Consider the following 57,671-nt stretch of genomic DNA (forward strand, 5'->3'; position numbering starts at 1 on the left):
GAGCGACGGGTCGATGCGGGCCACGAACGCGTCGTGCGCCAGGGGAACGGTCGAGCTTGCCGCGCAGTCTGCGCAAGCCGGCACCGGAATAAAGTCAGCCGAGATGGTTTTACCCGCCACGTAGAGATCGCCGGTCGGGCCGACCGCCACGTCGTAGGCTTCGTCACCCAAATCGCCGCCGAGAAAGCTCGAGTACTCCAGCACCGGGTCTATGATCAACTCGCGATCATGATCCCAGGCCGCCAACTTGAAGCCCACGCCGCCGTCACCGTTGAGCACAAAGGCGCTGTCGACGAGCTGCCTGCTACCGACCTCGTCGTGTTGCCAGGCGATCGGCCGCCGCAGCAACATCCGGCCGCCCCCCAACTCGACCCAGAGATCGCCGTTCTCGGACAACAGTAAGCCCGGTTGATCGCCAGCGAGGCCGCTGAGCCTGAAAGACAACTGGCCCGGGTCAACGCCCGGAGCAAGTATGAAGTCGTATTCGAGCCTGCCCTCGTTTGCGTAGTAGAGCATGTCGACTCCGGGGCGAAGGTCAGGATACCGAACCCGCTCATAGCGCTGCACCGAGCTGATCCAGCGATCGGGGTCGTCCCCCTTGAACCAAGCCGCGGTGCCCTGCAGCGGGAGTTCACCGGTGGGCTTGACCTCTAGCGCACCGTCGAGAGTGAGCATGACGGCCTGTCCGCTTATGCCGTCGCCGTTGGCAAGCACCAGCATTGCTCCGGCCTGGTCGAGGAACAAGCCGTGGTCGCGGCCGCGCGACAGGAAACCATCGCGGCCCGGCACCTGTCCGCTGTTAACCTCAAAAGCCATGGCAAGCACCGACGCGCGTGATTCGCCATGAGAAAGATCAGCAGAAGCCCGCCCCGAAGAAGCAGGAGCGGCCACTGGCCAGAAAGCGGTCGCGACCGTGAAAACCAGCACCGAAAAAATGAACGGCAGCCCCACCGCTGTTCTTTCGCCCTGGTCGTGTCTGATCCGTATCAACATTGAGCCTGCCCCAGCAGGAACGAGCCCTGTTCCGACCAGCGGAGAGGTGCTCGCGAATAGTAATAAAGCAATGTATGTGCCAGCTCGGAACTACTTTAAGCTATTGATAAAAGGGGCGTTGGCCAGTAAACAAGCGCTTTTAGCTGGGCTATATGCCCAGACTGGGGCAATCCCCCCCCCCCTGGCAAAACGCGGGCGTGTGGAACCCTATGCGCGGTGCGGCATGTGACTAGAGCGAACCTTTACCCACCTGTCCCGCCACCGCGCGGTCCTCGAGGTGGTGTTGCACGAGCATCGCCCGTTGCGGGTAGTCGGGGTGGCGATCGAGGAAGGCGTGGGCACGGCCACCGGCCGCCTCCTCAAGAAGCTGCATCACGCGGGCGAAGGCGCTGCCCCGGTAGCCGGCGGCCTCGGCCAGGTCTACGCCCAGCAGATCGGCGCGACGTTCAACCTCCCGGTCGAAGGCGAGGCCTGCCTCGCCGGCCATCCGCCGACGCCCCGTATTCCGCCGTGTAGTATTCCCTCGTGAATTAATCCCTCGTGAATTAACCCCTCGTGTCATTGCCCTGACGTGTTCCAGGCCGGGAAAGCGGCCGGCCACCGGTGCATGGCCCAGCAGCAGGTGCGCAAGTTCGTGGCCGAGCACTACCGCCAGTTGATCTTCGTCTTCGAGCAGGTCGAGCAGCGAGGACGACACGACCACGCCCCGCTGCGACGGCCCAGCGTTGGGCGAAGCGTACTCGATCATGAAAAAGTTCACGTCACGCGGCCAGGCTTCGGCCTCCACGTAGATGCTACGGCTGCCCTCCCCACGCTCAACCATGAAGGTGGCGCGATCGAGGCTCGAGATGTCGAAGCCCGGCAGCTCGGTGAGCCGACGGCCGTTTATGCCCACCAGGAGATCGCCCGCGGCCAGCACACCCATCGCCGGGCCATCCGGGTCGACCCAGGCCACAACCAGTCCGGGCGTCGTCGACTCTACCCCTAGTGCCTCGCGACTGGCCGGGGTCGCAGGCACAAAGAAAAACCCCCACCCCTTACCCGGCAATGATTCGGTCAACGATTCGTCGTCGTGAGAAGGCAACACCAGGGCCAAGCGGCGCGACACCCTCTGTAACGGGATCGCTCTGCGAATGAGCTGCTTGATGTGACTCACCCCGTCAGCCGTCGGCGACAACGAGCCCGACGACGCCTGCTCGAGGGCGGCCAGTTCAAGTCCCGCGAGCTCGCGGGACCTCAGCCAGAAAGACGGGCAGGTGGACATATTTCGGCCGCAAGCCACACGCCGTGCGAACTCAGTCCTCGGGCCCAGGGTGTAGAGAACCCCCGGCGAGATGTAAGCCAGGTGCAAATACTCACCGTCAACAGAAACAGCCAGGGGAAGGCCGCGGTCGGCCAGCAACGTAGACATCCGCGGCCAGCGCTCAATCGCACCCTGCAGCAATCGCGAACCGTCGCTGCTCAGGGCCACCGGGCTGCCGCCGCTGCGGGGAAAGTCCGAAGCAGTTACCAGGTAGTAACGCGCGGCCTGCGAATCCATGGTCGCGGCGCCCGAGACACGACTGGATGACAGGCTGCCGGCCGCCGGCAGGTGCCCCCCGGTGGTGCAGCCACTCGCCGCCAGCGCCCACGCGAGCAACAACGCCACGCCGACGGCCTGTTGCCGTCCGCACGCCTGTTCGCCAAGCGTGCGCCCACCCGTCCACCACACCACCAGCCCATTGTTTACCCATCCTGACGACACCACAAGACAAAGCTGTGCCCCCTGTGCTAGAAGGGGGCATGCCACGATACCTGATAGCTGCCGCCGTGACCGCCACGGCCCTGGTACTGGCCACCACCGCGCCCACGCCGGCCAGCCTCGCCGATCTCTACACGTTTCTCGAAAGGGCCGAACGCATGGCCGTGCCCACCCACATCCTACGCGCCGAGCTCGACATAATAACCGGCGACGGCGACCCGGTGAAGGCCGTGCTGTTTGTGAGCCCGGGCGACGAGCCGCGCATGGTCATCGACATCCCGGCGGCAGACTGGAGAGCGCTGCTACCCTTTGCCTGGGGCAAGGGATTGGTGGCCCGCGGCGAACGACGACCGGTGTCGATGTCAGTGGACGAAGTGATCCCGGGTACCGATCTCAGGCCGATGGAATTTTTTGCGTTCTGGAAAACGGACTACAGCAGCACTTTTGTTTCGGATGAAAGCACGAACGAAAAAACCGTATCGCTCTACCCGCCCGAGACCGTGCCCTACGAATTGTTTGTCATCGGCTTTGACAAGGCGCGCATGGTGCCGCTGACGTCGAAGTACTACACCGGCACTATGAGCAACCTGTCCAGGCTCCGCCTGGACAGCAAACACGTGATGGTCGGCTCGCGGCCGCGCCCCACCCACATCGAGATCCGCGACTACGGCGAGAACCGAACCACCACCGTCGAGCTGGCCTGGAGCGTACTCGCCGAGCTACCCGACGGCATAACCACCGACACGGGTTTTCACCTGGCGGTGCTCTCACTGGACGGCAGCTGACCCCGGTCACCCGTCGTCGCTCGCAGGATAGCGGCCGCCGCCGTGGCCGCGCCAAAGCCATTGTCGATGTTGACCACCGTGACGCCCGCCGAACAGGAGTTGAGCATACCGAGCAAGGCGGCGAGCCCGCCAAAGCTGGCGCCGTAGCCGACGCTGGTGGGAACGGCTATCAATGGCAGGTCGATGAGCCCACCCACCACGCTGGGCAACGCGCCTTCCATGCCGGCTACCACCAGGGCCACCGTGGCACTGCCCACGCGCTCGCGGCTTTCGAGCAGCCGGTGCAGCCCAGCTACCCCCACGTCGGCAAAGCGTAGCACTTCGGCTCCCAGGAACTCCAGCGTCTGCGCTGCTTCTTCGGCCACCGCCATGTCGCTGGTGCCCGCGCTGAGTACCGCCACGCTGCCGGGCAGCCGCGGCTGCTCTACGCCCTCGGCCATGCAACGGCCCAGGCGGGCGGTCGCATCGTATTGAAAACCGGGTAAACCCGTCGCCAGCTCGGCCGCCTTGCCCTGGTCAAGACGGGTGACCAGGAGGTGCTGGCCAGCCTCCAGCAGCGAACGGCCGATCTCGTTAATCTGTGCCGCGGTCTTGCCTTCGCCGTACACCGTTTCTGACACGCCGTTGCGCATGGGTCGGTGCAGGTCCACTCGTGCAAAGCCGAGGTCATCGAACGGGAGCGCGCGTAGTTCCTGCAGCGCCTGCTCGGCGCTCTTGTTGCCGGCGGCCACCTCTTCTAGCAGAGCCTTCGTGCGAGCTGGTGTCACAGCCTGGCCCCACGGCTGGCAGAAAAATGCTGGTAGCCACCTTCGAGGGCCTGCCCCCGAGCGTCAACCACGCTCCCGGCTTTCAGAGATGAGTCCATGCTTCCCACGCGGCTTATCGCTACCCCGTGGCGCCTGCCAAGCGAAGCAATGCTGTTGCGCGAGCGCCGATCGGAACGCGCCGTGAACAGCAGGAGATAGTCTTCACCGCCACCCAGTGCGTAATCAAGCACCTCGTTGACCAGCCCACCCCGGCCGCGCGCGGCCGCCATCAATGCCCGCGACAAGGGCAGGCGGTCGGTATCGAGCAGCGCGCCGAGGCCCGAAGCCGATGCAACGCGAGAAAGATCGAGCACCAGTCCGTCGGACAGGTCTATGGCTGCGCCCACCCCGGCATTGCGCGACAGTGCGCGTCCCAGTTGCAGATAGCAGGGAGGCCGGCGCCAGGCCTGCACGAGCTTGCCGCTCCTGCCTCCCGCCGCCAGAAGTTCGAGCCCCGCCGCCGCGTCGCCGGGATTGCCCACTAAGTGTATGTCGTCGCCGTCGCGGGCCGCCGCGCGGGTGAGTGAATGGCCGGCCTCGCCAACAGCTGTCACCGTCAGGGCCAGGCGAGGAGCAGCGGCCACGTTGCCGCCCACCAGGACAACGTCGTTCTCTCGGCAGGCGGCGACAAAGCCGCGCAGCAATGCGCGCGCACGCCTCATCGACATAGAAGCGGGGGCCTCCAACGACAGCAGCGCCCACCTCGCGCGGGCACCCATCGCCGACAGGTCGGAGAACGCTACCAGGAAAGCCTTGCGCCCGAGCGCCTCGGCCGATAACCAGTCCAGCTCGAAGTGGGTGCCCTGCACCTGGGCATCGGTGCTGAGAACGGCGGGAGAGCCGAGATCGACCACCGCCGCGTCGTCGCCTATGCCAACGTGCAGGCCACGCGGACCTTTGCCGCCGGAACCCCGACCAGCGTGGGCACTCGCGACGATGCTCGCCACGGCGTCTATGAAGGCAGATTCCCCTGCGGCTGCGAGATCACGCACCGGTTCAGTCGTAGAGTTCGCGGACCTTGTCGGCAAAGCCTGACACCAACGAGTCGCCCTTCTTCTTCTGCAACTCGTCGAAACTCCGAAGCAGTTCTTTCTGCTTGCGGGTCACGCCGGTGGGAGTTTCGACCTGCAGGCGCACGATCTGGTCGCCGCGCGAGCCGCGTCGCCTCAGGTCGGGAGCGCCTCGATTCTTGAGCCTGAACAGTGTGCCCGACTGGCTGCCGGCAGGAATGCTCATCTTGACCACACCATCGACGGTGGGCACGTCAAGCTTGGCCCCGAGCGCCGCGTCGATCATCGACACCGGCAGATCACAGATGATGGCCGTCCCGTCGCGCTCAAACAGCGGGTGTTGCCTGACCATAAGCACAACGTAGAGGTCGCCCGTGGGTCCGCCCGAGGGACCCGCCTCGCCTTCGCCCCTGAGCTTGAGCCGCGAGCCGTCCGACACGCCGGCGGGTACCTTCACCGAGATGGTGCGCTCGGACACGCTGGTACCACGCCCGCGACAGGCCGGGCAGGGCGCGCGCACGATACGCCCCTCTCCATTGCACTGGCCGCAGGCCTTGGAAATCTGGAACAAGCCCTGTCGGTAGTTGACCTGGCCGGCGCCGTGGCAAGCGGGGCAGGTTTCGGGCTCGGTGCCGGCCTTGGCGCCGCTACCCGTGCAGTCCTCGCAACTCACGGTGCGGGGTATGGTTATTTCTTTTTCGCAACCCTTCACCGCCTCTTCAAAAGCGATCCCCATGTCGTACCGGAGGTCGTCACCGCGCATGACACGGCCTCGACGACGACGACCACCGCCACCGCCACCGAAAAAGTCGCCGAAGAGATCGCCCAGCGCATCCTCGAAAACGTCGGACGAAAAGCCAGCGGCAAAACCGCCCATGCCCCCGCCCATGCCCCCGCCGTCGAAAGCAGCGTGGCCGAAGTTATCGTACTGCGAGCGTTTTTCAGAGTCGGAAAGAATCTCGTAAGCCTGGCTGGCTTCCTTGAACTTTTCGGTTGCCGAGTCCTTGTTGTCACTGTTGCGATCGGGATGGTACTTGAGCGCCAGGTCGCGGTAGGCCTTCTTTATGACGCCCTCGTCAGCCCCGCGCTCGACACCCAGGATTTCGTAGTAATCACGCTTGGCCACTTCTTGTTTATCTCGCCCCCGTCAAGCTCCACGCCCGCCGCCGGTCACCTGCCGTTAGACGGCAAAAAGCCTCCACCTGCAACAGCGGGTGGAGGCAATCGCCGGGGCGCCCGCGGTGCAGACGGCCGGCCTCGGCTTCGAATCGGCCGGCTCAGGTCGAAGGCTTAACCTCCTCAAAATCTGCATCAACAACATCGTCATCGCCACTGTCACTACTGTCTCCGCCATCGCCATCGCCGGGCTGCTCGCCCGCACCCTCGGCCTGGGCGGCCTCGGCTTCCTCGCGGGCCTTGGCATACATGGCCTCGGCCAGCTTATGCGACGACTTCTCCAGCTCCTGCGACGCTGCCTTGAGTACGTCCACATCTTCGGATTCCAGCGCAGGCCTGGCCGTTTCGATGGCCGCCTTGATGGATTCCTTGTCAGCGTCTTCGAGACCTTCGCCGGCCTCCTCGAGGCTCTTGTCGGTTCGATAGATCATCGAGTCGAGTTCGTTGCGCGCGTCGACCAGGGCCCGGCGGCTCTCGTCCTCGACGGCGTGCTCCTCGGCGTCCTTGACCATCCTCTCGATCTCTTCGGGCGTCAGGCCACTGTCAGAAACAATCCGGATGGACTGCTCCTTACCGGTGCCCTTATCCTTGGCCGACACGTGCATGATACCGTCAGCATCGAGATCAAAGGTGACCTCCACCTGCGGCATTCCGCGCGGCGCGGCTGCTATGCCGGTGAGGTCAAACTGGCCCAGCACCTTGTTGTGCTCGGCTATCTCGCGCTCGCCCTGGAACACCTTGATCGAAACCGCGGGCTGGTTGTCCTCGGCGGTGGAAAACACCTGGGCCTTGTTGGTCGGGATGGTGGTGTTCTTCTCGATGAGCTTGGTGAACACGCCACCCAGCGTCTCGATGCCGAGCGACAGCGGGGTGACGTCGAGCAGCAGCACGTCCTTGACGTCGCCGGCCAGCACGCCGCCCTGTATGGCTGCCCCGAGGGCTACGACCTCGTCGGGGTTGACGCCCTTGTGCGGCTCCTTGCCGAAGATACGCTGCACGTGATCCTGCACTGCCGGCATGCGCGACATGCCACCGACCAGCACCACGTCGTCGATCTCGCCGGCCGAGAGGCCCGCGTCCTTGAGTGCAGTGCGGCAGGGAACGTCGAGCCTGTCGAGCAGGCTCGCGCAAAGCGCCTCGAGCTTGGAACGGGTGAGCTTGAGGTTCAGGTGCTTTGGGCCCGCCTGGTCGGCGGTGATGAACGGAAGGTTGATGTCGGTCTCGGCCGAGGTCGAGAGCTCGCACTTGGCCTTCTCGGCGGCTTCCTTGAGCCGCTGCAACGCCATCTTGTCCTTGGAGAGATCCACGCCCTGGTCCTTCTTGAACTCCTTCACGAGGTAGTCCATGACGACCTGGTCAAAGTCTTCACCACCCAGCAGGGTGTCACCGTTAGTGGACTTGACCTCGAACACCGAGCCGCCCAGTTCAAGTATGGAGATGTCGAAGGTGCCACCACCGAGATCAAACACTGCGATCTTGCGGTCACCCTGGTCACCCTTGTCCAGCCCGTAGGCAAGAGCAGCGGCGGTGGGCTCGTTGATGATGCGCTGCACGTTGAGGCCGGCGACGGCGCCGGCGTCCTTGGTGGCCTGGCGCTGCGAATCGTTGAAGTAAGCCGGCACGGTTATGACCGCGTCGGTAACGGTCTCGCCGAGGTAGTCTTCGGCCGTGCTCTTCATCTTGGCCAGTATCATCGAAGAGACTTCGGCGGGGCTGGTCTTATTGCCACCCAGGTTCACCCAGGCGTCGCCGTTGTCGTGGCCCACTACCTCGTAGGGAAGCAGCTTGGCCGATGACTGGACCTCCTTGTCCTTGAATCGACGGCCGATGAGCCTCTTGATGGCGTAGATGGTGTTGTCGGGGTTGGTGACGGCCTGGCGCCTGGCGATCTGCCCGACCAGCCTCTCGCCGTTATCGTTTACGGCCACCACCGATGGCGTTGTGCGACCACCCTCACTGTTGGCAATCACGTTGGGGCTTCCGCCCTCCAGCACGGCCACACAAGAGTTGGTCGTTCCAAGGTCTATTCCGATTATTTTTCCCATTAGCCCTGTTTTTCCTTGTAGTTTTTTAAGCTGGCAGCCGCGATGGCCACCCTGCTCCGTAGTATGAAGTAATCACCAAGCCCGGCGGCGCAAGGCCACGGGACAGGTGTTTTTCAGCTTTCGTCGCCTTTTTTACCCTTTTCGGGTTCACTATTGCTGTCGGCAGCCGGGGCACGGGCCACGATCACACGGGCGGGCCTGAGAAGCCGGTCCTTGAAGCGATAACCGGCCCTCACGACCCGGTGGACGCTGTCGGGACGAGGATTTTCCTCGCTCTCGCCCGTGGCCTCAATTATCGAAATCGCTTCGTGCTGGGCCGGATCAAACGCTTCCCCCTCGGCCTCCATGCGCTCAACCCCGTGACGTTCGAGCACTGAACCAAGACCCTTGAGCACCAGGCTGACCCCCTGCACGAGGTTCTCAGCGCCGGCGCCGGCGTGTTCGACTGCCATTTCGAGCTGGTCGACCACCTCGAGCAGGTCGCGGGCCAGCGGTTCAACGGCGTAGCGCGCGCGATCACCGCGCTCACGATCCTGTCGGCGGGCCATGTTTTCCTGCTCGGCCAGCGCCCGCAGGTGCAGATCACGTTGGCGGGCGAGCTCTTCGAGGGCCTGCTCGAGCTGCTCTTCCAGGCTGAGTTCTTCGGCAGGCTCGGCCGCCTGGGCCGCGACTACCGTGCTATCTTCGAGGGCGCTGCCTTCAACCGCGCCATCTTCCGCCTGTGAATCCTGCACCTTCGACTCTTCCCCTTCCTCGACCACCACCCGGGTTTTTTTCGTTTTTTTCCTGGCACTCATATCGTTGCTGGCCGCTTCAGCTGGTCGCTCCGGCTGATCGGAGTACCCCGGGCGGGCATAAATCCCTCGGTAATTAGGCACCCGCCGGGCTGTTGTCAAGGCTTGCGGTCGGCACCGGGCGCGTTGCCGTGCTAGAAAGGTCGGCGGTGGAAGACATTACTACCGATGCTTTCGTACTGCGCACGGTGGCCTACGGCGAATCGGATCGCGTGGTCATCATGCTCAGCGACCAGTACGGCAAGCTGGCGGGCATGGCCAAGGGTGCGCGCCGATCAAAGCGCCGCTTTGCCGGCGGTGCGCTCGAGCCCTTCCAGCGCCTGCGGGTCAGGTTCGGGCGGCGCGCCCACTCCTCGATGGTGTTCCTGCACGACGCGCGCGTGGAGCTGAGCTACAACGTGGTAGGCGACGACGACCTCGCCGGCTTTGCCTGGGCCAGCTACCTGAGCGAGCTGACCGACTTGATGACCCCCGAACGCGACCCCTGCCCCGAACTGTTTGACCTCTACGAGCAAGCCGTCGCTGCCGTAGCCCGCGGCGAAGAGGCGGCCAGGGTCGGGCATCACTTCATGCTCGTGCTGTTGGACCAGGGCGGGTGGAAGCCTGATTTTTCGATGTGTGGAATCTGTGCCGAGGGCATAGTCGAAGCCTCGCGGCCGGTGCTCGACCCGCGCGGCAGCGGCGTGGTGTGTTCGCGGCACGAAGCCGAACGCCTGGGCCTGGGGCCCGACGATCCGTCGTTCAAACCCAGTCGTCGCGTGATCGAAACACGCCTGCTCGACTACGTCGGTCACGCCTCCCGGGGGGTGCCCGACAGCAGCGTCACTACCGACCCCGAGCTGGTGGCCACGGCCACGGCCATGCTCGACCGCCTGGTGGAGCTGCACTTGCCACGCCAGCCCCGCTCGCGTGCACTGCGCGACTCGCTGATGGGCTGAAGCGGCCGCCAGGAAAAGTATCGCCGGCAATATGATTAATCGCGGCATCATAAATCGCGGCACGATGGATCGCGGCACCATAGAGCGCGCCCACGGAAACACCGGCTAGACCCGCGCGGGTTTCCATGCACGGCGGACACGGTGCAACATAACGAAGCATGTCGCACTCAAAAGAACCGGACCAGCACAGCGCGGAGAGCGAGCCGATACCAGTACCGGTGGCTACCTACCGCCGCCGCATGCCGGTGTCGCTCGACCGCATGCTCGAAAACGCGCTCGACTGGGAACATCTGCCCTGGCTGCACTCGTCGAGTTTTGCTTCTATTGAACTCGTTGACGAGGACGAGTGGCACTGGCGTGCCGATGCCGAGCTCGCGGGAGCCGACGGCGTACTACAACTCGAGTTGCGGCTGCACGACGACCGACTTGGCTGGACCACGAGCACACTGGCGGGCAGCGGGACGGGCAGCAGTATCTTCACCCGTGTGCTCGTGCACGGCGAGCACGAATTAGAAGTCGTCGTGGATTTCTTCGTGCCGGGCATCGAGGCCGAGGCCGACCGCAAAGCCGCGGGCGAGTTTTATCTCGAGGTGTACCAGCAGCTCTACGACGAAGACGAGTCCATGATGGTCGAGCGGCAGCGCCGCCTCGACAGCGGAGGCAACGGAAACGCGACCGCGAGAAACAGCCGCGCGGCGACGACTGCTGAGCAAATCAACCCTGGGCCCATCGACCTGGGCCCGGCCGAGCAGCTGGCCGAGCGATTGCCCATGGTGATAGCCACCGACGCGGGACGCTTCCGCGTATTGGAGCACGACGGCCACCTGCTGGCCCACTCGGTGCTGTGCCCCCACCTGCTCGGCCCGCTAGACCAGTGCAAGCTCATCAGCCCTGGCGATGGTAACGGTGGCAGTGCCCCCGAGATCGTCTGCCCCTGGCACGGCTATCGTTTCGATGCGTCCAGCGGACGGTCCACCGACGCGCGGCGCTACCGGCTGGCGAGTGCGCCCGCTGTTGAAACCGGCAACGACGGCCGGGCCAGGCTGGCCTGGCCCGCAAACCAAGGAAAAACGCTGTGAACACGACCGAGGCCAACAACACAGAACTGGCGGGCGCCTTCTGGCAGGCGCTTTACTCGCGCGACTGGCAAAAGGTGGCCGGGTTTTTTGACGACGCCAGTCACTACGAAGACGTGCCCGCGCCCGACCGCGGCGCCGATGGTGCGCGCGCCATCACCGGCCGACTGCGTATCGGCCTGGAATCGATCGATGGCTACCGGCACGAGTGCGAGCGCATCGTGGCCCAGGGCGACGTGGTGGTCACCGAACACACCGAGCACTGGAGTTGGTCAAGCGGCGAGCAGGTATCGCTCCCCTTCGTGTCGGTGCAGGTCATCGCTGAAGGCCGGATTCGACTCTGGCGCGACTACTGGAACCTGCCCACGCTGCTCGACGGTGCGCCGGGCTGGTGGCTGGAGCACATAATGCAGTTCGACGTCGAAGACTTCGAGCGGCTGGCTGATGGCGTACCGCCGCCGGCCAACAAGTAGCGCTGGCCAACAGGAGCGCGGCGACAGATTTCTGCGCGGGCCTCCTCGGCCCAGCCACGGGTGCTCAGGTCAACGGAGGACTGTCGCCATCGAATCCGCGTGCGTACCAGGCCAGCAGGCCCAACTTGAACAGCGTTACGGCCAGTAACCAGCCCACCGATGCCGCCTCGTCGTGCAGCCACAGTGCGCGAACAAACATCGCGAACACCGCCGACCCCACAAGCGACTGAACCGTCATGGCCAGGCCACTGGCCTGTTCGAGCCAGCGGTGCGAGACGAGCACCATTTTTTCCAGCCGGGGCGAAGTCTGTTCGGGGATCTCAAAAAGGAAGGGGCCGCCCATAAGTGCGCCCGTCGCCATCAGTATGCCCAGGGGCGAGTGACGCCAGATGGTACCTGCCAGCACCAGCACGAAGGCCACGCGGAAGGCCAGGCAGAAAGGGTTGCGGTGCCGCTCGATAATCCATCGAGCGTATTTCATGAAGCTACCCATAACTTAAGGATACGCCCCTAACGACCACGGGCAAGCCCCCGAGTCTGGGGGCGACACTTTTCAGGAGGGAGTGTAGGTTATGCGCATCTCCTTGACGCCGTTGATGAAGTTGGAGCGCAGGCGGCGCGGGGGAGCAGCCAGTTCGATGTCCGGCATACGCGTGAGCACCTCGGTAAAAATGGCCTTGAGCTGCGCGCGGGCCAGAGACGCACCCAGGCAGTAGTGCTGGCCGATGCCGAAGCTAAGATGCTCGCTCGCGTTGTTGCGGTTGATGTCAAAACGGTGCGGGTCGTCAAACACCGCCTCGTCTCGGTTGGCTGAACCGTACCAAAGCGTAACCTTCTGGCCTTTTTTAATCTCGACGCCGCCCACCTCGGTGTCCTCCATGGCTGTGCGACGAAAGTGATGCACACCCGGGTCGTAGCGTAGCAGTTCTTCGACGGCGACAGGTATGAGCGAGGGGTCATCCACGAGCTGCTGCCGCTGTTCCGGATGCTCTATCAGGCGCAGCAGGCCGTTGCTCGTCACGGTACGCGTGGTCTCGTTGCCCGCCACAATCATCATCATCACGAAGGTGCCGAACACCATGTCATCCACCGGCTTACCGTCGAGCTCGGCGTTGACCACCATGGTGGCAAGATCATCGGCCGGGTGCTCAAGCTTGAGCTTGCGCAACTTAACCGCGTACTCGAAGGTTTCGATGAACGCCTCGTCAGGGCTGCTGCCCTTGGCCATCTCGGGATCATCGGACGAGATGAGGCGGTTGGCGAGGTCGTATGCGTAGCGGCGCTCGCTCTCGGGAATGCCGAACAGCTCGCAGATCATCCTCATTGGAGTGATAGCCGCAACGTCCTCCACGAAATCGCACTCGCCCCTCGACGCCACTTCGTCGACGATCTCGCGCGCCACCCCGGCGATGTAGTCGGCCAGCTTGTCGATACGCTTGGGCACGAAACCCTTGTTGATCGTATTGCGGTACTCGGTGTGCCGCGGCGGGTCCATGTTGAGCATCACGCCCGCGAGGGTGTGCGCCAGTTCAGGCTCGGGATCCCAGATCAGCATGTGAGGGGTGTTGCTGAACACCGCCGGCGTGCGCGACACGTAGCGCACATCGTCGTAGCGCGTGAGCACCCAGAACCCCGCGCCGCCCGGCTCATCGTGCCAGAACACCGGCGCCTCGCGCCTGAGCAGATCGTAGACCTCGTGCGGCTGGCCGTCTAAAAAATTGTCCGGGTCGAGCAGGTCAATATCCGAAAGCTGCATACGGTACTCCTCGACCGGTCGCCGGCTGGACACACCGCCCCGCCTCTACCGGACCCCAGGGGCGGGCAGGGCTACAGGCCTGCGGACAGCAGCGCTCGGTCCTCACTGACATATGTCAGTGACATTCGTCAGTCAAATAGGTCGATTTTCTCTGCACAACCGCGGCATCGGGCCGGTATATGGTCAGCCTGCCAGCCTTGAGCCGGCGTCAACCAGCGCCTCGGCCGCTGCCACGAAAACGGCTGCATCCGAATAGCGCTGGGCGTGCACCACGCGGGTGACCCCTACTGCCGCAAAGCCTGCGAGCTGGTCTAGCGCTTGCGCGGTGTCGCCTAACTCCAGCCCGGTGATAAGGGCAACCTCGGGGTCGGGGTGGCCGGCCGCCGCTGAATCACGACGAAATGTTTCTACCTGGCCGGCTAGTTTGGCGGGATCAGATCCCATGGGCATCCAGCCACCTCCAAAACGAACCGCGCGCTCCAGGGCCTGCGGCGAGTTGCCGCCCACGAACAGCGGCGGCGCGGCCGGGCGCGGCCTGAACAGCAACGGCTGTCCGTTAGACTCGACCTCGTCGTTGTCAAAGCAGTTCGTAATAAAAGAGAGGGTCTCGTCTGTCACCGCGCCCCGGCGATTTCGCGGCACACCCACCGCGCGGAACTCTGCTTCCATCCAGCCCGCTCCAACGCCGAACAGCATACGGCCACCCGAGAGTTCCTGTATGGTCGCCACCCACTTGGCCGTCGGCAGGGCCGGACGGTAGGGCAACACCAGCACGCCGGTGCCCAGGTGTATGCGCTCGGTCAGCCCGGCCAGCCACGCCAGCGTGGCCAGCGGGTCAAGATAACGACCGTTGGAGCCCTCGGCGTCGTCGGGCGGGATGGCTATATGATCGGCAAGCCACAGGTCGTCCAGGCCTGCCGCCTCTGCCCCCAGCGCACAGTCGCGCACGGTATCGGGCGCCGAAGCGTCTCCCATGTTGCGCAGGTAGAGCCCCAGCTTCATGGCTATCAGGCAAGCGCCACGGTGGCCGAACAGGGAGTGACCGGCCCTTCCTCGGTGGCAATAATCACTTCAACATCGACCAGGCGCTCGCCGTCCTGCTCGTAGCGCTTCGTGACTCGCCCGGTAATTATCATGTCGTCTCCAGCGCAGACGTTGCCACGCATCGACACTCGTATCTTCTTGATCTCGGCCTCCGGGCCGGCCCAGTCGATGAGGTAGCGGTCGACCATGCCCAGGTTGAACGGCGTGTTAACGAACACGTCGCGCGTGCGCGAGCGCTCCTGCGCGTACTTGCTGTTTGAGTGCTGCGGCGAGAAATCGCGCGTCGCCGAGGCCAGGTACACGCAACGGCTGAAAGTTATCGGCATGCGCAGTTCCGGCAACTCCTGCCCCTCGTTGACGTCGGCCCACGCCAGCGTGCGGTACTCGGGCACCGAGTATCCGTTCTTCTCCCCCTGCAATACTTCCTCCACGGCCGGGCTCCAGCCGCCGCCACCCTCGGCGGGCAACTCTACCTCGCCTCGCCCATAGCCGAAGGCGTCCATCTTTTCGGTGATGACCAGCTCGCCGTCCTGGTTGCGATAGTAACGCTCCATTACCCAGAAGTGCCCCTCGCCCACGCGGGTCTTCTTCCACGGCGAAATCGACACCAACCGCTGGCTCACGCTTATGCGGTCGCCCACTCGCGCGCGCACGCCGGTTTCAACCTCGATGTTACTTATGATGCCAATGGGCAGGTCGAGCAGTTCTTTCACCTCGTAGTGAATGTGGCGCTGCGGCTCGCCTTCGGACGGCGGCCACGGCCAGCGATACTGCATGGTGAACGCCGTCATTATCGAGCCGAACGGTGCCACGCGCGCGTCGTGCCCGCGCTCACGCGCGTAGGCCTCGTCGAGGTAAAGCGGGTTGCCATCCTCAAGCGTCTCGCACCAGTGGCGGATGAGGTACTCGTTTATCTCCAGCGGGGCCGGCACTGACTCGGACTCGATGGTGAGATCGACGAGACGGCCCTGGTTGGCCTCGGGCAGGTAATCGGGAACGTATTCTAAGTAGGCAACCGTCATGGTCGCGCAGACTAGCCGCCGCGCGCGGCTGTTCAAACAGTCCCGGGGTCGGCCGTGCCAGCGGTCAGCCCAGGGCCTTGCCCACGAAGTCCGCTATTGGGTCGAGTCCACCCGTGGCAAAGAAATGGTCGACGCCGTCGAGCACGCTCAGCCCCGCGCTCACGGGGCCGGGCAGCGATTCCAGCAGCGCCTCGAGCTCGGCGACCGGCGCGTACTCGTCCTCGGCGCCCACCAGTACGTGAACCCCGGCTGCCAGGGACTCCAGGTCCAGCCCGGCCAACAGGGCCGGGGGCGGTGCCACCAGCAGCAGCTTACCGGCCAGGCTGAGGCTTGCCGCCAGTTGCAGCATGGACACTGCGCCGAAGGAGTAGCCGGCGAGCAACACCGCTTGCTCTTCGACCTGCGGCAACGATCCCCCATCGCGAGCGAGACCACGAGCACAAGTGAGTGCCGCTCGACAGTCGGCCAGTCCCTGCTCCGCGTCGCCGGAGGCGTTGCGCCGCCAGTTGAACCGCAGCGTACCCCTGCCCCTTGCCCTCAGGGCTGAGCACAGGGCCACCACTACCGGGTTGTGCATGTCGCCGCCGTAAAGAGGGTGCGGCGCGGCTACCGGCACCGGCGTCGACACGGGCGGCATCAACGGCGCCCTGGCGTCAGACCCGCGAACGAAAAGCGCTTCGAGTTCGAGCCCGTCGCCACCTGCCAGCGGCACCCGCAGCGCTTCTTCACGCGTGCTCATCGCGGCGGCTTCAGGCGGCCTTGTCGCCCGCAGAGCCGGGGGCGCGGCCGAGCCGGCGGCAGTGGATGCGGTAATCAGACTCAGCGCACTCGCCCGTGCCCAGTTCAAAGTGCCAACGGTGCCCCGGGCATACTATCTGCCCGTCCTCTATGTCGGCCTCGGAGAGATCGGAGCCGGCGTGCGGACAGAAGCGTTGCACCTCGTAACGGCACCCCTCGTGTTCGAGTTCAAAGGTGGTCGTGGGCGTGTCCTCGAGCCGGGACTCGCCAGCAGCAATAGCCTGCAAGGCAGCCTGGTTGGCCATCTTGAGAAAAGTAAACAGGTGCTGGTTGTAGCGGTCCGGGTCGCGACTGGCCTTGAAGCGCAGCGACAGCAACAGGTCCTCCCAGGAAAACTCGCCGCGCAGCACCTGGTCAACGTTGCGAGACTCGAACTCAAAATGATACAGGCACTGCTCGCCCTGCTGCGGGTAAACGAGTTCGCCCTTGTTGTCATCGCGAAAGTCGACGACCCAGCTGCCACCGTTCGGGCCGGTCACGTTGAACAGCACGCGCATGTTTATGCGAGCCAGGAAAAATGGGTTACGGCGCAGCAGCGGCACCATGTGGCGACGAAAGCGATCGTACAGCCCCGGCTCCGCGTCGGGTATGGCGGCGAGCACCTCGCGCACGAGAGCCTGCTTTTCGGCCTTGTGGGCCTCGTAGTAACTGCGGCGGTCGCGCTCGTAGTCAAAATCAGCGTATGCCGGCTCGCGCTCTATCTCGTAACCGTCGGTAGACAGCTGCAGGCGATCGCCCGGCTTCAAGACCTCCGCAGGGATGCCGACAGACTCAAGGTGCTCGGCGGCCGTGGGGTGGGTGGGAAACATGGAGTCCTCGCCTACAAAGTGATCCGCGAGGTCTTCGTCAAAGAAACAGGGCGGGCCAGCAAAGGGAATAGCCAGGCGGGGATTGAGTGCCTGGGCATCCTTGGCAAACGATTCAACGGCCGACAAGCGGCGTGCGGCGCGCAGCGGCCGCTTCTGCTCTTCGTCGTAGCAGGTGTAAGTCAGCGGGTACCAGATGGCCGGCGACGCCTGGCCCATGAGCAGGTCCATGCCGCGCGCGCGCATCTTGTCGAAATCCAGCGCCGAGTTGGCGTCGTTGAGATTGAGAATGCGCACGTCGCCCGCGGTGATGTAGGCGCAGGAATCGAACCAGTGCGGCGCACAGTTCTGCTTGGGCACCTCGACCTCGACCACGAAATCCGACGCCAGTTCCCATGACTCGAAGTCGTCAAACTCATACACGTTTTGAAAACCCAGATCGTGCAGCTTGCGCACGATGAGGCGCTTGTGAAAACGCCCGGTGATCATCGGCGTGTCCTTGGGCAGTTGAGCCAGGAACCAGGGATCGTAGTGGTCGGGGTGCTCGTGCGAGACGTAGACCGCGTCGGGAGTGAGCAGGTGGCCGAGATCCTTGTGCGGATACTCCGGGTACTGGAACCAGCTCGCGTTGTAGGCTCCGGCCGGTGACATCCAAGGGTCGCAGAGCAATTTCTTGCCGCCGTACTCGACCATGAGGCCCGCGTGTCCGAGATACTCTATTGTTGCGGTCGCCACCTGTCTGCTCCTGGGTCCGAATGCCCACGGACTCTAGAATGTAGTATTTTTAAGGCCTTAGCTGATTTCAGTCAAGGGTCTAAATGCCGCTGACTCCCGGTTCCACCTCGACTTGGCTGAAAAGGCGCTGCACCGTAACCGGCAGCAACCGGACTGTCCACCCCCCGGCAGAGGGGCCACCCCCCCTGCTGCGGCACGAGGCCCCAGGGGGTCAAGTCTTCACGTCTCGCCGCGCCCGGCGAGCAGCCCCTGAAGCACGAGCTCGGTAATGGCATCGGCCGTTTGCTTGGGCGACTCGCGCGCTATCTCGGCTACCTCGGCCTGGGCAAACTCGCGACCGAGGCTGCCCAGCACGTGGGCTACAGCAGCCGTGTCGACGGCGGCGATCTGCCCTTCGGCAACCGCGCGATCGAGCAGGCTGTGGGCCACCGCCGACAGGTAGGCCTCGTGGTCGGCAAACAGTCGCTGGGCACCCGCGAGGCTGGCAAAGTCGGCCGACATGGTGACGGCCTCGGATTGCACGGCTTCGTTGGCCGCGCGCAGGTAAGCACGCAAGGCGTCGATGGGGGTCATCTTCGCGTCGAGTTTTTCGACCGCCGCCCTGCCTATGCGCCGTAGCCGGCGATCGACTACCGCAAGCAGCAGCTCGTCCTTGCTGGGCGCGATACCGTAGAGAGTCCTGAGCGAACAGTTTACGCGCTCGGCCAGGCCGGCCATGGTGAGCTCGGCCACGCCGCCCCTGAGCAGTTGGGCTTCGAGTTCTTCGAGGAGATCGAGCTGGCGGGCGCTGAGCGCACGCTCGTCTTCCTTTGACAACACCGGCGGCGGCACCCGCACGCCGGGAAATCGTAACCGCCCCGCCTTGTCGACGGCCACGGCGATCAAGCCAGTAGTTCCTCGGGCAGGTCGACCACGCGCGCCCGCAGCCATTCGCCCAGCCCCTTGGCCTGCGGATCCTGCCGGGTGGAAGCCGCCACGCCCTCCTGCAGCAAGCCATGCACCACGAAGTTGAGCGAACGAAGCGCCGGCAGCCGGAAGCGCTCCACCTTGAGTTCGGCTGCCTCGGGCAGCAGTTGTTTGAACTTCTCGGTGGTAAGGAAACCATCGATCCACGCCCAGGCCTCGTCGCTGCGCGCAAACACGCCCAGGTTCGCGTTGCCGCCCTTGTCGCCCGACCGTGCGCCGTAGACTTCACCCAGCGCAGCGCGGCGGGTCGAGCCTCCCGGCACCGCGGCTTCCGGTCCGGGTGCCGGAGTCACGTTTATCTCGGCACCGGGTATCACCGACGACACCTGCCGCGACTCACCGCCCGGCAACACCAGCTCGGCCGGTACGACGTCGGCTGCCACGCGCGCCGCCTCCATGACACCAAAGGGACGCCCGCCACCGGGACCACCCACGCCGAAGAAGCCGGGGATGCTGGCCAGCGCGATCTCTATACCCGAGTTGGCAAAAGCGCGGCCGACTTTCTTTTCATCTGGATCCTTGACGCTGATGCGCAGCATGGCCACCGCCTCTTCGTTGGCGTCCGGGTCGTTGCTGTCGGTTCGTATCAGGCTGGTGGAGGCGAAAGCAAAGTCTTCCGGCGAGTATGGGCAAGCGTTCCAGAAACCTTCTTCTACCAGTTTGGCCTTGGCCTCTATGTCCAGGCCGGTCAGGCACAGGTTCATGTCGTTGCGAAAACCACCCGCGCGGTTGATGCACACCTTCAGGGTCGAGGGCGGCGGCTCACCCTGGGTGCCGTGCAGAAGTACGCGGTCGGGTGCCTGCTGCTCGATCTCGATCGTGTCAAAGCGTGTGGTCACGTCGGGGCCAAGGTAGCGCGGTCCACCAATCTCGTAGAGCAGTTGCGAAGTGACGGTGCCCACCGACACCTCGCCACCGGTACCGTCGTGTTTGCCGATGACCGAAGATCCATCCTCGGCGATCTCGGCCCAGGGAAAACCTACGTTGAGCATCTGCTCGATCTCGGTAAAGAACGAGTAGTTGCCACCGGTAGCCTGGGCGCCACACTCAATGACGTGACCCGCCACCACGGCGCCCGCCAGCTCGTTAAAGTCGTCGCGTTTCCAGCCGTGGTGCCAGGCGGCAGGGCCGCACACCACCGCCGCGTCGGTGACGCGACCGGTTATTACTATGTCGGCACCCGCGTTGAGCGCGTCCACGATACCCCAGCAGCCAAGATAGGCGTTGGCCGTGAGAAAAGCCGACGCGTCTTCGATCGGGCGTTCGCTTTCGAGCTCGAGCAGGCTGCCGGCCTCGACCAGCTCGCCCACGCGTGGCAGCAGGTCGTCGCCGCGCAGGTAGGCAATCTTAGGTGCCAGCCCGAGCTTGTTTGCGACCTCGGATACGGCCTCGGCGCAGGAGTCGGGGGCAAGGCCGCCAGCGTTCGTGACAACCTTTATGCCCTTGTCGAGGCAGCTGCCCATCACCTGCTCCATCTGCGCCACGAAGGTGCGCGCGTAACCGCCGCTGGGGTGCTTCATGCGCGTGCGCGCGAGGATGAGCATGGTGAGCTCGGCGAGCCAGTCACCCGTGAGCACGTCAATGGGACCACCCTCGACCATCTCGCGGGCAGCACTGAGACGGTCGCCGTAAAAACCTGAGCAGTTAGCAATGCGTATTGGCGAAGCCATGATTGTTCTCCGTTCGGTCAGCCAGTCTTGTCGACTTCGTTCTCGTCGGCGGCAGTCTCCACGACCAGCAGCAACGTGCCCGCCTCTACCTGCTCGCCCTCTTCAACCCTCACCTCCACGACCACTCCGTCTTCGTTGGCACGCATGGGGTGCTCCATCTTCATGGCCTCGAGCACGAGCACCGTGTCGCCGTCCGCCACCGTGTCGCCGACCTTCACGCGCAGCTCTATAACCTTGCCGGGCATGCGGGCCAGGAAACCACCCTCGTCCTGCTCGGCACCCGGCAGCACGAAGCGCGGCTGCTCGCTGAAAACGATGTCGCCGTTGCCGCACTGCACGATCAACTGCGCACCCGCGCGGGTCACGAGCACTCTCGTACGACGGCCGGCAATCTCCACGTCTATGCCCTGCTCGCTCCAGTGGTGCACGCGCGCGACGCTGCCGTCGTCAAAACAAAAACTGCCATCGCGCCGGGAATGATAGCGCACGGCTGTGCTGCCCTCGCCGTGATCAAGCGTGAGCCGCTGGTCGGGCAGACGGCCGATCTGCCAGCCGCTTGGCACCGTGGCCAGCACTGTTGCCTCGGAACGGTTGACGCCCTGCACCCACAGGGCGGCCACTCGTGCAGCGTGGGTTAGTTCGGCCTCTGACGGCTCAAGCGCGCGGGCCGGCGCCACGCGGTCGATAAAATCAGTGGTCGTATCGCCCGCGAGGAACTCCTCCGAGCGCAGCACCGCCACGAGAAAGTCGCGGTTGGTCACAACGCCGCCCAGGTGAGTGCGCGCCAGCCCCAGCGCCAGCTTGCCCGCAGCTTCTTCTCGCGTGGGCGCGTGGGCTATGACCTTGCCCAGCATGGGGTCAAAGTCAGGGCCGATGACCGAGCCCTGCTCCACACCGCTGTCCCAGCGTAGCTCGGGAGTAGCCGCCGGCTCAAAGGCAGACAGCGTGCCGGTCTCGGGTAGAAAATCGTTGGCCGGGTTCTCGGCGTACAAGCGCGCCTCGACCGCCCAGCCGTTACTGCTTATGTCTTCCTGGCCGTAGCCCAGCGGCTCGCCGGCGGCCACGCGCAACTGCTCGCGCACGAGATCGAGGCCGGTGACCAGTTCGGTTACCGGGTGCTCCACCTGCAAGCGGGTGTTGACCTCGAGAAAAAAGAACTCGCCCGTATCGTCGTCGAGCAGGAACTCCACCGTTCCCGCCGAGCGATAACCCAGCTCGCCGGCCAAGCCGAGGGCGGCGTCGGCCATGGCCTGTCGCAGCTTGTCGTCGACTCGCGGCGAGGGCGACTCCTCTATTATTTTCTGATGACGACGTTGGATGGAGCACTCGCGCTCGCCCAGGTGCACAACCTTGCCGTGCTCGTCGCCCAGTATCTGTATCTCGATGTGGCGTGCGCGGGCCACGTAGCGCTCGATAAAAACCCTGTCGTCACCAAACCCACTGGCCGCCTCACGCTTGGCCGAGGCCACGCCTTCTTCGAGCCCGTCGGCCGACTCGACAATGCGCATGCCCTTGCCGCCACCACCGGCGGCTGCCTTGACCAGCAGCGGGTATCCCACCTTGTCGGCGTCGTCGGTACTTTCTGAGCCCGGGAGCACTGGTACGCCCGCCTTGACCGCAAGCGCGCGGGCGGCGATCTTGTCGCCCATCTGCTCAATGCACTCAACCGACGGCCCCACCCACAGCAGGCCCGCGGCCATCACCTGGGCCGCAAAGGCGGCGTTCTCCGACAGGAAACCGTAGCCCGGGTGCAGGGCTTCGGCGCCGGTGACCCTGGCCGCCTCGAGCACAGCCGCGCCGTCGAGATATGACGTGTCGAGGCGTACCGCCTCGTCGGCCTCGCCCACAAAAGGCGCGAGCGCGTCGGCGTCCACGTACACGGCCACGCAGCGAATGCCCATCTGCTGGGCGCTGCGAATAATACGCCGGGCGATCTCGCCGCGGTTGGCAACAAGTAACGTCGCAAAGCTCATAGCCTGAATACCCCGTAGCCCTCGGCACCTTCCACCGGCTTGTTGCGTACCACCGACAGGCAGATGCCCAGCACGGTGCGCGTGTCGCGCGGGTCGATCAGCCCGTCGTCGCTTATTGCGCCGGTGGCCTCCAGCGCCAGCGAGCCCTTCTCCTGCATGTCTTCTACAGCAGCGCGGATCTGTTCGTCGAGCGCCTCGTCGAAATCTTCGCCCTTGCGCGCCGCGCGTGCCCGGCGGACGATAGACATCACGCCGGCTATCTGTTTGCCGCCCATCACGGCGATGCGCGCGCTCGGCCATATGAAAGTAAAGCGGGTGTTGAACGCGCGGCCCGACATGGCGTAGGTGCCCGCGCCGTACGAAGCGCCCACTATCACGGTCAGGTGCGGCACCGTCGAGTTGGAAACCGCGTTGAGCATCTGCGAGCCCTTCTTGATGATGCCGGCTTCCTCGAAATCCCGGCCGACGATGAAACCGGTGAGGTTCTGCAGGAACAGCAACGGCACGTCGATCTGGTTGCAGAGCTGGATGAAGTGGGCGGCCTTCTCCGACGACTCGGGGTAGATGACCCCGTTGTTGCCCAGTATGCCCACCGGGTAGCCGTGTATGGACGAAAAGCCGCAGACCATGGTCTCGCCGTAGCGTGGTTTGAACTCCTCGAAGCGAGAACCATCTACCACGCGGCCTATGATGTCGCGTATGTCTGCCGGGCGCTTGAGCTCCGGGTCTATGATGCCCAGCAGCTCCTCGGGGTCGAGCACGGGCGGGTCATCGCGCAGCGCCGGCGGGGGGCCGGGCTTGCGCCAGTTCAGGTGCGAGACGATCTCGCGGCACATGCGCAGCGCGTCCTGCTCGTCTTCGGCCAGGTACTCGCCCAGGCCCGAAATCTCGGCGTGCATCTTCGCACCACCCAGGGACTCGTCGTCGGAGTCCTCGCCGGTGGCCATCTTCACCAGCGGCGGGCCGGCAAGAAATATCTTCGACTGCTTCTTGATGACGACGTTGTAGTCGGACATGCCCGGCTGGTAGGCACCGCCGGCCGTAGAGGATCCGAACACCACGCACACGGTCGGAATGCGCAGCTTGGACAGCTCTATCATCTCGTAGAAAAACCGGCCGGTCTCCGCGAAGTGAAAAATCTTGGCAGGGCGCCGTTTCTTCTTGTCGTCGTCGGGTTCCATGCGCAGGTCGGCACCGGCCGACTCCACGAAACTGACGTAGGGAATATTGTTGTCGCGGGCGATCTCAAGGGCCCGCATCCACTTCTTGCCCATGTAAGGTGTCATGGCGCCACCGAGCACGGTGGGATCGTTGGCGAAGATCATGCACTCAACGCCGGCTATGATGCCTATGCCCATGAGGACGCCACCGCCTATGGTGTAGTCGGCGTTGTAAGCGGCCAGCCCGCTGATCTCCAGAAACGGGCTGTCGGGGTCCAGCGCCAGCGCCACGCGTTCTCTTACCGGCAGCTTGCCGCGCGCGGCCAGGCGCTCGTGGTGGTGGGCACCGCCACCGGCCTCGGCCTCGTCGAGCAGCGAGTTGACCTCATCGATTCTAAGCAGCATCGCGTCCCGGTTCTCGATGAACTCCTGGGAGCGGGGATTGAGTGTGGACCGCAGGGGCGGTGCCAATAGCGGGGCCAGTATCGGCGCTTGCATGTCGTTGCTCTTACCTCTCTGTTTTCCGAAGTGATGTTCTACAGGGCGCGGCTTTAAAAGACGCGGGTTCATCGGCCGCAGCAGGCCTCGCCCGTTTCAACCTACGGTAACAATATCGGTAATATGTGTCAAGCATTATTACCCTCGTGTTCTGCGAACGCCCGCCGGGTGCCGGCCGTAACCTCCCGCCACAGGCCGGGCTCGGCCGCGTAGGGCGCGTATATACCCAGGCTATCGGCTAAGCCCGCGTATCTCTCGGCCAGCCGGGCACCTAACTGCTGCGGCTCACCAACGACGGCAAAGTGCTCGACCATCGAATCGTCTACCAGCTGCGGCAGCTCGTCCCAACGGTTTTCGCGGGTGAGCTTGTTGAGCTCGGGCTGCAACTCGCCATAGCCCACGGCCTCCATCGGGCGACGGTAAGCGGGCGTGGAACCGTAGAAGGCCAGAAGGCTGCGCACGCCCTCGTAGGCAGCACGCATTTGTTCCTCGTTGGCACCGGTGATGCAGATGGCAGTCACGTTGAAAACAAAATCCTCGCGGCGGCGACCTGCCTTGGCCAATGACTTGTTCACCGCTGGCAATTGCACATCACGCAGGAAGGGCACCGTGTTGAACGGATGAACCAGCAGGCCATCGGCCACCTGTCCTGCCACGGCAGTCATAGCCGGACCCAGCGCGCCCAGCACGATGCGAGGGCGGCCGCAGTCGAGCGGCCCCGGGTTGAACATGGGCGTCATCAGCGTGTGGCGAAAAAACTCGCCTTCAAACTTGAGAGCGTCGCCGTCCTGCCAGCAATCAAAGAACGCCCTTACCGCCATGATATACTCGCGCATGCGGGCCGCCGGTCGGTCAAAGGCGACGCCGAAGCGGCGCTCGATGTGAGCCCGCACCTGCGAGCCGAGGCCAAGCGAAAACCTGCCTCCCGAAAAACGCTGCAGGTCCCAGGCCTGGCTGGCCACGTGGTAGGGGTTGCGCGGAAAGGCTACCGCGATGCCCGTGCTGATATCCAGTTCAGGCGCAGCCTGCGACGCCAGCAGCAGGGGGAAAAACGGATCGCGACTGCCCTCGAGCGAGTACACGCCGTCAAAACCAGCCTCGCGCCTGCCCACAGCCTCCTGCCCGACCTCGGCCAGGTCAGAGTAAAGTGGCCCGTCTATCTTCACCCCGTCAAACCCGGCACGCGCGCGGCTACCTCAGGGTAACCGCAGCGTTGGTGATGATGGCCTCGTTGCGGTCCTTGGACCAGGCCTCGACCAGGATCTTTCCGTCTTCATTCCAGCAGCGAACCTGGTAGGTCTCGCCCGGCCAGGCCACGCCCTTGAAGCGCGCCTGGTAGCGGGCCAAGCGCGTGGGATCGCCGTCGAGCATGCCGTCTACCACCGCCTTGCAGGTAATGCCGTAGCTGCACAGGCCGTGGATGATGGGAACGTCGAAGCCGCCCATGGCGGCGAACTCGGGGTCGCAGTGCAACGGGTTCTTGTCGCCGTTCAAGCGGTAGAGCAGCGCCTGCTGCGGCAGGGTCTCGGATTCGAACACAGCGTCGGGCTCGCGGTCGGGCGCCTGGTTGGCAGCCGGCGGACCCGACTCGCCACCGAAGCCCCCCTCGCCGCGCATGAACAGCGCCATGCGGGTGGTGAACAGGGGCTCGCCGTCCTCGGTAGAGACGCTGTTCTCGAGTATGGTCAGCGCCGCCTTGCCCTTGTCAAAAATATCGGCGATGCGCGTGCGCCCTTTCATCTTTGCCTCGGGCGGCAGCGGCCGGTGGATCTCGATGTCCTGCTCGCCGTGCAGCAGCATCATCGGGTTAAACTCCAGGCCCGGCACCGACATCATTGACCCGCCGCCCGACAAAAGCACAGTGGTCACAAAGCTGGGCAGCACCTTGAGGTCCTTCTCGTAGGTGTACTCAAGCTCGCCCGCGTCGGTGGCGGGCACGCCGGCGCCCACGCCGAGGTGGTAGAGAATAACTTCGTCGTTCGTGTAGCTACCGGTTCCCTCGGGGAACTCGTAAGCCATGGCCTGGTCGCGATCTATGGGCATCGTTGTTGTCTCCTTGTGCGCTGTTGCCTTGCGCAGCTCATTTGCCTATATCCGCGCGCCAGCCAGTTCAAGAGGGGCCGGGAGCCGACAAGCACTGTGAGCCGATGAGCAAAGCGAACGGGGACCCGCCGACCGGCAGGACTCCCTGGCCTTGCCTGTCCGCTGGCGGGAACCTAGATTGTGGCAACCGGCCGACAGAACAGAAGGGGAGACTTCGCAAATTGACCACACACAACCGAACCGGGAGCAGTAGCGCCAACATCGCCCTGCTCACCTTCAGCCTGGCCACCTTTACCCTGGCCACCTTTACCGCGTCCTGCTCGCTGCTGCCCGGGGCCCTGCAGCCGGCGGGTTCGACAGAGGCAGACAGGAGCGGCGGCCCCCTGCCCGACTCCGAGCCAGCGGCGGCTCGCCACATTGCCGCCGTGACCCGTACGATGAACGCGCAGCGCATAGCCGCGGCCGACTCCGAACCCTACAACTGGCTGGCGCACGGACGCAGCAACTCCGAGCAACGCTACTCTCCGCTGGCGCAGGTCAACCGCGACAACGTAGAGCGCCTGGGCCTGTCCTGGTCCTACGACACCATGACCACGCACGGGCTGGAGGCCAGCCCCATCGTTATAGACGGCGTGATGTATACCACCGGCGCGTGGAGCGTCGTGTACGCACTCGACGCAGCGACCGGGCGCGAGCTGTGGGTCTACGATCCCGAGGTGCCACGGCAGTGGAGCCGGCGCGGCTGCTGCGACGTCGTCAACCGCGGCGTGGCGGTATGGAAGGGTCGTGTATACCTGGGCACCTACGACGGCCGCCTGATCGCGCTCGACGCGGTGACCGGCGAGGTGGACTGGGAGGTCAACACCATCGACCGCTCGCGCCCCTACACCATCACCGGCGCGCCACGCATCGTTAAGGGACGCGTTATCATCGGCAACGGTGGCGCCGAGTTCGGCGTGCGCGGATACATAAGCGCCTACAGCGCGCGCAGCGGCAAACTCGACTGGCGCTTTTACACCGTGCCGGGGGACCCCTCGCTGCCTTTTGAACACCGCGAACTCGAAGAAGCGGCCGGGACCTGGGACGTGGCGGGCAAGTGGTGGGAGACGGGCGGCGGCGGCACGGCCTGGGACTCGATGGCCTGGGACCCCGAACTCGACCTGCTCTACGTGGGCACGGGTAACGGTTCGCCCTGGAACCGCGCCCACCGTAGCCCCGGCGGCGGCGACAACCTCTACCTGTCGTCCATACTCGCGCTCGACCCCGACACCGGCCGCCTGGCCTGGCACTACCAGACCACCCCCGGCGACAACTGGGATTTCACCGCCACCCAGCACCTCATACTGGCCGAGCTCGAGCTGGACGGCCGCGAGCGCAAGGTCATCATGCAGGCGCCCAAGAATGGTTTTTTCTACGTTCTCGACCGCGCCACAGGCGAGTTGCTGCGCGCCGACGCCTACGTGGAGACCACCTGGGCCTCGCACGTGGACATGGCCACCGGCCGGCCGGTGGAAGACCCCGAGTTCGATTTCACCGACGACTGGAAGCTCGTGCTGCCCGCGCCGACCGGCGGCCACAACTGGCAACCGATGGCCTTCAGCCCCGACACCGGGCTGGTGTACATACCGGCCATCGAGAACCCGGGACTGTATCTCAACGAAGATGAATACCGCCACAGCCCCGGTGCCTGGAACCTGGGCATGGACCTCGGCCGCTACGCCGAGATACTGCACGAGGTGGGATTTTCGCCGGTATCAAGCGGCTACCTCAAGGCCTGGGACCCCGTGGCCGGTCGCGAACGCTGGAGCGTTGAGATGCCCAACTTCTGGAACGGCGGCGTGCTGGCGACCGCCGGCGGGTTGGTGTTTCACGGCACAGGCGACGGCCGCTTCGCCGCCTACGACGCCGAGGCCGGCCGCAAGCTATGGGAAGTGCCGGTGATGACCGGCATCATCGCACCGCCGGTGACCTACGCCGTTGACGGTGTGCAGTACGTGGCGGTTATGGCCGGCTGGGGAGGCGTGGGCGTGCCCTCCGGCGACGCGCGCAGCTCCATAGTGCCCGAGTACGGCAACGACGGCCGCCTCCTGGTGTTCAGGTTGGACGGACCCGGGCAGGTGACCATTCCCGCCAGGCTCGACATATCGATACCCGAGCCACCGGCCATGGACTACGACCAGGCCGACCTCGCGCTGGGATCACGGCTTTACATGGAGCGCTGCAATTTCTGCCACGGACCGCTGGGATTCAGCACGGGCGTGGTACCCGACCTCAGGCGAATGGATGCCTCGGTACACGAAATATTCGAAGACGTGGTGCTGCGCGGCGCGCGCCTGGCCGGCGGTATGCCGAGCTTCGAAGACGTGCTCGACGAAAAAGACGTGCGCGCCATCCACGCCTACGTCATTGAACAGGCCCGCACAACGCGCTGAGCTTTCGCGGACGCGGCGCGATAGCCGCCACGCCACGGCACCCGCTTTCCAGCTCGCTCAGTGCCGGCGACTGGGCGCGAGCTTGGACATGAGCCACTGGCGCACCGTGTTGGGACCGAGAAGGTCGCGCTCGTAGTAGTCGAGCAGGTCGTTGTACGGCACTTCACCGTTGAACAGGTCCTCGCGACGTCCAAAGCTGCGCTCGGGGTCGAGCTCCTTCACGACCCGCGCCGGGTTGCCGGCCGCTACCGAGTTGGCTGGTATGTCGTGCGTAACCACCGCGCCGGCACCGACGATGCTGTTCTCGCCTATGGTGACGCCCTTGCAAACGATGGAACTGTCGCCCAGCCACACGTTGTCTTCGAGCAGCACGCGCTCGCTGGCGCCGGGTGCGCTGTTGCGGTCGTAGAGGTCGTGCCAGTCGGCGTCGGTTATGTAGCTCTTGCTCGCCAGCAGGCAGTTGCGGCCGATGGTCACGTTGCTGGCCGAACCTATGCGCACGCCGGGCAGCACCACCGTGTAGTCGCCTATGCTGATCGCGCCGCTGCGCGCTCCGTCGGTCCACGCGGTCATGTGCACCACCTGGTCGGGTGTGCCCATCAGGTGCACGAACTTGCCCAGGCGTATGTCACTGCCGTTGATATCGAAGCAGCGTGGGTTGACGAACCAGCAGCCCTCGCCCAGCTCGTCGAACTGGGGGTGCAGGAAGTGCTTGGCCCGAGCTTCGGCCAGCGTGAAGAGCAGCTTCTTAACCAGGTAGGGTCTGCGGTCGTGTCTCATCGGCTTGGGTTGAGGGGGCGTTTCAGTCGTCGGCCTGGTCGTTGGCCCGATCTTCGACCAGCGAAAACCCGGTGGTCGAGGCAAACAGCCACTGGCTGTCGAGCCCCGCCGCCCTGTCGCCGGAGATGCCACTCTGCTCGGCTTTCATAGCCAGCTCTATGAAGCCGCCGCGCGATGGGTACTCCACCAGGGCCGCCGCGTCAAAACGTTCGCCGGTGTCGCCTATCACCACCTGGTCAACCTTACCCATCCACAAGAAGCGTCCGCCGCCCGATTCGACCAGGCGGCGCATGGACTCGGCGTAGCGCATGTATGCAGACTCGCCCGACTCACCGTCGATGGCCTTGTCGCCGTCGGCCTCGGCTTTGAACCTGAGCAGGTTGATCATGACCACGGGTGTGTCGCGGTTGTCGGCGAGTAGTTCGCCGAGCTGCTCGTCAGTGGGAACAATGGGCATCGTGAAATCTCTCCTCGGGCAGGGGCAAGGGCCCCGGACGCCGAAGCCTACACGGCCGCCGCCACGGCGACAAGGGGTGGCAAAAGTGAAAAGGGTACGTCTTCCCGTTCGGCTAACGGCCTTCGACGTAGACCGTGCCGCGGGGCAGCTCTGCGCCGTGGGCAACCCGCCAGGCCACCGGCAACTCGAGCGTGGCGGTGAGCAGCACGCCGACCGCCGCGAACGCCATCGCTACCTGTCCCGACAGCGCGTCGAGCGGCAGGCGGGTGACAAACAGCGCGATCATGGCCGCGCTGGCGACGAACCCGCCACAGCTCATCGCCATGAACTCGCGCTGGCCGTTGCGCACGCGGTCAAAGCCAAACATGAACACCGCCGTTACGCGGCGCGCCGGGTAGACCACTGCGCCCGCCGCACGCGCGCCCAGGTAGTGCCCCCACTCGTGGGCCACCACGGCGCACAGCCCGGCCATCACGCCCGCGGCGACCTGCATTGCCGTGCCCGCCGGGTCGGCGGAGGTGTGGCGGGTGGTCGGTTCTATGATCCACGCGCCCAGTGTCGCCAGCAGCAGGAGCAGGTCACGGACGGCGATCTTGAACGGAAAGTTCATGGCCCTACAGTATGACTAACTCGCTGTCGCCGTCCAGCTCGTCGCCACCCAACAGGCGGATGCCAGCGTAACTGCAGCGCCCCTCCCCCTTCTGAAACATCGAGTTTGCTATCAACCACACGCGCGTCACCCGCTCAGGCAGCTCGCCGCCGATGGCGCGGCGGTACTCCTCGGCCAGCACGCACTCCTCGCTCAGCCAGCGGCCCAGCCCCTCACCGCCCGAGCGCACAACAACGTGGGTCTCTCGATCTTTCCAGGCCGGCAGCGGGCAGTGGTAATGGGTGCCCACGGCCAGGCTCGCGCTCCAGTAAAACGTGATGTCGCGGCCGTTGTCGAACTCGACGGCTATACTCATATAGTCGTGCGTGGGCACCGAGTCCTCGGCGTATCGGCAGGGCAGGCTATCGACCTTCCAGCGCCAGGCCAGGCGGGTGCTGTCTGTGAGAGGCACAGAGGCGGCCTTCTGCAGTATGCCCACGTCGCCCTGGGTGTGGCAGTGGATGACCGGGCCCGAGGGCGGGGGTTCGTCTGCTGGCGCGGGATTCTCCGCAAGTCCGCTTGCATCCTCCTGCCGGTAGATCTCCCCCGGGCCGAGCTCCCACAGGTAGTGCCAGCCCTCGGGCACTGGCTGCTCGCTTTGCTGCCGGTCGAGTTCGCCAGCCAGCAATCCACCCACGTCGCCCTGCTCAGCGAGGCGACGCAATCCCTCGACGACCGCACAATCCCACTCGATGACGGCCACGCTCACCGAACCCGAGGCCGTGCGATAACGGCGCGGCTCTACACCAAGCCCGCCGTTGATATCCTTCCACCAACCCGGCCCGACGCCACCCAGGTACAGGCGGCCACCCTCGTCCGACAAAAACGTGCAGGTGTTGCGCTTGCCGCGGGCAATGCGACCGGCCGCGCCCACCCTGCGCCACAGGTGAAAGGCCGGTCCAACCCACAGCCCCAGCCCGCGCGACAGCCACACGCGTCCCGACGCCAGCGTGGTGACCTCGGCACCGGCTTCAAGATCGAGACCGGTGTCGAACCACGGCGGCTCGGTGGCGGGCAGGTCTACGAAGGTCACGCGCTTGACCACCCCCTGCCCGACGCGGTCGATGAGCATCTGCAGGCTGGTCTCCAACTCGGCGGCCGACAACCACTCGCGCGCTCCGGCACCCGACATCCGACGCCAGAGTTCGCGGGTCGCCAGCACTACGGCGGTGCCCAGCTGTCGGGCGATGCTCATTGGCTGTTGCTCACTGGCTGTTGCTCAGGCGGCGTCGGACAGCATCTGGCGCATGCGCCTGCGCGTGAGACCGGTCACCAGCCCCGGCAGCAGGCGATCTAACCACCACAGCACCTTCCATTGCCATGGCAGCACGATGATCTCACGGTTGACGGCCACCAGGTCGAGCGCTCGAGGAGCGAAATCGGCAGGCTCCATGCCACCTAGTTTTGCCTTGGCTTCTTCGCTCAGCATGCCGCTTTCGCCACCGAGCATGCGGCCGTACCTGCCGCCTTCGAGTATGGGCGTGCGTATAAAGCCAGGGCAGAACGCCCCCACGCGCACGCCGTGTTCGGCGGCCTCCACGCGCAACGCGCGCGTGATGCCCACCACCGCGTGCTTGGCGGCCGCGTAGGACACCAGGCCCGGACAGGCCGTGAGCCCGGCTATCGATGCCGTGTTGACTATATGGCCAAAGCCCTGCTCCACCATGCGCGGGTAGGCTGCCTGTATGCCGTGCACCACGCCCATCAAGTTGACGTCTATCATGTAGCGCCAGTCTTCGGTCGAGTGCTCCAGGGCCGGGCCGCCGATACCAATGCCGGCGTTGTTGAACAGGTAGTCCACCCGCCCGTGGCTGGCCGCCGTGTCGGCCAGCAAGCGGTCAAAGGCCTCGGCATCGCGAACGTCGAGTTCCACCGATTCGGCTGTGTCGTCGCCGGTTGAAGCGCCGGCCGCGGCGTTGATCGAGGCTGCCACCGCCGCTGCCTCTTCTACCTGCCGGTCGGCCAGCACCACGGTAGCCCCGCGACGCGCCAGCTCACGGGCCAACGCCTCGCCTATGCCCGAGGCGGCTCCGGTCACGACCGCCACCGCACCGTCAAATATCCTCAGCCCCTCGGTCGCTCTTCCGCTATCTGCTTCTTGTCCCATGACCGGCGGTATATGCCGGAAACATGGCTTTTCCTACCCGCTTTCCATCCACCGACCCCCGGCCACCGCGTCGGCCACCTGCTAGCGCAACACCTTCAAGGCCTCGACGCCTTTGCCCAGGGTCACCGGCTTCCGGCGGCCAGCTCGGCGGCCAGCACTTGCCTGAGCTCGGCCAGCGCAGGCTCGGGATCGGTTTCCACCAGTATGGCGTGCATACCCATGCGGCGGGCGGCGTCAATGTTGCCGGCAAAATCGTCGAGAAACACAGCGCGGGTGGGATCGACACCGCCCAGCTCGGCCAGTGCGTACTCAAACATGGCAGGGTCGGGCTTGCGGACCCCCAGCAGGCAGGAGTCGGCCACGGCGTCGAAGAGCTCGTCTACAGGAAGCAGGCTCTTCCAGGCGTCGCCGAACTCACGAATGTTGTTGGTAACAAGGGCCGTGTGCAGCCCGGCGGCGCGTACTTCGCGCACGCAGTCAATGACCACCTGCCTGCCACCGTTGTCGCTGGCCAGGCTGGCGAGCACCGCGAACAGGTCGACCTCCAGTCCGTGCGTGCGGCCGAGCTCGGAAATCTGGCCGCGCACGGTTTCGAGTTCGGTCTCGCCCCGCTCCAGGCAATGCCAGGGGTGGTCGGTGTCCTCGTGGTAAGGCCCGAAAACGATTTCCATGAGCAGGCCGGGCGCGGCGCCCATGTCGGCGCCTGCCTTCTCGGCCGCCTCGAAGGGCGAGGGCGTAAACACCCCGCCGAGATCAAACAACACCGCCTCAAAACCCATCCGCCCTTCTACCACCCAACCCCGGAAAGGGGAAAACGGAACCTTCTCGCCCCTTTGACAAGGCGCGCGCGGGACAGCACAACTAACGGTCGCGTCATGGTCAGCAACAACAACACCGGCGGCGGACAAGCGCGCAACGTGGCCATCATCGGGTCGGGTTTTTCGGGCCTGTGCCTGGGCATCAAGCTCAAGCGCGCGGGCATCGACGACTTCACCATCTTTGAGAAGTCCGACCGCCTGGGCGGCACCTGGCGCGACAACACCTACCCCGGCGCCTGCTGCGACGTGCCCTCGGTGTCCTACTCGTTTTCGTTCGAGCAGAAGCTCGACTGGACCCGCCTGTACGCCGGGCACGGCGAGATACTGTCCTACATGGAGCACTGCGCCGACAAGTACGGCCTGCGCAAGCACATACAACTGGATACCGAGATCGCCGACGCGCGCTGGGACGAAGACAGCAGCGCGTGGCAGCTCACCGACACCAATGGCGAGCAGTACTCGGCCGCCGCGCTGGTGTGCGGCACCGGCCAGCTCAACCGCCCCACGACGCCCGACCTGAAGGGCCTGGGCGATTTTGCAGGCGACACCTTCCACTCGGCCCGCTGGCAACACGACTGCGAGTTGGAGGGCCGCGACGTGGTGGTGGTAGGCAACGCCGCGAGCGCCATACAGTTCATTCCCCGCATAGCACGCCAGGCGCGCAACGTGACCGTGCTGCAACGCACGCCAAACTGGATGATCCCGCGCAACGACCGCGAGTACACCAAGGCCGAGCTGCAGCGCTTTCGTCGCTACCCCTGGCTTGCCAGGATCATGCGCTGGTTTACCTGGGCCATGCTCGAAGCGCGCTTTCCTATGTTTTTGCGCAATCGCCTGTTCTCAGCCCACGTGGAGCGGCAGGCCCGCCGGCACATGGAAGATAACGTCAACGGCGCCGAGCTCAGGGACGTGCTCGTGCCCGACTACCCCATAGGCGCCAAGCGCCTGCTGGTGTCGGACGACTACTACCAGTCGCTCAACCGCGACAACGTACACCTGGTGACAGACGTTATAGACCGCGTGGAAAAAGACGCCGTGGTGACCGCCGACGGCAAGCGCCACCCGGCCGACGTGCTGGTGATGGCCACCGGCTTTAAGTCCACCGGTTTTTTTGCCCCGATGAACATAGTCGGCCGCGGCGAGGAGTCGCTCAACGAGCGCTGGGCCGAAACCCCCTGCGCCTACCTGGGCATGACCGTGCCTGGCTTCCCTAACTTTTTTACAATGTACGGCCCCAACACCAACCTCGGTCACAACTCGATAATCTTCATGATCGAGTGCCAGGCTGGCTACATTGCCTCGTTGATCGACCGCCTGTTCAGCCACGGACTGGCCAGCCTCGAACTCAAAGGGGGCGTGCTCGAAGCCTGGGACCGGCGCGTGCAGCAGGACCTTGAAAACACCGTCTGGGCAGACGTCGACCGCAGCTGGTACAAGAACGCGGCCGGCCGCGTGACCAACAACTGGTCGGGCACCACCACGCGCTACTGGTGGCTCACGCGCCGCAGCGACTTCGACCTCTACGACCAGGTGGCGCGCGGGTCATGAACGGGAGATAACTGCGATGCAGCAAGCACTTGATTTCAGAGAGGAGAGCGACGTCCTGCACGAGCTGCTGGCCGCCATGGACGACTCGGCGCTCGCGCGCACGACGCTGTACAAGGACTGGACGGTGAACGACGTGGTGGGCCACCTGCACTTCTGGAACCACGCAGCCGACCTCGCGCTGGCCGACGAAGACGCCTTCGCCGAGCTGATAGATGAGTCGATTCCGGGCATCGTTGAGCTGGGTCACCCCGTGTTCACACACCGCTGGCTCAAGGGCTGCGAGGGCTCGGAACTGGTCGCGCTCTGGCATGGTTTCTACGGCGAGATGAGCGAGCGCTTCGCCGCCGCCGATCCCCGCAAGCGCGTCAAGTGGGCCGGCCCCGACATGAGCGTGCGCAGCTCGATCACCGCCCGGCAGATGGAGACCTGGGCGCACGGCCAGGAAGTGTGGGACATGGCGGGAGCAGAGTTCCTGGGCAAGGCCTGCCCCAACAGCGACCGCGCTAAGAACATCGTCGTGCTGGGTGTAAAGACACTGGGCTGGGCCTTCATGAACCGTGGCCTCGAGGTGCCCGACCCCGCACCCTACGTGCGCCTGGCGTCGCCTTCGGGTGAAACCTGGGAGTTCAACGATCCCGCTACCCCAGACCACGTGGAGGGCGACGCGGTCGATTTCTGCCGCGTCGTGACGCAGACGCGCAACGTGGCCGACACTTCGTTGGTGGTGACCGGCGACACAGCCACGCACTGGATGCAGATAGTGCAGTGCTTCGCCGGCCCGCCCGAGGACCCGCCCGCCACCGGCACACGCCACGCCGCCGCCTAGAGAACCGCCTGGGTATCACCGCGAAAAACAACTGCCGAGGAGCAACAACAGTGATCAAGCGAACCGTATACCAAGCCGAACACGAGCAGTTTCGTGACAGCGTGCGCAGGTTCCTGGCCGCCGAGGTCGTGCCCTGTCACGAGCAGTGGGAGTCCGACGGACAGGTCGACCGCGCCCTGTGGAACAAGGCCGGCGAGCAGGGGCTGCTCTGCCCCACGGTGCCCGAAGAGTATGGCGGTGTAGACGCCGACTTTCGCTACAACGCCATCATCGACGAGGAGATAGCCACCCTGCAGCTGTCCGGGCTGGGCTGGGCGGTGCACTCCGACATAGCCGTGCCCTACATGCTCCACTACTGCTCCGAGGAACTGAAGCAGAAGTTCCTGCCGGGTTGCGTAACGGGCGAAATCGTCACCGCCATCTCCATGACCGAGCCCGGGGCGGGCAGCGATCTGCAGGGCATTACCACCACGGCCGTCAAGGACGGCGACGACTACGTCATCAACGGCTCGAAAACCTTCGTTACCAACGGACAGCACGCCGATCTCGTGATCGTGGTCGCAAAGACCGACCCCGAGGCGGGTGCCGCCGGCACCAGCCTCGTGCTTGTCGAGGCCGATCGCCCCGGTTTCGAGCGCGGCAGCAATCTCAAAAAGATAGGCATGAAGGCGCAGGACACATCCGAGTTGTTCTTCAACGACCTGCGCGTACCGCGCTCCAACCTCATGGGCAACGAGGGCGAAGGCTTCGTCTACCTCATGCAGGAGCTGCCCCAGGAACGACTCTCCGTGGCCATCTCCGGCATAACCGCCTCCGAGGCGGTGCTGGGTTACACGGTGGACTACGTCAAGGAACGCCAGGCCTTCGGCCGCCCGCTGGCCGCCTTCCAGAACACCCAGTTCAAGCTCGCCGAGCTCGACACCGAGATCACATCGGCGCGCGTGTTCGTAGACCGCTGCCTCGAGCTGCACGTGGACGGCCAGCTAGACGTGCCCACCGCCGCCAAGGCCAAGTTGCTGGTGAGCGAACTGCAGGGTCGCGTGGTCGACGAGTGCGTGCAGCTGCACGGCGGCTACGGTTACATGAGCGAGTACCCGGTGGCCCGCGCCTACGTGGACGCGCGCATACAGCGCATCTTCGCGGGCAGCAGCGAGGTCATGAAGATCATCATCAGCCGCGCGCTCATGGGCTGAACAGCTGGTAGCGGCACCCAGCGCCCCCGTACTCAGTCCAGCGCCGAGTCGCCTTCTCCGCTCTGCTCGAGAAAGAAGTCGTAGCACAGGTCGCGCGCTCCGTTGTCGCCGCGCACGCGCATGGCTTCGCGCGGGTGCTGGTTGAGGTGGCCGCTTATGCCGTAGATGTCGTTGAAGCCCCACTCTATCTCTTCCCGCAGCGGCACCAGTTGTTCCTGTATGGCACGGTACACCGGGCGCACGTCAAACTTGGGGTTCTTCAGGAAGTTGAGCAGCAGCTCAAGGTTGCAGTTGCCCGCCCCGCGGCCGATGCCGTTGATGGTGGCGTCGAGCAGGTTGACGCCCTCGATGATGGCCTGCTGGGTATTCGAAAACGCTAGTTGCTGGTTGTTGTGGGCGTGGAATCCCAGCGGCTTGTCTGGCGCGTGCTCGCGGTACAAGGCCAGGTAGGCGCTCACCTGCTCGGAGTAAAACGCCCCGTAGCTGTCAACGAGGTACAGGTAATCGACCTCGGGCGACTCGTTCACCTGCCCCAGCGCCTCGATGAGGTCTCTCTCTATGGCGGCCGAGCAGGCCATTATGTTTATCGTCGTGCCGTAGCCGAGATCCTTTGTGCGCCGAACGAGATCGATGCCCTTGTCGATATCGGCCACGTAGCAGGCAGTGCGTATCATGTCGACGGGCGACTGGTCAGCCGGCACCAGCGCGTCGAGGTCAACGCGGCCCACGTCGAACATGACCGCCACCTCGGGCCGATGTTCACTATCGCAGGAATCGACCACGCGGCGGATGTCATCGTCATCGCAGAAGTTCCACTTGCCCCATTTATCTCGCGTGTACTCATCGCTGACGGCGAGCTTCTTGCCCAGCTCCACGATGTCTACGCCCGCTTCGCAGCTGGCCCGGTAGCAGCCCTTGACGAAATCGTCGGTGAACTGGTACTGGTTTATCAAACCGCCGTCGCGGATGGTGCAGTCGAGGACCTTTATCTCTTCGCGGTACATATGCTCCTGTTTCCCTTGGCTTCCCCTGCCGGGACGCCTGAACGCGGCAGTATGACGGCGGCGGATAGTTGTGCAAAGCCGGCCTGCCTGCGCACGCCTCCTCCCCCCCGATCGGGTAAAAATCGGACGGAACGGGCACAATAGGCATCCTTTCCATTGATTACCCCCCCAACTGTGTAGTAGTCAGTAGCCATGAGCTGGCTGCCCCAGGTGATGTGTACCGTTATTGACCGAGCCGCGGGCTTGTCTCGAGCGGCGCTTAGCGGCTTCGCCGCCATGTCGTTTCTCGGCCTGCTGCTTGCCGGGCTTCTTGCGCCCTCGTTGACGCTTGCCGATGCTTTTGACGACTGCCGCAGCGACAAACTCAAAACCGCAGGAAGCTACTACCGGCAACTGTCGCGTTGCTACGCCGCGCATGCGCGCAAGCCCTCGGCTGCCTCGCTGAGCTCGTGCAGCGATCGCGCATTGCTGCGGCTCAACGACCGCTTTGCCAAGGCCGAACTCACGGCCTCGCTCGCCGGCGCCGCCTGCCCCGCCACGGCCACCGACTTCCGCCTGGAGGGAGAAGAAGAGTGGCTGCAGTCGAACGTAAACGCGCAACTGCTGGCCGTCAATGACCTTCCCTCCGCCTGCGTACGCAACAAGATCAAGCTGCTGTTCAATCTCACCAAGCGGCGACAAGGCTGCCTGCTGCGAGAACTGGCCAAACCGGGGACCGGGCGCTTGTCGAGATGCCAGCTGCGCAGTCGCACGCGATTCAGCCAACGCTGGGCACAGGCCAACCGCAATGGGCTCTGCGAATCGGCGACCCCTTCTGCGACCGAGAAACACATAGACGAAAACCTGGCCGCGCAACTGGCACTGTTCGAAACAGTATGCGGCGACACCACGGTGACAGCCTTCGAGCAATGCGACGACGGCGGTACGGCGGCCGGTGACGGCTGCGACAGCGAGTGTCGCGAAGAGGAGTGCGCCACTGTTTCGGGCGAACTGCGTTGCATCTACTGCCCCGGTGGAACCCCGCCCGCGCCTGACTACCTGGGCTGCGCCTGCGCGGCCGGTTTTGCGCCGGACCTCGGTGGCGACTGCGTCGACATAGACGAGTGCGCGCTGGGAACCGACGACTGCGACCCCGGCACCTGCGCGAACTCACCGGGCGACTACTCCTGCGCGGTGGCCTGCACGCAGGCCGCGCTCGAAGCCGCCATTGCCGACTGCGGTGGCGCTTCGGGGCGTATTACCTTTGACTGCAGCGACACGGTTATCCTGCTCGACGACGCCGACGGCTGGGCGGCGCGGCAACTGTTCTGCGATGACGTAATAATAGACGGGCTCGACCGCAATATTACCTTTGAACTCGACCCGCCCTGCTTCGAGGGCTTCCCGCCCGGCAGCTGCGCTCCGGAGGACCTCAATAACGACGGGACCTGCGACTGCCCCGAGTACGAAAACGGTACCGGCTTCGTGGTGCTGGAGGGCAACAACAACACGGTACGCAACCTGTCGCTGCGTTATTTCTCAGAAGGCATCCATGCCGCGGGCGCCAACAACACGGTCGAGAACGTGAACTTCGCCCGCCACTGCGACGACGCGCTCACCAACCAGGAAAGCGCCGTCGGCACGGTGTTCAGCAATATCGAGATCCTCGACGGCTGTGACAAGTGCGCGCAGGTGGCCGGCGACATAGCACTGACCTCGACCGACCCCGACTCGCGCGATTACTGGAACGCGACCCTCGACGACGTGCGCTTCGTAGGCTGCGAAAAGCCCCTGCGCGCGGCCCAGGGTGGACGCTTCCTGGTGGACAACTGCCAGATGGTGGGCCCGGGCAGCGCCAGGTTTCACTGCGCCGGTCCATTACTGAGCACCGGCGTGGGCGATCAACAGGTCGTACACATCGTGGACACGCTGATCGACAACTGCACGCGCGGATTGAGAGTGGGCGGTGAAGTCGAGTTGGTAGTTCGCGACAGCGTGATCCGCAATTCGCGCTTCTTCGGCCTGCGCGCTTCCAGGGACTCGGTCGTCAGCATGCAGGGCAACCAGGTTGTCGACAACGGCGGCCGCAGGAGCACGTCCGAGCCGGGCACCGGTGGCGTGGTGGTTCTCGATGACGCCGAACTCGACCTCGGTGGTGGCGCACTCACGATAGACGGCCAGTTGGTCTCCAGCACCGGCGGCAACACCGTGTGCCGCAACAAGGCGCCGCCCCGGATAGCGCGCAACGTGGACGCGAGCCTGCTCAACGACCCCTCCCAGGTGGTCAAGGCTGAGAACAACACCTGGTGCAGCGACTCTCCCGCGTCGCGCGTGCTGGGCAACGTAGACCTCGACCCGGTGGCCCCTACCCCCTGACGGCGTAGGAACCGCGACTCGTCCGCTCAGTCGAAGGTTACCACGCTGCGTATCGACTCGCCTGCGTGCATCAGTTCGAAGGCGCGGTTGATATCGGCCAGCGGCATGGTGTGGGTAATAAGATCGTCGATGTTGATGCGGCCCTCCATGTACCAATCAACGATGCCCGGCACGTCGCTGCGCCCCCTGGCCCCGCCGAAGGCGGTGCCCTTCCACACCCGGCCGGTCACCAACTGAAACGGTCGCGTGCTTATCTCCTGGCCAGCGCCGGCCACGCCTATGATCACGCTCACACCCCAACCCTTGTGACAGCACTCCAACGCCTGGCGCATGGTGTTCACGTTGCCTATGCACTCAAAGCTGTAGTCGGCGCCGCCACCGGTGAGCTCGACCAGCTCTTCGACCAGGTCGCCGCCGGTTTCGTGCGCTTCGATTTCGTGCGGATTAACGAAGTCGGTCATGCCGAACTTCTCGGCCAGGGTGCGGCGGGCCGGATTCAGGTCCACGCCAACTATGCGCGAGGCACCGGCCAGGCGCGCGCCCTGCACCACGTTCAACCCTATGCCGCCCAGGCCGAACACCACCACCGTGGCGCCCTCCTCCACTCGCGCGGTGTTCATAACGGCACCCAGGCCGGTGGTGACACCGCAGCCTATGTAGCAGACCTTGTCGAAAGGCGCGTCGGCACGAATTTTTGCCAGCGCGATTTCCGGCAGCACCGTGTACTGCGCGAAGGTCGACGTGCCCATGTAGTGGTACACCGGCTCGCCGTCAACCGAGAAACGGCTGCTGCCGTCGGGCATCACTCCACGGCCCTGGGTCGTGCGTATGGCCTGGCAGAGGTTCGTCTTGCCGCTCAGGCAGTACTCGCACTGCCGGCACTCGGGCGTGTAGAGCGGGATGACGTGGTCACCAACCGCGAGGCTCGTAACGCCCTCGCCCGTTTCGACAACCACGCCGGCTCCCTCGTGACCGAGTATGGCCGGGAACAGGCCCTCGGGGTCTTCACCCGAAAGCGTGAACGCGTCGGTGTGGCAGACACCGCTGGCCTTTATCTCGACCAACACCTCGCCCGCGCGCGGGCCTTCGAGGTCGACGGTTTCAATGGCCAGGGGCTCGCCGGCCCGGCGCGCCACCGCGGCTGTTACTTTCACGGCTTGCCCGTTGCCGTCACGTTCACGGCCTCATTTCGTAGGCACCCGCCAACGCCACGACCTGGTCGGTGTACAGGCCATCAAAGCGCGCGGCGTCGGCCACCGGTTTGCGCAGCAGCTTGAGACAGTACTTCATCTGCTCGTCGCTGGCAGCCGGGTTGTTGTAAAGATCGATGGCGTAACGCGACATGTCGCGCAGTAGAACGTCGAAGATCTGTTCGACCAGCGCATCGGGTATCGAGTAGATGGGCGCGTTTTCGAGTACCAGCTGGGCGTAGACCACCACCGTGAACAACTCTCCCACCGCGAGCAGAAAATCCACGTTGCGACTCTGTTCTTTTGTTGGTGCCGCCTTGAGGCACAGCTCCTTGATGGTTTCTATCTGCTCGATGAACAGCGCCACGTTGGGCAATTTAGAGTGGCGCTCGAACACCGGCATGGGGTCATGAAACTGTATGCCCGCCAGCCCGCGCGTGGCGCCCTGCTGGAAGAGAAAGTCGTCGTTGCTGTCATCGTCTCGGCGGCCGATCTCGGGAAACTCGGCCGGGTTGAACAGGTAGTTAGCCATGAACTTGACGACCAGCGCCATGTTGACGTGCACCGTGCCCTCGAGCTTGGGCAGCGCGCGTATGTCGCGGGCCGCGGTCTCAAAGTAGGTGTCGTTCTCGAACCCGCGCGCGGCGATCACATCCCACAGGTGGTTGATGACGTCCTCGCCCTGGGTGGTCACCTTCATCTTGACGATGGGGCTGAAGAGCAGGTAGCGTCGATCGTCGGGGCCGGCGGCGCGCATGTAGTCGGCCGCCCGCAGGCCCACCAGTTTCATGGCCACCAGCCTGGCGTAGGCGTCCATCATCAGCCGCCTTACCTGCGGAAACTCGGTCACTCGCTGGCCGTAGAGTACGCGGTTGTGCGCATGGGTGACGGCCTCGTAGAACGCGTGCGTCGAAATGCCGATCGACGCCCAGCCGAGGTTGAACTTTCCCACGTTGACCGTGTTCAGGGCGGCGTCCCAGGCGTCATGCCCACGAGACAGTATGTCGCTCTCGTTGATAGGGTAATCATTGAGCTCGTAACTCGACACGTATGACTGCACGTTGACGACGTTCTTCTTGAGCTTGTAAGCCGGGTGCTGCGAGTCGGCGGCAAAGAACACAAAGTCGTTGTTGTCGGCCATGCGGCCGAAGGTGGAGACCATGCGCGCAACGTTGCCATTGCCGATGTAGTACTTACTGCCGTTGGCGCGGTAGTCGCCGCCGCCCAGTTGCTCCAGGCTCATGGAACTCGAGTAAAGGTCGGCGCCGTGGGCCTGCTCAGACAAACCGAAGGCGAACAGCTCACCCTGCTCGAGTTGCGCGGCCGCTTTCTGCCGGGCGCCTTGGTTTTCGCTCATCCAGATCGGCCCCAGGCCCAGCACCGACACCTGCCAGGCGTACCAGTAGTGCAGGCCGTAGAAGCCCAGGATCTCGGAGAAGCCACAGTTACGCCAGGTGTCCCAGCGACAGTCGTCGGCACCCTCGCCCGCGGGCGTGCACAGGGTAGCGAACACGCGGTTGTCACGCAGAAAGTCGAGGTAGTCCTGGTACCAGCGGCGCTCGTGATCGTCGTTTTTGAGCTGCCTCTTGCCCTTGGACTCGAAGAACTCGATGGTCGAGTCCATGATTTCGCGGCCGCGGCTGTCTGGATAGAAACGGTCGTTGTTGTTCGGGTCGAGCAGTAGCATGTTGTCTTTTCTCCCCGGGTGTCCCCGCTGTCATCGGGTGTCCCCACGTTTTTTCTATAACAGACCACCCGCTACGCGAATTCCAAGTGCAACCGAGCTGCGCTGCAGCAACCAGTACACCGACAGGCAGCCCAGCGAGTAGACCGGGGCCTGCACGACCATCCGCGACGCCCATGGCGGCAGGCCAGCCAGTAGGCGAGACGTCGCACCGCTAGTTATACGCCGAGCGGCCAGCACCGCGAGCACGAACGCAAGCTGCCCGGCCTCTATTCCGAGGTTGAACGAGAGCAGCGCCGTCACTACTTCGTTGCCGGGCAGGCCCACTTCGGCCAGCGCGCCGGCGAAGCCCAGGCCGTGCAGCAGACCGAAGGCGGCCGCCACCAGCCACGGCCTGCGGTGCATGAGTGTCGCGTGTTCTTGCTGCGGCCGGGTGAGCTCGACAGCGAGCACCAGGATGCTCGCGGCTATGGCAGGCTCTATCCACGCTGACGATGTCGGCAGAAGGCCGACGACGGCGAGGCTGAGCGTGATGCTGTGGCCGAGCGTAAACGCGGTGACAGTCTTCACGAGCATGGGCAGGCCGGTAACGAGCAGGAGCAGGCCGAAAACAAACAGCAGGTGGTCCAGCCCGCCGGCGATGTGACGCGCGCCCAGCGCGAAGTAGCCGCGCGCCACCGAGCCGCGCGTGCCGGCCAGCGGTACGGTCCACGCTGGCGACTCGGCGCGCAGCACCGCCTGCAGGCTGCGACCGTCGGCCAGTTGAAGGCGCAGCAGCACGTCCTTGCCTGAGCCGGGCAGGCCGGTCACCGCGATGGTTGCGCCGGCCAGCACGCTTGTGCCGGTGTCCACCGCCCGGTCGGTGGACGCCGCAGCGCAGCGTTCAGTCCATTCGACGATCACTCGCGCGTCGCTTCGCGTTTCTTTCACCTCGCCCACGGGCTGGCATCGGGCCGGCATGGCCGGGCTCAGTTCGCTGCCACGAAGCCTAATCACCGACGTGGTCCAACGCGCGTGCACGAGCCCAGGGTCGGTCGCGTCTTCGCTGAGCTCGAAGAGCACCGGCGAGAATGCGTGCGCGTGGGCCGCCCGGGGTGCAGCCAGCGGCAGCAGCGCGAGCAAGGTAGTCAGTAGTAAAGCAGTGAAGTTGCTCATCTCGGCGCTTCCACGACGATGGTCCAGGCCCCGCGCAGCTCGGTCAGCTGTTCGCTGTAGTGCAGGTCGCGCTCGTGGTTGGCCAGCGCCGCAGTGAGCCTGCTCCTCACCGAGTCGAGCGCTGGCAGCCTGGCCGGCCGGCGGTTGCCAACGCGCAGCAGGTGCCAGCCGTAGGCCGACTCGACGGGGCCCTGCCAGTTGCCGCGCGGCTGATCGTTGAGCGGTTGGTCGTCTGCCGGCAGCGACATAACCGCATCGGCGAAAGCCGGGCCGAAGCTGCGCGCCAATGTCCCCCGCGATACGTTGCTGAAACGATTGCCGGGCATAAAAGGATCACCGGCCGGCAGAGTTATGGCGTCGGCTGCTGCGACACCACCGGTATGCGCATCCGCCGACGCCGCGGCCAGCGCTCGCTCCGCGCGTTGGCGCGCAGCACTGGCACCACCCTCACCGTCGGAGGAGAAAAAGAGGTGCCGCAGGTCCACGCGTGCGGGCTGCTGATACTCCCGGGCGTGACCACGCATCCAGGCAAGCAAACGCTCGTCGCTGGGGTTTTCCAAGGACAGGCCAGCACGCAGAAGCAGCCGCATCTTCTGCACCAGCAGGCGGCGGAGCACGAGGTCATCGCGATCGAGCTCGAGCTCGAGAGCCTGCCGGTACAGCCGCTCGCGCGTGTGCTCGTCGGCCGTTGCCTGCTCGCCAGCGAGGAAGCGCATTTTTTCGGCAAGGCGAAAGCGCACGCCGCTGTCGTTGCGATCAAGCCCCCGCGCCAACGCCTCGCGGTAGAGTATCTCGTTCGTTACGGCGTGCTCGACCAGCGCCTGCCGCTCGGCGCTACCGGGCTCGCGGCCAAGCGCACGACGGTACTGGCCTATCAGCGCCTCGACCCGGACCGCGGTCAAGGTCGCCGTGCCGCCCCGCAACCCCGGCTTCGCGGCGCCACCCAGGGTCACCCACACATCGACGGCGAACAGCAGCAGCCCGCCCACCACAAAAATCACAACCTGCCGTCTCAAGGGAGATACGTTCCCATGACGTTAAAAATACCAGGGCAGGATACCGGGCTCATCGAGCGCCGGCCCGCCGGGCGCCTGCAAGTCAGGCCTTTTCTCCTTTTCTGAACCTGCGGTCGGTTTCGTAGCATTCCTGCAGGCCCACCAGGGAGGTAAACTCATCAAAGCTCACCATGCTGTCGTCCAGGCCTTCGCTCGTGCCTTGTTCGCGAAGGTGTTGAAACGCGCGCGCCATGGCGGCCGTGGCCGAGAACAGGGCAGTGAGCACGTAACCCACCGACACGAAGCCCAACTCGTGGACTTGCTCGAGCGACAGGCGCGGCGTCTTGCCGCCGTCTATCATGTTGAGGGTCAGGGGCGCGTCGATTTCGGCCACTATCCGCTTCATGTCTTCGACGGTTTCGGGAGCCTCCACGAACACCAGGTCGGCGCCAGCGCGCGCGTATGCATTGCCGCGCCGTATGGCCTCGTCGAGGCCCAGCGGCGCGATGGCATCGGTGCGACCAACTATCATCAGGCGATTGTCGCCGATGGCCTCGCGAGCCGCCGCGATCTTAGCGGCGTGCTCCTCGAGCGAAACGACCTGCTTGTCGACCATGTGACCGCAGCGCTTGGGCCAGACCTGGTCTTCGAGAATGACACCGGCCGCACCCATGGCCACGAGTTCGCGAACCATGCGTTGCACGTTGAGCACCCCGCCGTGACCGGTGTCGCCGTCAACGATGACCGGCAGATCGACGGCCGCGATCACGCGCCGGGCGGCATCGAGCACCTCGGTCTGCGTCATCATGCCGAAGTCCGGCAAGCCCAGGGTCGCACCGGCCACCGCGTAACCGCTGAGAAACACAGAGTCGAAACCGGCGCGCTCAGCCAGCAAGGCGCTCAAAGGATCCCACACGCCGACCGACATGAATACTTTTTTCTGCTGCAACAGCGGATGAATTTCAGCCATGCCGGTAGGTTGTACTGCCGGCACCGTTATCGCCACCCCCTTCCGTGACGACGCGAAAAGGTGTAGCCTGCCGCCACCGTGAAAATCGAAACAGGTATTCCACTGAACGACTGGCGCGCCGTTGCGGCGGCCGCGCAACGCGCCGAGCAACTCGGTTTTGACGGCGTGTTGAGCTTTGAGATAGCCAACGACCCCTTCATGCCGCTGGCCCTCGCCGCCCTGGCCACCGAGCGCGTGAGCCTGGGCACAGCCATCGCGGTGGCATTTCCGCGCAGCCCCATGGTGGTGGCCAACACAGCCTGGGACCTCAACCTGCAGTCGGGCGGGCGCTTCACGCTGGGCCTGGGCACCCAGGTCAAGGGCCACAACGAGCGCCGCTTCAGCGTACCGTGGTCGGCGCCGTTGCCGCGCATGCGCGAGTACGTGCAAGCGTTGCGCGCGATCTGGCGCTGCTGGGAGGACGGTGAGAAGCTCGACTTCACGGGCGAGCACTACAACTTTACCTTGATGACGCCCGAGTTCTCACCGCCACCTTCGGGTCTGCCGCCCGTGCCGGTCACCATAGCCGCGGTGCGACCGGCGATGCTCAAGATGGCCGGGCAGATCTGCGATGGTGTGCGCCTGCACGGGTTTGCCACTCGCCGCTACCTCGACCAGGTGGCCATGCCGGCGCTGGCAGAAGGAATGAAGAAAGGCGGCCGCGCGCGCAACGAGTTCGAAATATGGGGCGGCGGTTTTATCTCCACCGGGCCCGACGAAGAAAGCGTGGCCAAGCAGCGCGAGTGGGTGCGCTACCGCATTGGTTTTTACGGGTCCACGCGCAGCTACCTGCCGGTGCTCGAGGCCCACGGCTGGGAAGAGCTTGGCGCGAAACTGAACGGCATGGCGCGTGCCGGACAGTGGAAAGAAATGCCCGCCGAGATACCCGACGAGGTGCTCGACGAGTTCACGGTGTCGGCCACCTGGAAAGACCTCGCGCCGGCCGTCGAGCAACGCTTCGGCGGCGTATCCGACAGCATCACACTGGAAGCCCCCGCAGCCGACGCCGGCCTGGACGGCGAGTTCGGCGAACTGCTCACGGATCTCAAGCGTATACCCTCGCCCTTCGCCCCCACCTGAAGGGGCAAGCCCCCCTTCAGGAAGAAGTGAGGATGGTGACGCAGCTCACGCCGGGGAATCCGTACACGTGGGTGAAGCCCGTGCGGGGACTGCCGGGCACCTGGTGAGCGCCGGCGCGCCCCCGTAGCTGCAGGCAGACCTCGTGCACCTGCCGCAAGCCCGAGGCGCCGATGGGCTCGCCGTTGGCCAGCAATCCGCCGTCGGTGTTTATCGGCATGCGCCCCTCGATGGCGGTCTCGCCGTCGCGAACGAGCGCTTCCTGTTCGCCGTCGGCGCAGAATCCGCACTCGGCCATGTGCATGATCTCGTGGCCGGCCTCGGTGTCCTGCAATTGCATGACGTCGATGTCTTCGGGACCCACGCCCGCGGCTTCAAAAGCCTCGCGCGAGGCTTCCACCGACGGCCCTGGCACCCAGCGCACGGGCGTAGACGGGGTCAGCGTCTCGAACGACCCGTAACGGCGAGTGCGGAACACGTCGGCGCGCAGCTGCACGGGGCTGGTCGTGTAGCGCGCCGCGATATCGGCGCGGCAAAGCACTACCGCTACCGCGCCCTCGCTGGGCGAGCAGAAGTGATACTTGCGCAGCGGATCGCAGACCATCGGCGATCCGGCGATCTCTTCTTCACTTATCTCCTTGCGCCGCCATGCCCGCTCATTCAGCGAGCCGTTGCGAAAAGCCTTGGCCGACACGCGATTGAGACAGTCCTCGCTGATGCCGTGGTCGTGCATGTAGCGCATTGTCTTCATGGCGAAGTACTGCGGGTTGAGCGCCAGGCCGGTCTCGCCGTACCACTGCCCCAGCCCGATGCTCTCCAGCGTGTCGCCCACAGAGAACGCGCCGCGCGGGTGCTTGTCCATACCCACGGCTATGGCCACGTCGGCCTGCCCGGCAGTGATCGCGTTGGCGGCGGTCAACAACAGGTTGCCGCCGGTGGCGCAGCCGTTGTAAAGCGTGGTAAACGGTATGCCCGTCAGCCCCATATGCTTGATCATGGTGTCGGGCTGCAACACTTCGAGGCTGCCCGCGCAGGCAAACTGTATGTCGTTCCAGCCAAGGCCGGCGTCCGAAAGCGCGTCGTTGGCAGCGGCCACGCCCATTTCGATGGGGCCCACGCCCTCGTGTCGACCGAAGGGGTAAAGCCCGCTACCCAGTATCGAGACGTTCATGCTTCTACCGGCCGAAAAGCAAAAGTAACGACCTCTTCGCCCTCGTCGTTTTGAAAAAACGTTTCGATCACCAGCTCCATCTCCATGCCTATACGCAAGCGCGAGGGATCGTTTTCGGTAAGGCGCGCTTCCACGCGCACCCCATCCTCCAGCTCGATATACCCAACACCGAAGGGCACGAACTCGCGCGCGTTGCCCGTCCATGGGTGAGGCGGCGGAAAGTGCTGCACCGTCCAGGTCCACAGCGTGCCGCTACGCCCGAGTTCGACTTCTTCGCAGGCCTGCGAAGGACAGGCCGGACAACCGCGCTGCACCGGAAAAGTTGTCTCGCCGCAGTCCGGGCAACGACTCCCGAGAAGGGCGGGATGCTCAGACGGCCAGGTGAACAAACCCTCGGCCACAGGTCTCTGTGTGCTCATTGTGTCTTCCACTGCGGGCTCTCCCCTGGCCGGGGCGGGTCCGCAACGGACTAACCCCACCACAAGGCTTAGCCGCCCTCCCGCCTCAAGACAATGCCCGCAGCAGGCACACCGCGGCCCGTCTGGCCCAAACAACGGTCTCAGTACAACATGAAGTAAATCGTCACGCCGGTGGCCGATACGTAGAGCCACAGTGGCAAGGTGACGCGGGCTATGCGGCGGTGCGCTTGCAGCTGGTCGGTCCAACCACGGTAGAGGGTGAGCAGGGCCAGCGGCATTATGACCGCGGCCAGCACTACGTGACTGGCGAGCAGCGACAGGTACAGCGCCTTGAACTCGCCCTCGTAGTGGCGCGGCCCGGCCTTGTACCAGTGGTAGACGACGTAGCTGACGAGAAACGCGGCAGAACTGGCAAAGGCCGCCAGCATCGCACGGCGATGGGCAAGGCGACGGCCGGTCTTTATCATGGCCAGGCCCGTGAGCAGCAGCAGCCCGCTCAAGGCGTTGAGGGTGGCGTTTACCGTCGGCAATCCCGACACGTCCAGCCCACCGGCCACGCCCTCGGGGCGGGGGCCGAGGATGAGAAACGCCACCGCGGCGCACACCACCGCAGACGTTATGTAGATTATGCGCCGCCAGAAGGCGTCTCGTTCATCGGTCATCATGCTGTGCCCCGTCCACCGGCCGACCACTGTAGCCCGGGACCGCCGCCGACCTGAGCTGCGCAAACCCGCGTTTTCAGTGCCCTTCGGCTTGAAGAGTCGCACGGCGTCGGATACTTGTCGTCGGTTATTCGAGCGTTACCGGCCTTTTTCATCGGCACACCGGGAGCAGGAATACACCACAAAGGGCATGGCAGGCAACGACACCAACAAGGACGACGCCACCACGAGTGTCTCGATGGAAACCATCGTCAACCTCAGCAAGAGGCGTGGTTTCGTATTCCAGAGCTCTGAGATCTATGGCGGCCTGAACAGTTGCTGGGACTACGGGCCGCTGGGCGCCGAGCTCAAGCGCAACGTCAAGGAGGCCTGGTGGCGCGACACCGTCACCACGCGCCCCGACGTGGCTGGCCTGGACTGCTCCATCCTGATGCACCCGCGGGTGTGGGAGGCATCGGGCCACCTCGACAATTTCACCGACCCGATGGTGGACTGCAAGCTGTGCAAGGGGCGTTTTCGCGCCGACCAGCTCGAGCACGCCAGCTGCCCTAAAAAGCCGAGCAAGCGCCCGGGCGAGTGCGAAGGCGAACTCACCGAGCCGCGCAACTTCAACCTCATGTTCAAGACGCACATGGGCCCGGTCGAAGACTCGGCGGCGGCCGTCTACCTGCGGCCGGAAACCGCGCAAGGCATATTCGTCAACTTCGTCAACGTGGTGAACTCCGCGCGCATGAAGCCGCCCTTCGGCATAGCGCAGCAGGGCAAGAGTTTTCGCAACGAGATCACGCCGGGCAACTTCCTGTTTCGTACCCGCGAGTTCGAGCAGATGGAGTTGGAGTTTTTCGTACCGCCGGGCAGCGACGACGCCTGGTACGAGTACTGGCAGGCCCGCCGCATGGCCTGGTACACCGACTACGGCATAAACCCCGAACGCCTGCGCCTGCGCTGTCACGCCGACGACGAGCTGGCCCACTACGCCAAGGGCTGCGCCGACGTGGAGTACGAGTTCCCGATCGGCTGGCAGGAGCTCGAGGGCATAGCCAATCGCACCGACTTTGATCTCAAGGCCCACATGGAAGCGTCGGGCAAGGACCTCAGCTTTTTCGACCCACAGTCAAAAGAGCGCTTCGTTCCCTACGTAATCGAGCCGTCGGCCGGCGCCGACCGCTCCACGCTGGCCTTCCTCGTAGACGCCTACCACGAGGATCCCCCGGAAGAGGGCCGCCCCGCGGACGACCGCCGCGTGGTGCTCAAGTTTCACCCGTCGCTGGCGCCGGTCAAGCTCGCCGTCTTCCCCCTCATGCGCAAGGAAGGCCACCCCGAAAAGGCCATGAAGATCGTCGAAGAACTCAGGGGACACTTCGCGGTGCAGTACGACCAGGCCGGCTCCATCGGCCGCCGCTACCGGCGCCAGGACGAAATCGGTACGCCACTGGGAGTGACCGTGGATCACCAGACAATGGAAGACGACACCGTCACCCTGCGCGATCGCGACACGATGGAGCAACAGAGAGTCTCTATCAGCGCGCTGCAGGGTATAGTGCGCGATAAAATTGCGCCGCCGGTATCGACCGGACCATTGAGCCCCGAGGAAAACTGACGGCGCGGAACACTCGTCGGGATAACAACACCGCGCTGCCGGTAACGCGGCACGACAACTACACCAACCAGCAGGCAGGACAGATGGCCACCACGAAAAAGACCAACAGCAAAAAGAAGACCGCCACCAGGAAAAAGGCAGCCGGGAAAAAAGCCGCGCGCAAGCCGAAGTTCGTCTACACCTTTGGCGACGGTAGAGCCGAGGGCGACTCGTCCATGCGCAACCTGCTCGGAGGCAAGGGGGCCAACCTGGCCGAGATGGCGGGGCTGGGGCTTCCCGTGCCTCCCGGTTGCACGATATCCACCGAGGTCTGCGCGCTTTACGACACGAAGAAAGACAGCTACCCCGCCGGGCTCAAGGAACAGCTGAAGGCCGGGCTCGCCACCATCGAAAAAACCATGGGCAAACGCCTGGGCGACAAGGCCAACCCACTGCTGGTGTCGGTGAGGTCGGGTGCGCGCGCGTCGATGCCCGGCATGATGGACACCGTGCTCAACCTCGGGCTCAACGACGAGACCGTCGTGGGACTGGCCGCGGCCAGTGGCAACGAGCGCTTCGCCTGGGACAGCTACCGGCGCTTCATACAGATGTACGGCGACGTGGTGATGGACCTCAAGCCCACGTCGGCAAAAGAATCCGATCCTTTCGAAGCCATCATCGAGGCCAAGAAGATCAAGCACGGCCTCGAGCTGGACACCGAACTCACAACGCTGCACCTGCAGCAGCTGGTGCGCGAGTTCAAGGCCCTGATCAAGAGGCGGCTCAAGCGCGAGTTTCCGACCGACCCCATGCAGCAGCTGTGGGGAGCCATCGGCGCGGTGTTTCGCAGCTGGGACAACGAGCGCGCGCACGTGTACCGCAAGCTTAACAACATACCCTTCGACTGGGGCACGGCGGTAAACGTGCAGGCCATGGTCTTTGGCAACCTGGGCAGCAGCTCGGCCACCGGCGTGGCCTTCACGCGCAGCCCGGCCACCGGCGAGAAAATTTTTTACGGCGAGTTCCTCGTCAACGCCCAGGGCGAAGACGTCGTAGCCGGCATACGCACGCCCCAGCAGATCACGCTGGAGGGTTCGCGCAACTGGGCCGAGGAAAACCAAAAGGACGAGTCCGACCGCGAGCGCCTCTACCCTTCGCTCGAAGAAGTGATGCCGCGTTGCTACAAGCAGCTGCGCAAGGTGGCAAGCTCGCTCGAGCGACACTACCGCGACATGCAGGACCTCGAGTTCACCATCGAGCGCGACCGACTGTGGATGCTGCAGACCCGCGGCGGCAAGCGCACGGCTGCGGCCGCGGTGAAGATCGCGGTCGACATGGCACGCGAGCGCCTCATCAATCGCGTCACAGCCGTACTGCGCGTTGACCCCGACCAGGTTGACCAGCTATTGCACCCCACCATCGACCAGTCGGCCAACAAGGACCTGCTGGCGCGCGGGCTGGGCGCTTCGCCAGGCGCGGCGTCGGGCGCGGTCGTGTTCTCGGCAGAGGACGCCGTGAGTGCCGCCGAAGACGGGCATAAAGTTCTCCTGGTACGGGTGGCCACTTCACCCGAAGACATACAGGGAATGGTCGCCGCCCAGGGCATCCTGACGGCTACCGGCGGGCGCACCTCGCACGCGGCCGTAGTGGCCCGCGGCATGGGTACCTGCTGCGTAGTGGGCTGCGATAAGCTCAAGATCGACTACGCGCGCGATCGCATGACCGTGGACGGGCGCAGCATCAAGCGCGGCGACTGGGTAACAATCGATGGCTCGTCGGGTGAGATCTACCTGGGCGAAGTGCCAACCGTAGAAGCCGTGATGACCGATGAGTTCGATGTGCTCATGGGCTGGGCCGACAAGCTGAGGACGCTCGACGTGCGCACCAACGCCGACACCCCCGCCGACTCCAAGGTGGCCCGACGCTTCGGTGCGCAAGGCATCGGCCTGTGCCGCACCGAGCACATGTTCTTCGAAGACGACCGCATACTGGCCATACGCGAGATGATACTGGCCGAGGATCTTGCCGGTCGCGAAAAAGCGCTGGCAAAGTTGCTGCCCCACCAGAGAAGAGATTTCCTGGGCATCTTCAAAGCCATGAACGGCTTACCCGTTACCGTGCGCCTGCTCGATCCGCCGCTGCACGAGTTCCTGCCGCACAGCGACGCGGAGTACGCCCAGCAGTCCAAGGCAACGGGGGTGCCGCAAGCGAAGCTGCGCGAGCTCGGCGACGCGCTGCACGAATTCAACCCCATGCTCGGCCACCGTGGCTGTCGCCTGGCGATCACCTACCCCGAAATCTACGTCATGCAGACCCGCGCCGTCATCGAAGCCGCGCTGCAAGCAGCGGGCAAGGGTATAAAAGTGCTGCCCGAGATAATGATCCCATTGGTGGGCGCGACCCCCGAGCTGGCAATACTGCGCGAGCTGGTCGAGCAGACCGCTGAAGAGGTGTTCGCGAAGAAGAAAAAACGGCTGAAATACAGCATCGGCACCATGATAGAAGTGCCGCGCGCCGCGCTCACCGCCGATGACATAGCGGCCCACGCCGACTTCTTCTCCTTTGGCACCAACGATCTCACGCAGATGGGCTTCGGCCTTTCGCGCGATGATTCGGGCCGCTTCCTGCCCGCTTACGTGGAGGCGGGCGTGCTCAACGATGACCCCTTTGCCACGCTCGACACGGTGGGTATAGGCAAGCTCATGGAGATCGCGGTGGAGAAGGGCCGCTCGGTGAAGAAGACGCTCAAGCTCGGCATATGCGGCGAGCACGGCGGCGACCCGAGGTCGATCATGTTCTGCCACACCCTGGGACTGGACTACGTATCCTGTTCGCCGTACCGGGTGCCCGTTGCACGGCTGGCGGCCGCGCACGCGGCCCTGGCCGAGCGAGACTGACCAGCCGAAAGCGAGGAGCACGAGCATGGCAAAAAAACCGGCAGCCGTTGAAGGCACGACAAAGATCGTGGGCATTTTTGGTGACCCGGTTGACCACAGCCTGAGCCCGCGCATGCACAACGCGGCTTTCGCAGAGCTGGAGCTGGACTACGTGTACGTTCCCCTGCGCGCCAATCGCCGCAATCTCAAGGAAGCCGTGCGCTCCATGCGCGCGCTGGGAATCGTGGGCGCCAACGTAACCGTGCCCTTCAAGCAGGACGCGCTCAAGCTCGCGCAACGCCTCACGCCCACGGCCAAGGCCATAGGCGCGGTGAACACGCTGTACTTCGACGACAAGCGATTGGTGGGCGACAACACCGACGGCGTGGGCTTTGTCGACGCGCTGGCGGCACACGGCCTGCGGGCGCGCAAAAAGCGAGTGCTCATCATAGGCGCGGGGGGCTCTGCTCGCGCGGTGCTGCACGGGCTGCTCGAGGCCGGGGCGGCCGACGTGGTGGTGGCCAACCGCACCCTCTCGCGTGCGGCACGGCTGGCGCACGACCTGTCGCGGCGTGACTCCCAGGTGAGAGCGGCCAGGCTCGACCTGCTCGACGACTTTGATTTTCTCGAAACGCGGCAGCTGGTCGTCAACTGCACCCCGGTGGGGCTCAAGGGCGAGAACTTCCTCGACTACGACGTGGATTCGACCCCCAAAGACTGCCTGCACTTTGACCTCGCCTACGCGGAGAAGCCTACGCCTTTTCTCGCCATGGCCGCCGGCCGCAAACGCCCCACCGTGGACGGACGCTACATGCTGTTGTTCCAGGGCGCGGCGGCGTTCAAGCGCTTCACCGGGCGACGAGCGCCCCTGGCAGTGATGGCCAAGGCGCTGGGCATCAAGCTACCCGGCTGAGCGGGCGGAGCCGTCCTGGAGACGGTGCTGTCAGGGGCTGACCATCCAGCTGGGGTAGGCCCCGCTCGCTGCGAGCGAGCCGCTGAAAGTCAGTACTTCCTGGGTCGGGTAGTAGTCGTTGTCGAGCATGAACACGTGCAGGTCAAAGAGCGTGCCCGACATCGTGCCGACTCCCTGTATTCCTACCGAGCTCACCTGGGCGGGCGTGGTACCCTCGGGTACTTCGATGCCTACCTGGCTGTAGCCCTCGCCGCTGAGCAGGCCCAACGCGCCTCCGCCCGACAGCTGGCCGTGGTCGGACAGGTAGACGGTGCCGTCCACCACCGCGCGGCCGCGTATGGACTGCGTGCCCACGTCGGTGTCCACGTTGTACTCCACCCACAGGTAGTTGCGCAGGTTGCTGGGCTTAGCGGCCGTGGCGTTGGGATTGAGCTCGGTCTTGAACTCGCGGGTAAACTCCTTGGCCGCGACCACCCACGAGACCGGCTCAAGCAAAAGAATCCGCTCACGCGATCCGGTGGCCTCGCGCTCGAAAGGCACCAGGCCGAAGACGAAATCCGAATCACCGTCGTCGGCTATGAGCCCGTTGGCCGTACGCGTACGCACCACAGGGTGGGTGCCGCCTCGCATGGTACCTGTAAAAGCCGCCATGCTGCCGCTTTCGTCAAAGCGGTGCCAGGCGGCCACGATGTTGCCGGTGGTGTCGTCAACGTCGACGCGCACTATGGTCTCTATGTCGTGCGGACGGCCCCACTGCGAGATCAGCACTTCGGGAAACAGACCGGTGCCACCGTCCTCGTTGCTCCAGGCCATGACGTAGAAATAAGACGTTACCCCTCCAGACGACGAAGCGTCCCAGGTCATGACCACCGGCACGTCGCTGAGCCCGTTGCCCGGGTGCACCGAGTAGGGGTTGAGGTTGGTGTCTATTCCGAGCAGCACGGGCGCAACACGCAAGGCGTCGTAACCCGGATCGCCCAGTGACAGGACGTTTATGGCCAGCGATTCGAGCAGCGCCGGTGCCTTTTTTACAGTTCCAAGTTTCTTGCGATAACGCAGGCCCAGCGTGTGCACGCCAGCCGACAAGGCGCCGAGTTGAACGCGATAGGCCGTCGAGTCGCCGCCGCCGTATAGTACAGCAGTGCCCTGGCTCGCGCCGTCCAGGTCGTACTCAACGACGATGGCCGTGTCTTCGACGGCACCCCAGTCGGTGCCAGGCGCGGCCATGGTGATCGCGGCCGTGGCCTGGCCCTCCACCGCGGTCTCAAAACGAACCTGCTGGTACCCACCCTTGGAAAGAGCCAACGCGTCGACGTCGAACACCCAGTTGCTTATGTCGGCGCACATGGCCACGCCGCCACAACCTCCCGCGGGCTTGTCGGCTTTCTTGGCACAGCCCAAAAGATCCTTGGGGTACTTGTCGGCCTTGGACTTGCGACGCCGCTTGAGGGCCTTGTCGGTAATCTTGGCCGCTGCCTTGCCTCGCGCCAGGTTACAGGCGTCGGCAGCCGAGATAGCGCAACTACCCGCGCCATCCCAGGAGTCAATAATGGCCGAAACGTAACCGCCACTGATCTGCGCATCGATAAACGTTTCGCAGGCCGCGTCGAGTCCGTATTCGGATGCAGAAGGCAGCGGGCAGATTTCCGGACAGGACGGGATTCCTTTCTTCGAGCACCTCAGAATCGCCTTCCAGTGAGCCTTTACGTATTTTTCGACAGCCTTGGGCTGGGTAGTAAGGGCGTCATCACATTCGGCTGCCCGCGCTGCCGAAGGAGAATACCCTGCCAGGGCCAGGCAGCCGAGCACCAGGAACAGAAAAGCGGTCGCCTTAGGTTTTATGTTGGATGAACTCAGTGCCTGGCTATCTGCCATCTCGCGTCGCCTCCGAAGTGTCGGTCGTAGTTCTGCAGCGCCGCTCCGCACCCCCGTGAGCACGCGGCCGCAACCTGGAGCAATCATAAGCCCACAACAGGGCGCATGGCCAGCCCGCAAGCTCAGCGAACGATTATTTTTCTGCTTTCACCCCCCGACCGGGGGGGCGTTGACTCTTACATAAGACGACATCTTCCAGTTGAACGACACCAACTGGTCTGCCCCTCGGCTGTAACGGCGCCGGCGGCTGTAACTGCGGCTCGGACAACGAGAGCCGTTGTATTACAGCGAAGGTCTTGAGAGCCATGGCCACGATCAACTATGGTCGCGGGCATGGCTGAAACTTCTGCAGACACGACCAAAGGGGTGGCGCCGGGAGAGGCGACCGCCCCTGCCGTGAGGCTGCTCGACCACTACCTCGCGCAGGCGGCCGACAACGGGGCCTCCGACCTGCACTTTGAGCCCTCGGGCGGGCGCATGCAGGTGCGCGTGCGTATTGACGGCAGCCTGCGCGCGCTGCCGCCCCCGCCCCGCGGGTTGGAAAGCGCCCTGCTCACCCGCGCGCGCCTGCTCTCGCGCGTAAACCTGG

General features: G+C 64.6%; 49 protein-coding genes (1 of these 49 running past the window's edge). 14 read left to right on the forward strand and 35 right to left on the reverse strand.

What is annotated here, in order from left to right; genetic code table 11:
• The coding region (locus EYQ35_03380) for a hypothetical protein (GenBank protein ID HIF63181.1) at window positions 1–993 on the reverse strand (993 nt) is incomplete at its 3' end.
• Window positions 994–1,222: 229 nt separating this feature from the next.
• Window positions 1,223–2,740: a hypothetical protein gene (locus EYQ35_03385; GenBank protein HIF63182.1), complete on the reverse strand. Its 1,518-nt coding sequence runs from the start codon at window positions 2,738–2,740 to the stop codon at window positions 1,223–1,225.
• Window positions 2,741–2,775: 35 nt separating this feature from the next.
• Between EYQ35_03385 and EYQ35_03390 the strand changes: the two genes are divergently transcribed.
• Window positions 2,776–3,519 (forward strand): hypothetical protein, encoded by a 744-nt coding sequence (locus tag EYQ35_03390; GenBank protein ID HIF63183.1) that lies wholly within the window; start codon window positions 2,776–2,778, stop codon window positions 3,517–3,519.
• On the opposite strand, the gene larB is transcribed toward EYQ35_03390, so the two are convergent.
• From larB to EYQ35_03415, 5 genes are all read right to left on the reverse strand, one after another.
• Window positions 3,486–4,286, reverse strand: a complete 801-nt coding sequence (larB, locus tag EYQ35_03395) for a nickel pincer cofactor biosynthesis protein LarB (protein HIF63184.1) — start codon at window positions 4,284–4,286, stop codon at window positions 3,486–3,488. The two genes, EYQ35_03390 and larB, sit on opposite strands and share 34 nt — an antisense overlap.
• Window positions 4,283–5,353, reverse strand: a complete 1,071-nt coding sequence (thiL, locus tag EYQ35_03400) for a thiamine-phosphate kinase (protein HIF63185.1) — start codon at window positions 5,351–5,353, stop codon at window positions 4,283–4,285. The genes larB and thiL overlap by 4 nt, the downstream gene beginning before the upstream one ends.
• Complete coding sequence (gene dnaJ, locus EYQ35_03405; protein HIF63186.1) at window positions 5,322–6,461, reverse strand: molecular chaperone DnaJ; 1,140 nt, start codon at window positions 6,459–6,461, stop codon at window positions 5,322–5,324. The genes thiL and dnaJ overlap by 32 nt, the downstream gene beginning before the upstream one ends.
• Before the next feature lie 151 nt (window positions 6,462–6,612).
• Window positions 6,613–8,556: a molecular chaperone DnaK gene (dnaK, locus tag EYQ35_03410; protein ID HIF63187.1), complete on the reverse strand. Its 1,944-nt coding sequence runs from the start codon at window positions 8,554–8,556 to the stop codon at window positions 6,613–6,615.
• Between the two features lie 113 nt (window positions 8,557–8,669).
• A complete protein-coding gene (locus EYQ35_03415; protein ID HIF63188.1) occupies window positions 8,670–9,353 on the reverse strand; it encodes a nucleotide exchange factor GrpE in 684 nt (227 codons plus the stop codon).
• 89 nt (window positions 9,354–9,442) lie between these two features.
• On the opposite strand from EYQ35_03415, the gene recO reads away from it, so the two are divergent.
• The 3 genes from recO to EYQ35_03430 all read left to right on the forward strand — a co-directional run bounded on the left by recO (window position 9,443) and on the right by EYQ35_03430 (window position 11,837).
• Window positions 9,443–10,288, forward strand: coding sequence for a DNA repair protein RecO (recO, locus tag EYQ35_03420; protein ID HIF63189.1), 846 nt, complete (start codon window positions 9,443–9,445; stop codon window positions 10,286–10,288).
• 158 nt (window positions 10,289–10,446) lie between these two features.
• Window positions 10,447–11,367, forward strand: a complete 921-nt coding sequence (locus tag EYQ35_03425) for a hypothetical protein (GenBank protein ID HIF63190.1) — start codon at window positions 10,447–10,449, stop codon at window positions 11,365–11,367.
• Window positions 11,337–11,837 carry a nuclear transport factor 2 family protein gene (locus EYQ35_03430; protein ID HIF63191.1) on the forward strand — a complete coding sequence of 167 codons (501 nt, stop codon included), beginning with the start codon at window positions 11,337–11,339 and terminating at the stop codon, window positions 11,835–11,837. Before EYQ35_03425 ends, EYQ35_03430 begins: the two co-directional genes overlap by 31 nt.
• Before the next feature lie 64 nt (window positions 11,838–11,901).
• Here EYQ35_03430 and EYQ35_03435 read toward each other — a convergent pair whose 3' ends face one another.
• From EYQ35_03435 to EYQ35_03490, 12 genes are all read right to left on the reverse strand, one after another.
• Window positions 11,902–12,318, reverse strand: coding sequence for a hypothetical protein (locus EYQ35_03435; protein ID HIF63192.1), 417 nt, complete (start codon window positions 12,316–12,318; stop codon window positions 11,902–11,904).
• Between the two features lie 72 nt (window positions 12,319–12,390).
• Entirely contained in the window at window positions 12,391–13,593 is a 1,203-nt protein-coding gene (locus EYQ35_03440) for a cytochrome P450 (GenBank protein HIF63193.1), read from the reverse strand.
• A gap of 183 nt (window positions 13,594–13,776) precedes the next feature.
• The gene (locus tag EYQ35_03445) at window positions 13,777–14,595 is read right to left on the reverse strand and encodes a TIGR03619 family F420-dependent LLM class oxidoreductase (protein HIF63194.1); all 819 of its coding nucleotides are present in this window, start codon (window positions 14,593–14,595) and stop codon (window positions 13,777–13,779) included.
• 5 nt (window positions 14,596–14,600) lie between these two features.
• Window positions 14,601–15,659 (reverse strand): hypothetical protein, encoded by a 1,059-nt coding sequence (locus tag EYQ35_03450; GenBank protein ID HIF63195.1) that lies wholly within the window; start codon window positions 15,657–15,659, stop codon window positions 14,601–14,603.
• Between the two features lie 64 nt (window positions 15,660–15,723).
• Window positions 15,724–16,398 carry a hypothetical protein gene (locus EYQ35_03455; GenBank protein ID HIF63196.1) on the reverse strand — a complete coding sequence of 225 codons (675 nt, stop codon included), beginning with the start codon at window positions 16,396–16,398 and terminating at the stop codon, window positions 15,724–15,726.
• Between the two features lie 10 nt (window positions 16,399–16,408).
• Window positions 16,409–17,998 carry a hypothetical protein gene (locus tag EYQ35_03460; GenBank protein ID HIF63197.1) on the reverse strand — a complete coding sequence of 530 codons (1,590 nt, stop codon included), beginning with the start codon at window positions 17,996–17,998 and terminating at the stop codon, window positions 16,409–16,411.
• Between the two features lie 219 nt (window positions 17,999–18,217).
• Window positions 18,218–18,883 (reverse strand): TetR/AcrR family transcriptional regulator, encoded by a 666-nt coding sequence (locus tag EYQ35_03465; protein ID HIF63198.1) that lies wholly within the window; start codon window positions 18,881–18,883, stop codon window positions 18,218–18,220.
• Entirely contained in the window at window positions 18,880–20,634 is a 1,755-nt protein-coding gene (locus EYQ35_03470; protein ID HIF63199.1) for a DUF1446 domain-containing protein, read from the reverse strand. The genes EYQ35_03465 and EYQ35_03470 overlap by 4 nt, the downstream gene beginning before the upstream one ends.
• A 17-nt stretch (window positions 20,635–20,651) precedes the next feature.
• The gene (locus EYQ35_03475) at window positions 20,652–22,607 is read right to left on the reverse strand and encodes a carbamoyl-phosphate synthase L chain ATP-binding protein (protein HIF63200.1); all 1,956 of its coding nucleotides are present in this window, start codon (window positions 22,605–22,607) and stop codon (window positions 20,652–20,654) included.
• Window positions 22,604–24,265, reverse strand: coding sequence for an acyl-CoA carboxylase subunit beta (locus tag EYQ35_03480; GenBank protein HIF63201.1), 1,662 nt, complete (start codon window positions 24,263–24,265; stop codon window positions 22,604–22,606). The genes EYQ35_03475 and EYQ35_03480 overlap by 4 nt, the downstream gene beginning before the upstream one ends.
• 128 nt (window positions 24,266–24,393) lie before the next feature.
• Window positions 24,394–25,431 carry a TIGR03617 family F420-dependent LLM class oxidoreductase gene (locus tag EYQ35_03485; protein HIF63202.1) on the reverse strand — a complete coding sequence of 346 codons (1,038 nt, stop codon included), beginning with the start codon at window positions 25,429–25,431 and terminating at the stop codon, window positions 24,394–24,396.
• A gap of 25 nt (window positions 25,432–25,456) precedes the next feature.
• Window positions 25,457–26,308 (reverse strand): 3-alpha,7-alpha,12-alpha-trihydroxy-5-beta-cholest-24-enoyl-CoA hydratase, encoded by an 852-nt coding sequence (locus EYQ35_03490; GenBank protein ID HIF63203.1) that lies wholly within the window; start codon window positions 26,306–26,308, stop codon window positions 25,457–25,459.
• Window positions 26,309–26,745: 437 nt separating this feature from the next.
• On the opposite strand from EYQ35_03490, the gene EYQ35_03495 reads away from it, so the two are divergent.
• Window positions 26,746–28,740, forward strand: coding sequence for a PQQ-dependent dehydrogenase, methanol/ethanol family (locus EYQ35_03495; protein HIF63204.1), 1,995 nt, complete (start codon window positions 26,746–26,748; stop codon window positions 28,738–28,740).
• Between the two features lie 57 nt (window positions 28,741–28,797).
• On the opposite strand, the gene EYQ35_03500 is transcribed toward EYQ35_03495, so the two are convergent.
• The 6 genes from EYQ35_03500 to EYQ35_03525 form a co-directional block, all read right to left on the reverse strand.
• A complete protein-coding gene (locus EYQ35_03500; protein ID HIF63205.1) occupies window positions 28,798–29,520 on the reverse strand; it encodes an acyltransferase in 723 nt (240 codons plus the stop codon).
• A gap of 22 nt (window positions 29,521–29,542) precedes the next feature.
• On the reverse strand, window positions 29,543–29,977 hold the full coding sequence (locus tag EYQ35_03505; protein HIF63206.1) for a DUF1330 domain-containing protein: 435 nt from the start codon (window positions 29,975–29,977) through the stop codon (window positions 29,543–29,545).
• Window positions 29,978–30,089: 112 nt separating this feature from the next.
• Complete coding sequence (locus tag EYQ35_03510; protein HIF63207.1) at window positions 30,090–30,587, reverse strand: hypothetical protein; 498 nt, start codon at window positions 30,585–30,587, stop codon at window positions 30,090–30,092.
• Between the two features lie 4 nt (window positions 30,588–30,591).
• Window positions 30,592–31,821 (reverse strand): DUF3047 domain-containing protein, encoded by a 1,230-nt coding sequence (locus EYQ35_03515; protein HIF63208.1) that lies wholly within the window; start codon window positions 31,819–31,821, stop codon window positions 30,592–30,594.
• 24 nt (window positions 31,822–31,845) lie between these two features.
• Window positions 31,846–32,733: an SDR family oxidoreductase gene (locus tag EYQ35_03520; GenBank protein ID HIF63209.1), complete on the reverse strand. Its 888-nt coding sequence runs from the start codon at window positions 32,731–32,733 to the stop codon at window positions 31,846–31,848.
• A 122-nt stretch (window positions 32,734–32,855) separates the two neighbouring features.
• Window positions 32,856–33,512 (reverse strand): HAD family phosphatase, encoded by a 657-nt coding sequence (locus EYQ35_03525; protein HIF63210.1) that lies wholly within the window; start codon window positions 33,510–33,512, stop codon window positions 32,856–32,858.
• A 96-nt stretch (window positions 33,513–33,608) separates the two neighbouring features.
• Here EYQ35_03525 and EYQ35_03530 point away from each other — a divergent pair, with 96 nt between their 5' ends.
• Genes EYQ35_03530 through EYQ35_03540 form a run of 3 tightly spaced genes read left to right on the forward strand, consistent with a single transcriptional unit; the run spans window position 33,609 to window position 37,118 of the window.
• Window positions 33,609–35,099 (forward strand): NAD(P)/FAD-dependent oxidoreductase, encoded by a 1,491-nt coding sequence (locus EYQ35_03530; GenBank protein ID HIF63211.1) that lies wholly within the window; start codon window positions 33,609–33,611, stop codon window positions 35,097–35,099.
• A gap of 16 nt (window positions 35,100–35,115) precedes the next feature.
• Complete coding sequence (locus EYQ35_03535) at window positions 35,116–35,925, forward strand: TIGR03084 family protein (GenBank protein HIF63212.1); 810 nt, start codon at window positions 35,116–35,118, stop codon at window positions 35,923–35,925.
• A 50-nt stretch (window positions 35,926–35,975) separates the two neighbouring features.
• A complete protein-coding gene (locus EYQ35_03540; GenBank protein HIF63213.1) occupies window positions 35,976–37,118 on the forward strand; it encodes an acyl-CoA dehydrogenase in 1,143 nt (380 codons plus the stop codon).
• A gap of 32 nt (window positions 37,119–37,150) precedes the next feature.
• Here EYQ35_03540 and EYQ35_03545 read toward each other — a convergent pair whose 3' ends face one another.
• Complete coding sequence (locus EYQ35_03545; GenBank protein ID HIF63214.1) at window positions 37,151–38,122, reverse strand: nucleoid-structuring protein H-NS; 972 nt, start codon at window positions 38,120–38,122, stop codon at window positions 37,151–37,153.
• Window positions 38,123–38,398: 276 nt separating this feature from the next.
• On the opposite strand from EYQ35_03545, the gene EYQ35_03550 reads away from it, so the two are divergent.
• A complete protein-coding gene (locus tag EYQ35_03550; protein HIF63215.1) occupies window positions 38,399–40,477 on the forward strand; it encodes a hypothetical protein in 2,079 nt (692 codons plus the stop codon).
• 26 nt (window positions 40,478–40,503) lie between these two features.
• Here the strand turns inward: EYQ35_03550 and EYQ35_03555 are convergent, their stop codons facing one another.
• The 5 genes from EYQ35_03555 to EYQ35_03575 form a co-directional block, all read right to left on the reverse strand.
• A complete protein-coding gene (locus EYQ35_03555; protein HIF63216.1) occupies window positions 40,504–41,631 on the reverse strand; it encodes an S-(hydroxymethyl)glutathione dehydrogenase/class III alcohol dehydrogenase in 1,128 nt (375 codons plus the stop codon).
• Between the two features lie 22 nt (window positions 41,632–41,653).
• Window positions 41,654–43,354, reverse strand: coding sequence for an acyl-CoA dehydrogenase (locus tag EYQ35_03560; protein HIF63217.1), 1,701 nt, complete (start codon window positions 43,352–43,354; stop codon window positions 41,654–41,656).
• A 54-nt stretch (window positions 43,355–43,408) separates the two neighbouring features.
• Complete coding sequence (locus tag EYQ35_03565; GenBank protein ID HIF63218.1) at window positions 43,409–44,506, reverse strand: HupE/UreJ family protein; 1,098 nt, start codon at window positions 44,504–44,506, stop codon at window positions 43,409–43,411.
• Window positions 44,503–45,522, reverse strand: a complete 1,020-nt coding sequence (locus EYQ35_03570; protein ID HIF63219.1) for a peptidyl-prolyl cis-trans isomerase — start codon at window positions 45,520–45,522, stop codon at window positions 44,503–44,505. Before EYQ35_03570 ends, EYQ35_03565 begins: the two co-directional genes overlap by 4 nt.
• An 82-nt stretch (window positions 45,523–45,604) precedes the next feature.
• On the reverse strand, window positions 45,605–46,471 hold the full coding sequence (locus EYQ35_03575) for an isocitrate lyase/PEP mutase family protein (protein ID HIF63220.1): 867 nt from the start codon (window positions 46,469–46,471) through the stop codon (window positions 45,605–45,607).
• 78 nt (window positions 46,472–46,549) lie between these two features.
• On the opposite strand from EYQ35_03575, the gene EYQ35_03580 reads away from it, so the two are divergent.
• Window positions 46,550–47,590 carry a TIGR03617 family F420-dependent LLM class oxidoreductase gene (locus EYQ35_03580; protein ID HIF63221.1) on the forward strand — a complete coding sequence of 347 codons (1,041 nt, stop codon included), beginning with the start codon at window positions 46,550–46,552 and terminating at the stop codon, window positions 47,588–47,590.
• Between the two features lie 16 nt (window positions 47,591–47,606).
• Here EYQ35_03580 and EYQ35_03585 read toward each other — a convergent pair whose 3' ends face one another.
• From EYQ35_03585 to EYQ35_03595, 3 genes are all read right to left on the reverse strand, one after another.
• The gene (locus EYQ35_03585; GenBank protein ID HIF63222.1) at window positions 47,607–48,758 is read right to left on the reverse strand and encodes a thiolase family protein; all 1,152 of its coding nucleotides are present in this window, start codon (window positions 48,756–48,758) and stop codon (window positions 47,607–47,609) included.
• Window positions 48,755–49,177 (reverse strand): Zn-ribbon domain-containing OB-fold protein, encoded by a 423-nt coding sequence (locus tag EYQ35_03590; GenBank protein HIF63223.1) that lies wholly within the window; start codon window positions 49,175–49,177, stop codon window positions 48,755–48,757. The genes EYQ35_03585 and EYQ35_03590 overlap by 4 nt, the downstream gene beginning before the upstream one ends.
• Before the next feature lie 140 nt (window positions 49,178–49,317).
• Window positions 49,318–49,842, reverse strand: coding sequence for a DUF420 domain-containing protein (locus tag EYQ35_03595; GenBank protein ID HIF63224.1), 525 nt, complete (start codon window positions 49,840–49,842; stop codon window positions 49,318–49,320).
• A gap of 235 nt (window positions 49,843–50,077) precedes the next feature.
• Here EYQ35_03595 and EYQ35_03600 point away from each other — a divergent pair, with 235 nt between their 5' ends.
• From EYQ35_03600 to aroE, 3 genes are all read left to right on the forward strand, one after another.
• A complete protein-coding gene (locus tag EYQ35_03600; GenBank protein HIF63225.1) occupies window positions 50,078–51,439 on the forward strand; it encodes a glycine--tRNA ligase in 1,362 nt (453 codons plus the stop codon).
• Between the two features lie 83 nt (window positions 51,440–51,522).
• A complete protein-coding gene (locus EYQ35_03605; GenBank protein ID HIF63226.1) occupies window positions 51,523–54,315 on the forward strand; it encodes a pyruvate, phosphate dikinase in 2,793 nt (930 codons plus the stop codon).
• 25 nt (window positions 54,316–54,340) lie between these two features.
• A complete protein-coding gene (gene aroE / locus EYQ35_03610; GenBank protein HIF63227.1) occupies window positions 54,341–55,207 on the forward strand; it encodes a shikimate dehydrogenase in 867 nt (288 codons plus the stop codon).
• Window positions 55,208–55,237: 30 nt separating this feature from the next.
• Here the strand turns inward: aroE and EYQ35_03615 are convergent, their stop codons facing one another.
• A complete protein-coding gene (locus EYQ35_03615; GenBank protein ID HIF63228.1) occupies window positions 55,238–57,082 on the reverse strand; it encodes a hypothetical protein in 1,845 nt (614 codons plus the stop codon).
• Between the two features lie 321 nt (window positions 57,083–57,403).
• Between EYQ35_03615 and EYQ35_03620 the strand changes: the two genes are divergently transcribed.
• Window positions 57,404–57,671: the 5' portion of a type II/IV secretion system protein gene (locus EYQ35_03620; GenBank protein HIF63229.1), read on the forward strand. It continues 938 nt past the right edge of the window; only the first 268 of its 1,206 coding nucleotides appear in the window; its start codon is at window positions 57,404–57,406; the stop codon falls past the right edge of the window.

It is taken from the genome of Candidatus Binatota bacterium, assembly GCA_012960245.1.
Taxonomy (GTDB): Bacteria; Desulfobacterota; Binatia; order UBA1149; family UBA1149; genus UBA1149.

Coding starts and splice junctions, on each gene's coding strand:
- EYQ35_03545 (HIF63214.1), bottom strand. CDS start 38,122: ATGTACCGCGAAGAGATAAAGGTCCTCGACTGCACCATCCGCGACGGC.
- aroE (HIF63227.1), top strand. CDS start 54,341: ATGGCAAAAAAACCGGCAGCCGTTGAAGGCACGACAAAGATCGTGGGC.
- EYQ35_03480 (HIF63201.1), bottom strand. CDS start 24,265: ATGCAAGCGCCGATACTGGCCCCGCTATTGGCACCGCCCCTGCGGTCC.
- EYQ35_03435 (HIF63192.1), bottom strand. CDS start 12,318: ATGAAATACGCTCGATGGATTATCGAGCGGCACCGCAACCCTTTCTGC.
- EYQ35_03565 (HIF63218.1), bottom strand. CDS start 44,506: ATGAGCAACTTCACTGCTTTACTACTGACTACCTTGCTCGCGCTGCTG.
- dnaK (HIF63187.1), bottom strand. CDS start 8,556: ATGGGAAAAATAATCGGAATAGACCTTGGAACGACCAACTCTTGTGTG.
- EYQ35_03560 (HIF63217.1), bottom strand. CDS start 43,354: ATGCTACTGCTCGACCCGAACAACAACGACCGTTTCTATCCAGACAGC.
- EYQ35_03525 (HIF63210.1), bottom strand. CDS start 33,512: ATGGGTTTTGAGGCGGTGTTGTTTGATCTCGGCGGGGTGTTTACGCCC.
- EYQ35_03575 (HIF63220.1), bottom strand. CDS start 46,471: ATGGCTGAAATTCATCCGCTGTTGCAGCAGAAAAAAGTATTCATGTCG.
- EYQ35_03445 (HIF63194.1), bottom strand. CDS start 14,595: ATGAAGCTGGGGCTCTACCTGCGCAACATGGGAGACGCTTCGGCGCCC.
- EYQ35_03450 (HIF63195.1), bottom strand. CDS start 15,659: ATGACGGTTGCCTACTTAGAATACGTTCCCGATTACCTGCCCGAGGCC.
- EYQ35_03495 (HIF63204.1), top strand. CDS start 26,746: ATGAACGCGCAGCGCATAGCCGCGGCCGACTCCGAACCCTACAACTGG.
- EYQ35_03390 (HIF63183.1), top strand. CDS start 2,776: ATGCCACGATACCTGATAGCTGCCGCCGTGACCGCCACGGCCCTGGTA.
- EYQ35_03615 (HIF63228.1), bottom strand. CDS start 57,082: ATGGCAGATAGCCAGGCACTGAGTTCATCCAACATAAAACCTAAGGCG.
- EYQ35_03585 (HIF63222.1), bottom strand. CDS start 48,758: ATGAACGTCTCGATACTGGGTAGCGGGCTTTACCCCTTCGGTCGACAC.
- EYQ35_03535 (HIF63212.1), top strand. CDS start 35,116: ATGCAGCAAGCACTTGATTTCAGAGAGGAGAGCGACGTCCTGCACGAG.
- EYQ35_03515 (HIF63208.1), bottom strand. CDS start 31,821: ATGAGCATCGCCCGACAGCTGGGCACCGCCGTAGTGCTGGCGACCCGC.
- EYQ35_03455 (HIF63196.1), bottom strand. CDS start 16,398: ATGAGCACGCGTGAAGAAGCGCTGCGGGTGCCGCTGGCAGGTGGCGAC.
- EYQ35_03595 (HIF63224.1), bottom strand. CDS start 49,842: ATGATGACCGATGAACGAGACGCCTTCTGGCGGCGCATAATCTACATA.
- EYQ35_03440 (HIF63193.1), bottom strand. CDS start 13,593: ATGCAGCTTTCGGATATTGACCTGCTCGACCCGGACAATTTTTTAGAC.
- EYQ35_03530 (HIF63211.1), top strand. CDS start 33,609: ATGGTCAGCAACAACAACACCGGCGGCGGACAAGCGCGCAACGTGGCC.
- EYQ35_03425 (HIF63190.1), top strand. CDS start 10,447: ATGTCGCACTCAAAAGAACCGGACCAGCACAGCGCGGAGAGCGAGCCG.
- EYQ35_03500 (HIF63205.1), bottom strand. CDS start 29,520: ATGAGACACGACCGCAGACCCTACCTGGTTAAGAAGCTGCTCTTCACG.
- EYQ35_03590 (HIF63223.1), bottom strand. CDS start 49,177: ATGAGCACACAGAGACCTGTGGCCGAGGGTTTGTTCACCTGGCCGTCT.
- EYQ35_03505 (HIF63206.1), bottom strand. CDS start 29,977: ATGCCCATTGTTCCCACTGACGAGCAGCTCGGCGAACTACTCGCCGAC.
- EYQ35_03605 (HIF63226.1), top strand. CDS start 51,523: ATGGCCACCACGAAAAAGACCAACAGCAAAAAGAAGACCGCCACCAGG.
- EYQ35_03490 (HIF63203.1), bottom strand. CDS start 26,308: ATGCCCATAGATCGCGACCAGGCCATGGCTTACGAGTTCCCCGAGGGA.
- EYQ35_03470 (HIF63199.1), bottom strand. CDS start 20,634: ATGGCTTCGCCAATACGCATTGCTAACTGCTCAGGTTTTTACGGCGAC.
- EYQ35_03600 (HIF63225.1), top strand. CDS start 50,078: ATGGAAACCATCGTCAACCTCAGCAAGAGGCGTGGTTTCGTATTCCAG.
- EYQ35_03550 (HIF63215.1), top strand. CDS start 38,399: ATGTCGTTTCTCGGCCTGCTGCTTGCCGGGCTTCTTGCGCCCTCGTTG.
- EYQ35_03510 (HIF63207.1), bottom strand. CDS start 30,587: ATGAACTTTCCGTTCAAGATCGCCGTCCGTGACCTGCTCCTGCTGCTG.
- EYQ35_03520 (HIF63209.1), bottom strand. CDS start 32,733: ATGGGACAAGAAGCAGATAGCGGAAGAGCGACCGAGGGGCTGAGGATA.
- EYQ35_03415 (HIF63188.1), bottom strand. CDS start 9,353: ATGAGTGCCAGGAAAAAAACGAAAAAAACCCGGGTGGTGGTCGAGGAA.
- EYQ35_03475 (HIF63200.1), bottom strand. CDS start 22,607: ATGAGCTTTGCGACGTTACTTGTTGCCAACCGCGGCGAGATCGCCCGG.